Annotated in this window: 48 protein-coding genes and 1 pseudogene (1 of these 49 cut by a window edge); 29 read left to right on the plus strand and 20 right to left on the minus strand. The window is 55.5% G+C overall.

Translation table 11 applies throughout. The features are described 5' to 3' along the window. The 10 genes and pseudogenes from C5687_RS05290 to C5687_RS05335 form a co-directional block, all read right to left on the minus strand. Positions 1-1,019, minus strand: partial view of a PAAR domain-containing protein gene (locus C5687_RS05290; protein ID WP_104556536.1) — the 5' portion only. The gene continues 118 nt to the left of window position 1, outside the view; the window shows 1,019 of its 1,137 coding nt (coding positions 1-1,019); the start codon lies at positions 1,017-1,019; the stop codon falls past the left edge of the window. 10 nt (positions 1,020-1,029) lie between these two features. Next, a complete protein-coding gene (locus C5687_RS05295; protein ID WP_072438991.1) occupies positions 1,030-1,491 on the minus strand; it encodes a PAAR domain-containing protein in 462 nt (153 codons plus the stop codon). A gap of 213 nt (positions 1,492-1,704) precedes the next feature. Further along, positions 1,705-2,045, minus strand: a pseudogene (locus tag C5687_RS05300) (IS3 family transposase); the annotation flags it as partial. Beyond that, a complete protein-coding gene (locus C5687_RS05305) occupies positions 2,006-2,332 on the minus strand; it encodes an NIPSNAP family protein (RefSeq protein ID WP_047959854.1) in 327 nt (108 codons plus the stop codon). The pseudogene C5687_RS05300 and the gene C5687_RS05305, both read right to left, overlap by 40 nt. Before the next feature lie 630 nt (positions 2,333-2,962). Further along, complete coding sequence (locus C5687_RS05310) at positions 2,963-3,775, minus strand: LecA/PA-IL family lectin (protein WP_104556537.1); 813 nt, start codon at positions 3,773-3,775, stop codon at positions 2,963-2,965. A 357-nt stretch (positions 3,776-4,132) separates the two neighbouring features. Beyond that, a complete protein-coding gene (locus tag C5687_RS05315; protein ID WP_104556538.1) occupies positions 4,133-5,203 on the minus strand; it encodes an ABC transporter ATP-binding protein in 1,071 nt (356 codons plus the stop codon). Next, positions 5,196-6,965, minus strand: a complete 1,770-nt coding sequence (locus tag C5687_RS05320) for an ABC transporter permease (RefSeq protein WP_025757776.1) — start codon at positions 6,963-6,965, stop codon at positions 5,196-5,198. The genes C5687_RS05315 and C5687_RS05320 overlap by 8 nt, the downstream gene beginning before the upstream one ends. Positions 6,966-7,046: 81 nt before the next feature. Beyond that, a complete protein-coding gene (locus C5687_RS05325; RefSeq protein WP_045285838.1) occupies positions 7,047-8,135 on the minus strand; it encodes an ABC transporter substrate-binding protein in 1,089 nt (362 codons plus the stop codon). A 168-nt stretch (positions 8,136-8,303) separates the two neighbouring features. After that, positions 8,304-8,999, minus strand: coding sequence for a response regulator (locus tag C5687_RS05330; RefSeq protein ID WP_104556539.1), 696 nt, complete (start codon positions 8,997-8,999; stop codon positions 8,304-8,306). Further along, the gene (locus tag C5687_RS05335; RefSeq protein ID WP_104556540.1) at positions 8,983-10,623 is read right to left on the minus strand and encodes an ATP-binding protein; all 1,641 of its coding nucleotides are present in this window, start codon (positions 10,621-10,623) and stop codon (positions 8,983-8,985) included. The genes C5687_RS05330 and C5687_RS05335 overlap by 17 nt, the downstream gene beginning before the upstream one ends. 176 nt (positions 10,624-10,799) lie before the next feature. Here C5687_RS05335 and yjdI point away from each other — a divergent pair, with 176 nt between their 5' ends. Together yjdI and C5687_RS05345 are read left to right on the plus strand one after the other, a co-directional pair. Next, the gene (gene yjdI / locus C5687_RS05340; RefSeq protein WP_014071635.1) at positions 10,800-11,030 is read left to right on the plus strand and encodes a 4Fe-4S mono-cluster protein YjdI; all 231 of its coding nucleotides are present in this window, start codon (positions 10,800-10,802) and stop codon (positions 11,028-11,030) included. 10 nt (positions 11,031-11,040) lie between these two features. Further along, entirely contained in the window at positions 11,041-11,313 is a 273-nt protein-coding gene (locus C5687_RS05345; protein WP_008499687.1) for a GNAT family N-acetyltransferase, read from the plus strand. A 168-nt stretch (positions 11,314-11,481) separates the two neighbouring features. On the opposite strand, the gene C5687_RS05350 is transcribed toward C5687_RS05345, so the two are convergent. Continuing rightward, positions 11,482-12,093 carry a LysE family translocator gene (locus C5687_RS05350; RefSeq protein ID WP_025757782.1) on the minus strand — a complete coding sequence of 204 codons (612 nt, stop codon included), beginning with the start codon at positions 12,091-12,093 and terminating at the stop codon, positions 11,482-11,484. Between the two features lie 116 nt (positions 12,094-12,209). Between C5687_RS05350 and C5687_RS05355 the strand changes: the two genes are divergently transcribed. Then, positions 12,210-12,662 (plus strand): Lrp/AsnC family transcriptional regulator, encoded by a 453-nt coding sequence (locus tag C5687_RS05355; protein WP_021242030.1) that lies wholly within the window; start codon positions 12,210-12,212, stop codon positions 12,660-12,662. 55 nt (positions 12,663-12,717) lie between these two features. On the opposite strand, the gene C5687_RS05360 is transcribed toward C5687_RS05355, so the two are convergent. Beyond that, a complete protein-coding gene (locus C5687_RS05360; protein WP_047959409.1) occupies positions 12,718-13,947 on the minus strand; it encodes an amino acid permease in 1,230 nt (409 codons plus the stop codon). A gap of 119 nt (positions 13,948-14,066) precedes the next feature. Next, positions 14,067-14,528: a multidrug/biocide efflux PACE transporter gene (locus C5687_RS05365; RefSeq protein ID WP_059384962.1), complete on the minus strand. Its 462-nt coding sequence runs from the start codon at positions 14,526-14,528 to the stop codon at positions 14,067-14,069. A gap of 105 nt (positions 14,529-14,633) precedes the next feature. Here C5687_RS05365 and C5687_RS05370 point away from each other — a divergent pair, with 105 nt between their 5' ends. The 7 genes from C5687_RS05370 to C5687_RS05400 all read left to right on the plus strand — a co-directional run bounded on the left by C5687_RS05370 (position 14,634) and on the right by C5687_RS05400 (position 22,514). Further along, the gene (locus C5687_RS05370) at positions 14,634-15,500 is read left to right on the plus strand and encodes a LysR family transcriptional regulator (RefSeq protein ID WP_047959407.1); all 867 of its coding nucleotides are present in this window, start codon (positions 14,634-14,636) and stop codon (positions 15,498-15,500) included. Positions 15,501-15,593: 93 nt separating this feature from the next. Beyond that, positions 15,594-16,772 carry an acetyl-CoA C-acetyltransferase gene (locus C5687_RS05375; protein WP_025757788.1) on the plus strand — a complete coding sequence of 393 codons (1,179 nt, stop codon included), beginning with the start codon at positions 15,594-15,596 and terminating at the stop codon, positions 16,770-16,772. Positions 16,773-17,009: 237 nt separating this feature from the next. Then, positions 17,010-17,846 carry a 5-dehydro-4-deoxy-D-glucuronate isomerase gene (gene kduI, locus C5687_RS05380; RefSeq protein WP_104556541.1) on the plus strand — a complete coding sequence of 279 codons (837 nt, stop codon included), beginning with the start codon at positions 17,010-17,012 and terminating at the stop codon, positions 17,844-17,846. Between the two features lie 63 nt (positions 17,847-17,909). Beyond that, positions 17,910-18,671, plus strand: a complete 762-nt coding sequence (gene kduD, locus C5687_RS05385) for a 2-dehydro-3-deoxy-D-gluconate 5-dehydrogenase KduD (protein ID WP_104556542.1) — start codon at positions 17,910-17,912, stop codon at positions 18,669-18,671. A gap of 310 nt (positions 18,672-18,981) precedes the next feature. Beyond that, the gene (gene araE, locus C5687_RS05390) at positions 18,982-20,397 is read left to right on the plus strand and encodes an arabinose-proton symporter AraE (protein ID WP_025757791.1); all 1,416 of its coding nucleotides are present in this window, start codon (positions 18,982-18,984) and stop codon (positions 20,395-20,397) included. A 210-nt stretch (positions 20,398-20,607) separates the two neighbouring features. Next, positions 20,608-21,732 carry an LPS O-antigen length regulator Wzz(fepE) gene (gene wzz(fepE) / locus C5687_RS05395; protein ID WP_025757793.1) on the plus strand — a complete coding sequence of 375 codons (1,125 nt, stop codon included), beginning with the start codon at positions 20,608-20,610 and terminating at the stop codon, positions 21,730-21,732. Positions 21,733-21,821: 89 nt separating this feature from the next. Then, the gene (locus C5687_RS05400; RefSeq protein WP_104556543.1) at positions 21,822-22,514 is read left to right on the plus strand and encodes an aspartate/glutamate racemase; all 693 of its coding nucleotides are present in this window, start codon (positions 21,822-21,824) and stop codon (positions 22,512-22,514) included. On the opposite strand, the gene C5687_RS05405 is transcribed toward C5687_RS05400, so the two are convergent. Then, positions 22,509-23,435 (minus strand): LysR family transcriptional regulator, encoded by a 927-nt coding sequence (locus C5687_RS05405; protein WP_104556544.1) that lies wholly within the window; start codon positions 23,433-23,435, stop codon positions 22,509-22,511. The genes C5687_RS05400 and C5687_RS05405 overlap by 6 nt on opposite strands. A 122-nt stretch (positions 23,436-23,557) precedes the next feature. Between C5687_RS05405 and lysA the strand changes: the two genes are divergently transcribed. After that, the gene (gene lysA, locus C5687_RS05410; protein ID WP_045285829.1) at positions 23,558-24,820 is read left to right on the plus strand and encodes a diaminopimelate decarboxylase; all 1,263 of its coding nucleotides are present in this window, start codon (positions 23,558-23,560) and stop codon (positions 24,818-24,820) included. On the opposite strand, the gene C5687_RS05415 is transcribed toward lysA, so the two are convergent. Next, positions 24,790-25,827: a LacI family DNA-binding transcriptional regulator gene (locus C5687_RS05415; RefSeq protein WP_059384966.1), complete on the minus strand. Its 1,038-nt coding sequence runs from the start codon at positions 25,825-25,827 to the stop codon at positions 24,790-24,792. The genes lysA and C5687_RS05415 overlap by 31 nt on opposite strands. Before the next feature lie 300 nt (positions 25,828-26,127). Here C5687_RS05415 and C5687_RS05420 point away from each other — a divergent pair, with 300 nt between their 5' ends. The 4 genes from C5687_RS05420 to C5687_RS05435 all read left to right on the plus strand — a co-directional run bounded on the left by C5687_RS05420 (position 26,128) and on the right by C5687_RS05435 (position 30,225). Beyond that, the gene (locus tag C5687_RS05420; RefSeq protein ID WP_095441235.1) at positions 26,128-27,453 is read left to right on the plus strand and encodes a PTS sugar transporter subunit IIC; all 1,326 of its coding nucleotides are present in this window, start codon (positions 26,128-26,130) and stop codon (positions 27,451-27,453) included. A 7-nt stretch (positions 27,454-27,460) separates the two neighbouring features. After that, positions 27,461-28,888: a glycoside hydrolase family 1 protein gene (locus C5687_RS05425; protein ID WP_104556545.1), complete on the plus strand. Its 1,428-nt coding sequence runs from the start codon at positions 27,461-27,463 to the stop codon at positions 28,886-28,888. A 90-nt stretch (positions 28,889-28,978) separates the two neighbouring features. Continuing rightward, on the plus strand, positions 28,979-29,752 hold the full coding sequence (locus tag C5687_RS05430) for a GntR family transcriptional regulator (protein ID WP_095441237.1): 774 nt from the start codon (positions 28,979-28,981) through the stop codon (positions 29,750-29,752). Continuing rightward, complete coding sequence (locus C5687_RS05435; protein WP_095441238.1) at positions 29,749-30,225, plus strand: GNAT family N-acetyltransferase; 477 nt, start codon at positions 29,749-29,751, stop codon at positions 30,223-30,225. Before C5687_RS05430 ends, C5687_RS05435 begins: the two co-directional genes overlap by 4 nt. On the opposite strand, the gene galR is transcribed toward C5687_RS05435, so the two are convergent. Further along, positions 30,186-31,202 carry an HTH-type transcriptional regulator GalR gene (gene galR / locus C5687_RS05440; RefSeq protein ID WP_025757800.1) on the minus strand — a complete coding sequence of 339 codons (1,017 nt, stop codon included), beginning with the start codon at positions 31,200-31,202 and terminating at the stop codon, positions 30,186-30,188. The two genes, C5687_RS05435 and galR, sit on opposite strands and share 40 nt — an antisense overlap. A 425-nt stretch (positions 31,203-31,627) precedes the next feature. Between galR and aas the strand changes: the two genes are divergently transcribed. Both aas and lplT read left to right on the plus strand, forming a co-directional pair. Continuing rightward, positions 31,628-33,787, plus strand: a complete 2,160-nt coding sequence (aas, locus tag C5687_RS05445) for a bifunctional acyl-ACP--phospholipid O-acyltransferase/long-chain-fatty-acid--ACP ligase (protein ID WP_104556546.1) — start codon at positions 31,628-31,630, stop codon at positions 33,785-33,787. Further along, the gene (gene lplT, locus C5687_RS05450; protein WP_025757803.1) at positions 33,780-34,973 is read left to right on the plus strand and encodes a lysophospholipid transporter LplT; all 1,194 of its coding nucleotides are present in this window, start codon (positions 33,780-33,782) and stop codon (positions 34,971-34,973) included. Before aas ends, lplT begins: the two co-directional genes overlap by 8 nt. 93 nt (positions 34,974-35,066) lie before the next feature. On the opposite strand, the gene C5687_RS05455 is transcribed toward lplT, so the two are convergent. The 3 genes from C5687_RS05455 to mutH all read right to left on the minus strand — a co-directional run bounded on the left by C5687_RS05455 (position 35,067) and on the right by mutH (position 37,278). Beyond that, positions 35,067-36,107, minus strand: a complete 1,041-nt coding sequence (locus C5687_RS05455) for an NADP(H)-dependent aldo-keto reductase (protein ID WP_094919657.1) — start codon at positions 36,105-36,107, stop codon at positions 35,067-35,069. A 131-nt stretch (positions 36,108-36,238) separates the two neighbouring features. Continuing rightward, positions 36,239-36,457 carry a YgdI/YgdR family lipoprotein gene (locus tag C5687_RS05460; protein ID WP_008499668.1) on the minus strand — a complete coding sequence of 73 codons (219 nt, stop codon included), beginning with the start codon at positions 36,455-36,457 and terminating at the stop codon, positions 36,239-36,241. A 128-nt stretch (positions 36,458-36,585) separates the two neighbouring features. Next, entirely contained in the window at positions 36,586-37,278 is a 693-nt protein-coding gene (gene mutH, locus C5687_RS05465) for a DNA mismatch repair endonuclease MutH (protein ID WP_104556547.1), read from the minus strand. A 683-nt stretch (positions 37,279-37,961) separates the two neighbouring features. Between mutH and rppH the strand changes: the two genes are divergently transcribed. The 12 genes from rppH (at position 37,962) to recD (ending at position 56,292) form a co-directional block, all read left to right on the plus strand. Continuing rightward, positions 37,962-38,492, plus strand: coding sequence for an RNA pyrophosphohydrolase (gene rppH, locus C5687_RS05470; RefSeq protein WP_013098553.1), 531 nt, complete (start codon positions 37,962-37,964; stop codon positions 38,490-38,492). Between the two features lie 12 nt (positions 38,493-38,504). Next, the gene (gene ptsP / locus C5687_RS05475) at positions 38,505-40,751 is read left to right on the plus strand and encodes a phosphoenolpyruvate--protein phosphotransferase (RefSeq protein ID WP_045285824.1); all 2,247 of its coding nucleotides are present in this window, start codon (positions 38,505-38,507) and stop codon (positions 40,749-40,751) included. Between the two features lie 193 nt (positions 40,752-40,944). Beyond that, complete coding sequence (lgt, locus tag C5687_RS05480) at positions 40,945-41,820, plus strand: prolipoprotein diacylglyceryl transferase (RefSeq protein ID WP_025760096.1); 876 nt, start codon at positions 40,945-40,947, stop codon at positions 41,818-41,820. Between the two features lie 6 nt (positions 41,821-41,826). Continuing rightward, positions 41,827-42,621: a thymidylate synthase gene (thyA, locus tag C5687_RS05485; protein WP_047959396.1), complete on the plus strand. Its 795-nt coding sequence runs from the start codon at positions 41,827-41,829 to the stop codon at positions 42,619-42,621. Between the two features lie 184 nt (positions 42,622-42,805). Next, positions 42,806-43,270, plus strand: coding sequence for a prepilin peptidase-dependent protein (locus C5687_RS05490; protein WP_104556548.1), 465 nt, complete (start codon positions 42,806-42,808; stop codon positions 43,268-43,270). Then, the gene (locus C5687_RS05495) at positions 43,261-43,821 is read left to right on the plus strand and encodes a prepilin peptidase-dependent protein (RefSeq protein WP_104556549.1); all 561 of its coding nucleotides are present in this window, start codon (positions 43,261-43,263) and stop codon (positions 43,819-43,821) included. The genes C5687_RS05490 and C5687_RS05495 overlap by 10 nt, the downstream gene beginning before the upstream one ends. Next, complete coding sequence (locus tag C5687_RS05500; protein WP_047959393.1) at positions 43,818-44,219, plus strand: DUF2509 family protein; 402 nt, start codon at positions 43,818-43,820, stop codon at positions 44,217-44,219. The genes C5687_RS05495 and C5687_RS05500 overlap by 4 nt, the downstream gene beginning before the upstream one ends. Then, positions 44,204-44,527, plus strand: coding sequence for a prepilin-type N-terminal cleavage/methylation domain-containing protein (locus tag C5687_RS05505; protein WP_047959392.1), 324 nt, complete (start codon positions 44,204-44,206; stop codon positions 44,525-44,527). Before C5687_RS05500 ends, C5687_RS05505 begins: the two co-directional genes overlap by 16 nt. A 12-nt stretch (positions 44,528-44,539) precedes the next feature. Then, positions 44,540-47,914, plus strand: a complete 3,375-nt coding sequence (recC, locus tag C5687_RS05510) for an exodeoxyribonuclease V subunit gamma (RefSeq protein WP_104556550.1) — start codon at positions 44,540-44,542, stop codon at positions 47,912-47,914. A gap of 139 nt (positions 47,915-48,053) precedes the next feature. Next, complete coding sequence (gene ptrA, locus C5687_RS05515) at positions 48,054-50,936, plus strand: pitrilysin (protein ID WP_104556551.1); 2,883 nt, start codon at positions 48,054-48,056, stop codon at positions 50,934-50,936. Next, positions 50,933-54,475 carry an exodeoxyribonuclease V subunit beta gene (recB, locus tag C5687_RS05520; protein ID WP_104556552.1) on the plus strand — a complete coding sequence of 1,181 codons (3,543 nt, stop codon included), beginning with the start codon at positions 50,933-50,935 and terminating at the stop codon, positions 54,473-54,475. The genes ptrA and recB overlap by 4 nt, the downstream gene beginning before the upstream one ends. Then, the gene (gene recD / locus C5687_RS05525) at positions 54,472-56,292 is read left to right on the plus strand and encodes an exodeoxyribonuclease V subunit alpha (RefSeq protein ID WP_059384977.1); all 1,821 of its coding nucleotides are present in this window, start codon (positions 54,472-54,474) and stop codon (positions 56,290-56,292) included. The genes recB and recD overlap by 4 nt, the downstream gene beginning before the upstream one ends. A 34-nt stretch (positions 56,293-56,326) precedes the next feature. On the opposite strand, the gene argA is transcribed toward recD, so the two are convergent. Further along, the gene (gene argA, locus C5687_RS05530; RefSeq protein ID WP_014885072.1) at positions 56,327-57,658 is read right to left on the minus strand and encodes an amino-acid N-acetyltransferase; all 1,332 of its coding nucleotides are present in this window, start codon (positions 57,656-57,658) and stop codon (positions 56,327-56,329) included. Positions 57,659-57,671 lie beyond the last annotated feature (13 nt).

Here is a 57,671-nt window from a genome sequence, read left to right on the forward strand (position 1 = left end):
CGAGTTTCCTGGAATGGTTGTAAGTTGCCTGAATTAGGGTATTGCTCTTTGAATACTCCGGTCATCTCAACGACAAGCATTGAGGACATGTCTCCACCCTTTGCGATGAGAAATCTTTGCAGCGATACCGGAACGGTGAAATCTTCCTCAGCTTCAAAAGGTAGTTGGGTCGTCGTAGATGTGTAACCGTGCTCAAATACCGTAGAGCCAGCAAACTTAATCCCCGCAACTGAATGTGTGGTGCAGTTGCTGCCAGTAACGTCATACTCATCAATGGTATGGCCTCTCCTCCTTGTTGTCTCTGGCATTTTTGATGTTTGTATAGCTGGCTTACTGTTGTTCCATAGGTCTTCGAAGAACGCTCTTGTCTTCATCGGGTCAGCATCGTCTATGCGGAAAACACGAGCACCCATCTCATAGAGTTCAGAACGATAGTAAACCCTTGCATCTTCATCTTGCAGGAAGTTAAGAACACCATCTCCCGTAAAGCCTCCACGATTGGTTCTGCCATAGCGACCATACGTGTAGAGATAGACATTGTTATTCTCGTGCACCGAAACGAAAGCGTGACCTGTGTTTTTGGTTTCAGTCCAGAGGTAAACGCCGTTCAATGGCTGGTTATCTTCTGGTTTGCAGGTATCAGCAAAGGTGTTTTGCTTCTTCGCTGCCTGTGCATGTTGCACTGGCTCTACAGGCGCTGTCGCCCAAGAAGGGGTATTCACCTCAACGGTGCCAGGCGCGATAAGAAAATTAGTACCCTGTGGACAACCGCAGTGGATTTCTGCACCGTCCACGGCGACTGCAGCGCTATTTGAGCAGCGAGGATCACCGCTCACTATCACCCCCACTTTCCCGCATTTCGGGCAAGGGGTTGTCTTATCGCCGATATAGAGTTTCCACTTGCCCATGACAGACATACCGGGGCGGGCGGCAATACATTGTGCGCCTGTAGATGTTTTATCTCCATGTAGACCAACGTTCTTACCGTGAACTGTGCAGCCTCTGTTAACCGATGCCATAGTGACCGCCTTATTTCAGAAAGTTTTCTGGCAACGATTCCCCTGCTCGGACTACTCTTCTTCCGGCATTCTGTGGGCTACTGATAATTTCGTCGCCGTTGTCGAGCAAGCTACCGACAAGAGCGGCGGAGTCACCAGAGGTATTGCCTACTCCAGTGCTGATTTTCGCGGTGGTTCCATCTGGATAACGAACTTCATCACCCACAAGAGATACATTTAGGCGTGTTCCGTCTTCAATTTCGATCTGTTGCCCGTTGTATTCACTGATAACCGTTCCCCCGTTGCGGGTTAAGCTACCCTCTGTAGCAATCAGATAAGCGGCTGTAACTGGGTGAGCGAGGTTGTAGGCGTTTCTTTCAGCGATCAGATTACGGGCTTCTTCGTTCATTTCCGCGAGCTGTTCAGCTGTGAATGGTGACTGGTCAAATGCTGCCAGCATTTCGGCGGTGAGTTCATTGGTGTATTGCTTCATAAGTCCCTCTACTTGCTATGGAAATAATTTCAGTGGCTATTTTACAAGCAATGACCACATGAACAACAAGTATTAGACTTAAGCAAAATTATGTTTCGTAACAACCAGTAAAGGGGGTTACTCCTCCTCAAAGGTTATTGTGTAGCGGCATTGCTGCGACGGTCTGATCGTCACTATCTCCGTATAATTGGCGTTGCTGTATTGTAAGGGGCAACTAATACTGGCCACCGCGTTAGAGTTTTTCCAGTATCGGTTTTCCGATTTGTTGGGGGAGGAGCTACCGTTATATTCATGCGGTCTAAGCGAACTGTAATACACGACGATATAGCCTGTGATCACATGAGCTGCTTCGCTAAAGTCACCGGCTCCCATTCATTCTTCAGGCTCCGGAAGAGGCGTTCCATTGGGCTGTTATCCCAGCTGTTTCCACGCCGGCTCATACTTTGCCTGAGCCGGTAACGTCACAGTAACTGCTGGTACTGCAGGCTCGTATAATGACTGTCCTGATCTACGATTACCCCCTCAGCCCTTCCACGCTTTCTGATGGCAGATTCATCACTGTTTTAATGCTGGTTTCGATGCTACGAATAATGTCTTCACGTGGACCGTTACGCCAGTCAGCACTTGCGTAAAAAGTTTCAAGAACCGTAGCCATGCTTTCAGCACTATCAAAGGCGCGGATAAGGTAGTAGCAATCCGGGTCATGCAGCGAGTTACCAAACGCAACAACATCGATCTTGTGGCGTTGGTGAAGGGGTACACTGATTTCCTGCATGATGGCGTGAAAAGCTGCTCCGGTGCCTTTGTGCAGTGTGTATTGCAGTATCTCAACCGTTCTCAAAGTATCATCTCCGTTGGTTGCCACTCGGCAGTTCCTTGTTAATAGAGATTAAAGTAAACGGAATTGATCCGCGAGACCACAAGTAATCAAACGGCTTTCCGTAAGCAAAGCAGCAATATGTGACTCAAACACGTAGTAAAGCGCTATGCCGCGTTTTTATCATGGGCAGGGTCAGTCCAGGACAGGTCTTGTATCGTTTATTGATAGCGCGGCAGTACAATTGCGTTGCCTTTTAATTAAACAGGGAAGTGCTTTGCTCAATTGCAGGTAGTGACTCTTTCATGGTGTGCTTTTTCAGGCACCACGCTCTTTTTATTAAAGGAATACGCTTTTTCAAACGCAGGTTCGCAACCAGGAATCCCCCATTGGTGTTTATTAGGCATGAAGTATGTTACTTCCGCTCAGGTACCCTGACCAGGATTCGGTAAGCGTCTTGCTTACGGATGGCGTTAATCGAGACGTGTCTTGTTTCAACGCGCTGGCGATCCTGAGAAGATAGACAACATAACAAAGAGTAATGCCGTGTGTGTTTATTGCCTGTTGGTGTAGCGCATATCTCATCATATGCGCTACACAATTTTTTACGGCTCACCAGCATCTCGCTGAACAGAAAACTGATATTTCAGGAGATTAACCCTTAATTTTTAGTTCCTTGATGCGGAAATCATTCCCCATACTGGCTGCAACATGGCTGACTACCTCGAGTTCAGCTTTACTGCCTGTGGCTTTGAATTTACCACTCAGGGTTATCCATTCGTTCGCTTGCTTCAGTTCTAACGGTGTGGAAATATCTTTGCCGTCAGCACGGAGAGAAATTTTTGGCGCTTCATATTTTCCAATAATGCGCGCAGCTTTCACCGTCCAGGTATATTCATGCCCGGCAGTAAGACCTGCCAGCGTCTTTTTGAGGATCACGCCGGCGTGGTTTTTGTTGGCATTGGTAATGAACTCGACGGCGCGGGTGCTGGCATCAACCAGGTAAAGATCGTGCCCGGCCGGTCCCGCCTGCCAGCTATTCCAGTTATCACGTTCGAAGTTGGTTAAATCTTCAAACGGTGCTGCCGTCGCGGCCGAAATATCCGCCTCGCGATAAACTTCAACGCTGAATTCACCCGAATTATCTTTGTACTGGTCTTTACCGTCGGCAAAAATCAGCGTCAGAGTGCCTTCAGCTGGAACTGACCAGCGATATTTATGGTTGCCAACTGGCCAGGCATCCTTACCGATCCGTGCCTGAAGCGAAGGATTACGTACCGTCAGCGTTTCACCCTCTCTGGGAATGCGTCCCTGAGGGGCGGTCAGTGCAAACGTTTCAATCCCATTCCGGGCCCAACCACTGGCCAGAATGGTAATTATCTCTCCCGCTTTGAGGAATATCTCTGTGTTTGTTCCTTCGGCATTTTTAGCGTCAACTTTTCCTGACCAGATTAAATTTTCGCTCATGTCTTACTCCTGTGACATCGTGGTGCGTCAATACACCTTTTCAAATATCCATACAAAAAGAGTGAATTTAAAACTCTTCGGTTATTTGCCTGATAAGGTTAGTGAATAGTTCATGATATTATCGTATTCACTTCTTGCTTCTTATCGGCTCGAATGAGAATAGTCAGGGGGGATCTATATTTCAAAAGTCTGAATCATTTATGCCGGGTTGCATTTTTATAATTCATTAAAAAGTAAAAGCTATTTTTCATGACATTAAGAATAATCTGAGCTTAGAGAGTAAAAAAGAACGCTGCCCTTTTGTTTTTCCATTCCTGTTTCTGCACATAAAAAAGGCTGCATTGCGCAGCCTTTTTATTAGTTTTTAGGAAACACCCACACATGCCTCTCCGGCAGCGAAAGATGGCAGTGCTGCGGATCCCGAACCTCATGCCCGTACGCGCGGATCACAAAGTCATCCCCCGCCGTACGGAACAGGTACTCCCAGCGGTCGCCGAGATACATGCTGGTGAGCAGCGGCAGCTCAAGCTGGTTTTCCCCTGGCCCCTCGACCACCGCGACGCGCTCGACGCGGATCACCGCTGTGGCTTCATCACCGCTCTGCACCCCTTCACCGGCCTGGCCCCACAGCACCCAACCTTTCCCCTCGATGCGCGCTTTGCCGTCGCGCACTTCAGTGACCTTACCGTGCAGGCGATTGTTGCTGCCCATAAACTCGGCGGTAAACAGCGTTTTCGGCGAGCCGTACATTTCCTGTGGCGTGCCTTGCTGTTCGATCTTTCCGTTGTTCAGCAGAAGGATGCGATCGGAAATGGACATCGCTTCATTCTGGTCGTGCGTCACCATCAGCGCCGATAGCCCGAGCTTGATAATCAGCTCGCGCAGGAACACGCGGGCCTCTTCGCGCAGCTTGGCGTCGAGGTTGGAAAGCGGCTCGTCCAGCAAAATCACCGGCGGGTTGTAGACCAGCGCACGGCCAATCGCCACACGCTGCTGCTGCCCACCGGAGAGCTGGTGCGGGTGACGTTTGCCAAGATGGCCCAGACCAAGCTGGTCCAGCACGTCCTGCACGCGCTGCTGGATCTCTTTGGCCGGAACTTTGCGCAGCTTGAGCGGATAGGCCACGTTCTCAAACACGGTTTTGTGCGGCCACAGGGCGTAGGACTGGAACACCAGCCCCAGATTACGCTCTTCCGCCGGGACCTCACTGCGCGGCGTGCCGTCGTAAACTTTATTTTTACCAATCACAATCGAGCCCTGGGTCGGCTTTTCCAGACCCGCGACGGCACGCAGCAGGGTGGTTTTGCCGCTGCCGGATGGGCCCAGCAGAGAGACCACTTCGCCGCGCTTCAGGTTCATGGAGACACCTTTTAAAACAGGATTGTCGCCGTAGGTTAAGTGCAGATCGTCAACCGCTAATTCAATCATGTATTTTCACTCCGAAACGAAGGGCAATGCCCAGACCTACCACGACCAGCAGGATGTTAATGAAAGAGAGCGCCGCCACGATATCAATGGCGCCTGCGGCCCAGAGGGAAACCAGCATCGAGCCGATGGTCTCCGTGCCGGGTGACAGCAGGTACACACCCGTTGAGTATTCGCGTTCAAAGATCAGGAACATCAGCAGCCACGAACCGATAAGACCGTAACGGGAGAGCGGGATGGTGACGTGGCGGGTGATCTGCCCGCGCGTCGCCCCGGTGCTGCGCGCTGCCTCTTCAAGCTCCGGCCCCACCTGCAGCAGCGTGGAAGAGATGAGCCTCAGCCCGTAGGCCATCCACACCACGGTATAGGCCAGCCAGACGCTGAAAATGGTGCTGCGAAGGGAACGCAGCCAGACGATGACGTTTTCACGCATCCAGTCAGTCCAGGCAAAACCGGAAAGCCAGCCGGATTTCAGCGAGTTATCGAGCCACATCGGCAGGAACAGGAACACCCACAGGAAGGCCAGGCCCGCCAGCAGGCCGGGCACCGCGCGCGGTACCAGCACGCTGTAATCGAGGAAACGCGTGGTGTTGTCCGGCTTACGGTGCATCGCAATACCGACAAACAGATAGCAGACTACCGCCAGCGCACCGCCAATCACCCCGATCGCCATGGAGTTGATAATGGCGCGCAGCAGGTTGGGCTGCGCCCAGATGGTGCGGAAGGTATTCAGGGAAAGCTCATCCCACAGCGAAACGCCCACGCCCCAGTTGGAGATAAACGCGCGCAATACCACGCCGAGCAGCGGAACACCGATGGTGACGGTAAGCCAGAAGGCAATCACCGCGCCGGCCACCCAGCGCCATTTGCCCAGCGGTAACGCGCGGGCCTGCGAGGCCTTCCCCTTCATGGTGACGAAGCGGTTGGCGGTACGCATCAGGCGTCGCTGGAGCATCACCAGCGGGATGGTGATACAGATCAGCACCACGGCAACCGCTGCCATCAGGTTATAGGAGGGGGTACCCATCTTGTTCGTCAGCTTGTAGAGATAGGTCGCCAGCACCATGTTGCCTTCCGGGTCGCCGAGGACCAGCATCAGGCCGAACACTTCCAGCCCGAGGAAGAACAGCAGCACGGTGGCGTACAGCACTGACGGGCGCACCATCGGCAGGCTGACGGAGGTCATTACCTGCCAGGGAGATGCGCCCGCGGTGCGCGCGGCCTCTTCCACATCGGAGCCCACGCTGCGCAGCGCTGACGAGATATACAGATAGGCGTGCGGGACGTGCGTCAGGCCGGCAATGACCACAATGCTCGACATGTCGTAGATGTTCCACGGCACAAAGCCAATCAGCGCTTCAGCCCACTGGGAGAGAAAGCCCACCGGACCGGCGGCCACCACGTAGCCAAAGCCCAGAACCATCGGTGAAACGAAAATCGGGACCAGGATCAGCGGCTCAATCAACCGGCGACCGGGCAGGTCGGTACGCACCATCAAAAAGGCCAGCACGCCGCCCAGCGGGATAGAGATAAACACCAGCCCGAAAGCCAGAATAAAGCCACTCTTCAGGGCTTTATAAAAATCAGGGTCAGTGAAAATAAAATCAAATGATTCAAAGCTCCACTCTTTTGACGGCGAAAAGAAGGGGGCGGACAGGAAGCTCTGTATCACGATAAACGACAGCGGCGTATAGATAACCAGAGCGGTTATCAGCACGACGATGCCGCGCGGCAGGCTTTGCCACTTTCTGCGTAATGTATTCATGGGGTATCCCTGGTATTGCAGCCCAGAAAAACGAACTCAGGTCGATAAGGGAGCGCGGCGGCTTGCGCCGCGCTCAGACGCTTATTTGCCGGCGGCGGTACGCCACTCTTTGATGTACTCCAGGCGTTTTTTCGGCTGCAGGTATTCCAGCAGCGTTTCATCAACCGGGATCGGCTTCAGCGCGTTGCCGAGGATTTTGGTCAGGCCGTCGATATCATTTTTCCCTTCGATATCGTTACGAATGGACGGAATGTCCGCCTGATTGGCCAGAATGCTTTGCCCTTTTTCAGAGAGCACGTAGTCGAGCCACAGTTTGGCCGCATTGCTGTTTTGCGACTGCTGGCTGATGAACGACACGCGCGACAGCACCAGGGTGTAATCCTTCGGATAGGCGATGCCGAGCGACGGATCGTTCTTCGCACGCGCTTCAGCATAGGATCCAAGGATATTAAAGCCGATCAGGTTTTCACCGGAGGAGACACGCTCCATCATGGTGCCGGTAGACGACTGCACCGATAAGCCCCCTTTGGCGACGTCGGCCAGGGTCTTAAAGTAGTTTGGATCGGCGTTGTGATCCTGCACCGAGAGCATAAAGCCCAGACCCGATTTTTCGATGTCATAGGTGGTGACTTTGTTCTTGAATTTGTCCGTCTGGCTGGCGATAAGCTTCGCCAGCGCGGCGTGCGAATCCGGCACGTCGCCCGCCGGGATCAGGCGCTTGTTGTAGATAAAGACCACCGGCTCATAGGTGGTGCCGTAGGCCTTATCTTTCCAGACCGCCCATTTCGGCAGTTGGCTCTGTTCCGGGGATTTGTACTCCATGGCGTAGTCGGTGGCGAGCTTCAGCCCGGTGTCCATCGAGGAGCTCCAGACCACGTCGCCGCTCACGCCGCCTGAAGCCTGTTCGCTGATGAAACGGTTGTACAACTCGGTGCTGTTCATGTCGTTGTATTCGACTTTGATGCCCGGGTAGGTTTGTTCGAAGCCCTGGATCAGCGGTCCGGCGGCTTTGATGTCGGTGGTGGAATAAATGACAACCTTGCCCTCTTTCGTGGCGGCATCGACCACTTTTTGATACTCAGCAGGATAGCCCTGCGGCAGGGCGGACAGTGCAGAAGCAGAGAACAGTACAGTAGCGGTAAGCAGAGAAATTCGGAACGTGTTCGACATTATAGTTAACCTTTTAGTTACATTTGAGGAACTAATTGTCAACATAGCGTATCGGGCTCTCCCCACAATAGGGGGGAGCGGATAATGATTCCGAAGTGTGATTGTCGCCGTCGTTTCAGCAATTAACACCATAAAATCCGCGAACGTTAGCCAACGAACGGTTGCGGATTACGGTTTGTCGGGAGCTTTGCGGTATAACCTGCGCGGATGACCAATATTGCCATACAGCATTTCGATGTTGATCAACCCGCTCTCCACGCAGTATTCAAGGTAGCGGCGCCCCGTGGTTTTACTGATCCCCACGTTTTCCACCACCTCTTCAACCGACATCGCACTGTCGGGATGGTCGGCGAACAGGCGTTTTATCCGCTCCAGCGTCTGAGGTTCAATGCCCTTCGTGGACGGCGCAGGTGAGGACTCCGCAGCCGGCAGGTTAAACAGGCGATCCAGCGCATGCTGGTCGACCACCTTCACCTGCTGCACGGTGTGGATGAAGCGCATAAACCGCTCCAGCGAAGCGTGCAGACGCTGGAAAAATACGGGCTTTATCAGGTAGTCAAACGCGCCGCTGCGCATGGCGTGGCTGCAGGTTTGCATATCGCTGGCGGCGGTGATGAAGATCACCGAGCATTCATAGCTTTTTAGCAGCGGGTTATCGATTAACTCCACCCCTTTACCGTCCGGAAGATAGTTATCCAGCAGGATAAGCCGCGGCTGATATTGACGGATCAGGCTGTGCGCCTGCTCAATCGACGCGGCGATGCCCACCACGCGCAAATGAAAATTCTGCTCAATATACTCGCGATGCAGCTCCGCCAGGTGCGGCTCATCTTCAACTATCACAACATCAAGTGGTCGGGTCATGCTGTTGTCCATTCGGAATAAACACAGAAAAAATCGTGCCCTGCGGCGTGTTATCGGCAATCTCAATACTGCCGCCCGCCTTATCGATATAGCCTGCCACCAGGAACAGGCCAATACCATGCTCGGTGCCCACAATGTCGTTTTCACGTTCCGGTTTGCTGCTGAACCCCTGGCGGAAAATATGCGGCTTCAGCGTATCGTCCACGCCGCAGCCTCTGTCGGCCACCTCGATCAGCAGCTCCTGGTTACGGTCAGAGATGTAGAGTTCTACCGGGGCGTGGACCTGTGCGTTGAGGGTCGCATCCACGGCGTTATCCAGTAGATTACCAATAATGGACATCAGCTCCGTTTCACTCAGCGCGGCAGGCATGCGGGTGAGCTGGCAGGCGGGATCAAACTGCAGTTCGATGCCTTTTTCGCGCGCGCTGACATATTTACCCAGCAGCAGCCCGCACAGCGCCGGGGAGACAAAACGGGCAGAGACAAAGTCCAGCACGCGCTGCGCGCCTTCTGACTGCACCTGGATGTAACGGATCGCCTCATCATAGTGTTTCATCTGCAGCAAGCCCACCAGCGTGGCGGTCCAGTTCAGCTGTTCGTGACGCATAATGCGCAGGTTATCCGCATAGCGTTTGATCTGACTAAGCTGGCTGCTGAGGGTGTTGATGTCGTTTTTGTCGCGAAAGCTATACACCCATCCACTTTCAACGCCGGGCTCGACCTCAATGGCGACGCGGTTGACGATCACCTCCCGCTGGTTCAGCACGGCAATCTGGTCGTGGCGGCCAGCGCTCACCGAGGCGTAACGCTGGGATAAAAAACCCGGAGATGTCTGCAGAACGTCTTCCAGCGGTTTGCCGATAAGGTCTTTCTCACTTTGACGAATATCCAGCATTTCGCGGGCGGCGCGGTTAATTAAAATCAGCTGCTTCTCTTCATTGACGGCAAATACCCCTTCATACATGGCTTCTAATAGCGCCCGCTGCTGCAAAACCAGCTGAGCGATATCTTTCGGCTCCAGCCGGAACATCTGTTTTTTTAAATTGCGGGTAAACAGCCAGGAGAACATAAACAGCAACAGCAGAAGCGCAACGCCGTATAACCCGGACTGCCACAAAATGCGGGCGTTAATGTTGGCAATATACGACGTCAGATAGCCAACGGAGACAATGCCAATCACCTGATGCCGGGCGTTGAAGATGGGCGCTTTGCTGCGCAGCGACACGCCAATCCCACCCTGACGCACGGAAATGATGGTTTTGCCCTTTAATACCTCCGCGTTATCCCCACCGATCATCGGTAAATTAATGCGCTCCGGAGATTCCGAATGGTAGAGGTGCTGCTCGCGGGTATCGCCAATCACAATATAGCTGGCATCGCTTTCGGCACGCAGCGGCTGAATCAGCCGGGCGATGCCCGGAATATCTCTGGTGGCCACCTTGTCTGCCAGACCCGGCATCAGCGCAATCTGGCTGGCCTGAACCCGGGCGCGCTGGCCGAGATCGTGATGAAGCTGTCGGTCAATAAAATGAAACAGGATGGTTCCCAGCAGAACTAACAGCAGGCAGGAGAAGCACACCAGCGCTAAAAACAGCTTTACCTGAAAAGAGAGTCTGCGTTTCATTCAACCTGCGAAAGTGTTGTAAAAGTGACATTTGCCGAGCCTGACATGTGCAAATAGCGGACGCAATCTGGCGAGAAAAGAGTTGTGACCTGGCTTTTCGTTTTCGGCGTTATAGCCACAAGGATCCCGTCAGGCTATTCTTCATTCAGCACGATAATAATTACAGAGGCAATGTCATGGATAAAGAACTACTGGATGCGGGCTACCGGGCCTATACCGGCGAGAAAATTGACGTCTACTTCAACACCGGGATCTGCAAACACTCCGGTAACTGCGTGCGTGGGAGCGCAAAGCTGTTTAATCTGAAACGTAAGCCGTGGATCATTCCCGATGAAGTGGACGTTGAAACGGTTATACGCGTGATTGATACCTGCCCGAGCGGTGCGCTGAAGTATCGCCAGAAATAAGCGAGGAACCATGGATATTCTTGAAGGCCATAACAAGTTTTACGTGAACGATGCGAACGGCAATCAGGTCGCAGAGATTGTCTTCGTGCCGACCGGCGAGCACCTGAGCATTATCGAGCATACCGATGTGGATGAGAGCCTGAAAGGGCAGGGCGTCGGTAAACAGCTGGTGGCGAAAGTGGTGGAGAAGATGCGCGGTGAGAACCGCAAAATTATTCCGCTGTGTCCGTTCGCGAAACATGAGTTTGATAAAACGCGGGAATATGACGATATTCGGGCGTAAATAACACCGGCGATGGCTGGTGTTATTTCAGACTGCTGACAACGTGCGATTCGTGAGTTTCGCCCGGCGGCGCTACGCTTGCACGGGCCTACAATGAATTGTGCAATTAATTGATATCGTTGTAAATGTAGGCCGGGTAAGCGCAGCGCCACCCGGCAAAAAAGACAGTTATCTCACCTGCTCAAACAGCAATACCAGCGCTATCAGCACCATCAACCCTCCCGATGCCCTGCTCACCAGACGCGCCGCCTGTGGCCGGGTCGCCAGTACCGCTTTCGAACCATACCCCACCAGCAGGTAGACCAGGGTACAGGTGATAAGATGCATCATCCCAAGCGCAGACATCTGCATCGCTATCGACCAGCTTCCTGTTGGGTCTGTAAATTGCGGAAGCAGGGCCAGGAATAGCAAAAAAACCTTCGGGTTTAGGCCGCTAATGCAGAGTCCTTTCACCGCCCACTGCGTCCAGTTACCCGCATGTTGGGTGGCCTTTTCCGGTGCGGCAGGGTGACGCCATAACGTTATGCCAAGCCACAGCAGATACAGGGCTCCCGCCACGGTCAGCCCGGCTAACGCCAGCGGATGTTGAGCAATCAATACCCCCACGCCAGCCACCACAACCAATGTGGCTAGCAGATGCCCGGACATAAGCCCCATCACCGCCGGGACCACGCGGCGGCCGTTGATCCCGGCGCTGATAGCGTAGGCCCAGTCGGCCCCCGGGGTCATGATGAGCAGAAAAGAAACCACCCAAAAGCCGGCCACAATACTCATTTCCATTGTCCTGAAATACTCCCGCAGTGCGTTATACGTTGCGAAAAAGAATATCGCTAACACTGCGAAATAGGCTTTCAATGTTATGCTCATAACACGGTGAAATTGAGAAAATCTTCCATATGGATAGCATTGATCGAAAAATTCTTGCTGAGCTGCAGTCTGACGGCCGCCTGTCGCTTACCGAACTGGCTGAGCGGGTTAATCTGAGCCTCTCGCCGTGCCATCGTCGCGTGCGGGCGCTGGAGCAAAGCGGGGCTATAACGGGATACCGTGCCAGCCTCGACCCCGCCAAAATGGGATTTAATTTCCTGGCGATAGTGTTCGCGACGCTGAAAGAGGGTGACCGCAAGGCGGTCAGTGCGTTTGAAGAGGCGGTGGAGGAGATCCCGCAGATCGTGCTGGCCCAGCGCTTATTTGGCGATCCTGATTATCTGATGCACGTCGTGACCCGCGACCTTTCCGCTTTCCAGAAGCTCTACGACGAGAAGCTCTCCGCCATGCCCGGCGTGCAGCATCTTCGCTCAACGCTTGTCATGAAAACGGTGGTGCAGGACAGGCCTTTTCCGCTGTAAGCAGCAGGCCGGGACTGAATGGCCTGCCCGGCATCGCGCCGGGCAGGAAAGGGGATTAGCCCACAAACATCACCGACACGCACAGCACGCCGACGATAAGCGTCAGCAGGTTGCCAATGGAACGGTACTGTTTCAGGGAGGGGATCAGATACGTCGACAGCGTCGGCATGATAAACAGGATCATGGCGATTAGCGGGCCGCTGATGGCGTAAATCATCGAAATGGCGTTCGGGTTAATGCAGCAGACGGCAAAGGTGATGAACGACACCCCCATAATAGAAACTGCGCGGTTAAAGGCGCGGCTCTTTTTCACACCCACCTGGTTGAGCGACGACCTCACGATCTCCGTCGCCCCTTCAATCACCCCAAAATAGGTGCCGAGGAACGATTTCGACATCGCAATAATCGCCACAATAATCCCGGAAATACCGAGCCATGCCGGTGACGACGGCATCATCGACAGCGCTGACAGGATAGTCACCCCTTGCGCTTTGGCGGTCACAATATACGACGGCGGGATAGAGAGCAGGCAGCTGAAGACAAAGAACAGCACGCTCAGGCAGATAATCAGATATGCCACCTTCATGATCTTCTTGCATTTATCCATCGCGCCATCGGCAAACTTCTCGCGACGGTCAACGGCAAACGTCGAGATAATCGGGGTATGGCTGAACGCAAACACCATCACCGGAATCGAAATCCATACCTGATGCAGCGTATGGCGATCGACGGTCATCTGGCTGGTCAGCAGCGAGGGCTGCCAGCTGCCAATCAGATAGAGCGAGACAAACAGGAAATAGGCAATCAGCGGAAACACGAGGAAGCCCATCACTTTTATCGTGATATGCCGTCCCATCAGGAAGATCAGATTAAGCACCAGTACCACGCCCAGGCTGACCAGCACGCGAACGGTGGTGTCTACCGTCAGGTGTTTCGCCAGCTGTTCCGTCAGCGAGTTGGTGATGGCCACCGCATAAATCTGCACCACCACAAAGAAGGCGATGAAATAGAGCGTGGTGATCAGATTGCCAATCTTCCTGCCGTAGTAGTGCGAGACGGCGCCGGTGATCCCTTCATTGCCCTTTGTTTTTGACGACAGGATAAATTGCGCCAGCGCCCGGTGCGGCCAGTAGGTTAAGGGGTAGGCCACGAGGGCGGTAATAAACAGGACAATAGCGCCTGCGGAGCCCAGCTGAATGGGCAGGAACAGCGTTCCTGCGCCCACGGCCGTGCCGTAGAGAGCGAAACTCCAGAGAGTCTCATCTTTTGACCAAATTTTCGACATTAGAGCAACGTATCAACTATCAAACCATCGGAATGGAGTGCAATTTACCATAGTTATGCATGGAGAGCGCAGTTGCTTCGAAGTGGTCAGGCCGGAACGGACGTCCGGCCAGAGGAGGTTTAGCCTGCCAGGGCGCGTCGCTGCTGGCGGCGCTTAAGAAATTTTTCGCGAAGGCAATCGTACGCCCAGTTATAGAACAGGGTATACGGCAGGAAGAACAGGAAGAAACCTATTTCCAGTGTGAATGCCTGAAGCAGCGTGACCCCCAGCACGGCGGCGACTATCGACACGCCAATCACAATAAACCCGCATTCGAAGCCCAGCGCATGAAGCGTACGCACTTTTGCCGTACGTGTTACACGCTGAACCGGCCAGAAACGGTCGAAGCCGACGTTATAGATAATGTTCCAGAGCATAGCCGTGGTGGCCAGAATAATGGTCAACCCACCCATCTCCACCACGGAACGCTGCATAAGCCAGGCTGCGGTGGGGGCGAGGATCGCCGTCGCGATCCCTTCGAAACAGACAGCATGAAAGATCCGCTCCGGCAGTTTACGTTGGAGTGCATCCTGATGTTGCATAGTTATAGACCTCATTAATTCGCCGGTATGGGCGTTGATGCAGCCTATTTTTATCGCTAAAGCTGATATATTAAAGATAGTATCCATCGTAAAAGTAGATAGGTTATGCGCTATTCACCTGAAGCCCTTACCGCCTTTGTCGAGACCGTTGCGGCGGGCTCTTTTTCGGCGGCCGCTCGCCGGCTGCGTAAAAGCCAGTCGACGATCAGCACGTCCATTGCCAATCTTGAAGCCGATCTGGGATTCGAGCTGTTTGACCGCTCGGCGCGCCAGCCGGTGTTAACGGCCCAGGGTGAACAGGTGCTGGGCTATGTGCAGGCCATTCTCGCCGCCAGCACGCGGCTGGACGAGCTGGCGGTGTCGCTAACGGCGCAAACCGAAGCGCGCCTGACGTTTGTCCTTTCGGATACTCTCAACCCGGACGTGCTGGAAGAGATGATGAAGCAGTTTGACGCCCGCTTTCCCCATACGGAATTCGAATGCCTGATTGGCGAGGAGGAGGACGTAATCGATCTGCTGCAAAAGGAGCGGGCTCAGGTGGGTCTGACGGAAGCCCGGGACAGCTACCCCACCGATATCGGCGCTACCCGCCTGCCGATGCAGACCCGGATGGCGATCTATGTTGCCACCACGCACCCGCTGGCGGGGCAGGATGACGTTCAGCATGACGAGCTGCACGGCTGGCGGGAGCTGCGGCTGAGCACCTATCTTGAACGCGAGGCTGAGATCGCCCGCGGGCCCGTCTGGTCAGCACCAAATTACCTGTTACTCTTGAGTATGGCGGTACAGGGATTTGGCTGGTGCGTGTTGCCCTGCGCACTGGTGGATGAGTTTGCCGCCGCGAAATCCCTGGTACAGCTCAACGTACCAGGCTGGCCGCGGGCGATCGGCATCGATCTGCTGTGGAATAAACGATCCCCTCCCGGCGTGGCCGGACGCTGGCTGCGGCAGTATCTGCAGGATGCGCGCTGATCCTTGTGATTAAACTCACTATTTTTAAACAATTAAGATAATTGCCAGTAACAATCCTCTACTATCGTCATGTCATTTAACACAGAGGTCGTGATGAAAGATGTCGTAATAGTGGGTGCGTTGCGTACAGCTATCGGCTGTTTTCAGGGAGCGCTGGCGCGTCATTCGGCGGTTGACCTGGGGAGCGTGGTGGTGAAAGCGCTGGTGGAACGCAGCGGGATCGCAGCACATGAAGTGGACGAGGTAATCCTCGGTCAGGTGCTCACGGCCGGCGCCGGACAAAACCCTGCACGGCAGGCGGCGCTGAAAGGCGGACTGCCCAATACCGTCTCCGCCATTACCATCAACGACGTCTGTGGATCAGGATTAAAAGCGCTGCATCTCGCGACGCAGGCCATTCAGTGTGGTGAAGCGGATGTGGTTATTGCTGGCGGGCAAGAGAACATGAGCCGTGCGCCGCATGTACTGACCGACAGCCGTACCGGCGCACAGTTGGGCAATAGCCAGCTGCTCGACAGCCTGGTGCATGACGGGCTGTGGGATGCCTTTAATGATTACCATATGGGCGTGACGGCGGAAAACCTGGCGCGCGAGTACGGCATCAGCCGTGAATTGCAGGATGCGTATGCGCTCAGCTCGCAGCAAAAAGCGCGCGCGGCGATCGACTCCGGTCGTTTTCGCGACGAAATTGTGCCAGTCAGCACCCGGCGCCAGAATGGCGACGTTATCGTCGTGGATACCGATGAACAGCCGCGCACCGACGCCAGTGCCGAAGGCCTGGCGAGACTGAATCCTGCTTTTGAAACGCAGGGCTCCGTCACGGCGGGGAATGCCTCTTCCATTAACGACGGCGCAGCCGCCGTCATGATGATGAGCGAAAGCAAAGCCCTTGAGCTCGATCTCCCCGTGCTGGCCCGCATTAAAGCTTTCGCCAGCGTGGGGGTTGATCCTGCGTTAATGGGGATCGCGCCGGTCTATGCGACCCGTCGCTGTCTCGATCGCGCAGGGTGGCAGCTTTCTGACGTTGATCTGATTGAGGTGAACGAAGCTTTTGCCGCGCAGGCCATCTCGGTTGGCAAAATGCTGGAGTGGGATCCGCTGCGGGTTAACGTTAACGGTGGGGCGATCGCGCTGGGGCATCCTATCGGCGCCTCCGGGTGCCGGATCCTGGTTTCGCTGGTCCACGAAATGAAAAAGCGCAACGCCCGTAAAGGGATTGCCACCCTCTGTATCGGCGGTGGGCAAGGGGTGGCGCTGGCCATCGAACGCTAATCCTGTTTCATCGAATAAAACCTCCTGCGGGAGGTTTTTTTTATCCTGCTGCTTGTTGCCTGGCTACGTATCGTGATCCGGGCGTCATTTTCGTTATAAACAAAACAAAAAATGAAACGCTGTTTTAATTGTAATTGAAAAGCCCACTTTATGCCGATAGTATGTGCTCATGATGAAAAACGAAACGTTGTTTCGTTTATTTTCCGCCTTCGGGCATGACCACATCTGGAGGTTACCGTGGACGTCAGAGAAAGCATCCACAGTGCGCACGCCAAAATGCTGGATACAAAGGGGCTACGCAATGCGTTTTTAGTCGGGCAGGTGTTCGAGGCTGATAACTACACCATGGTTTACAGCCATATCGACCGCATTATTGTGGGCGGGATTATGCCCGTCACGCAAACCGTCTCCGTGGGCGGTGAGGTCGGTAAACAGCTGGGCGTAAGCTATTTTCTGGAGCGTCGCGAGCTGGGGGTCATTAACATCGGCGGGCCGGGCACCATCACCGTCGACGGCCAGTGCTATGAGATTGGCCATCGCGAGGCGCTGTACGTGGGGAAAGGGGCAAAAGAGGTGCTCTTTGCCAGCATCGACGGCAGCAAACCGGCGAAGTTTTACTATAACTGCGCGCCGGCACATTACACCTGTCCAACCAAAAAAGTGACTCCGGCGGATGTCGCCCCGGTAACGCTTGGCGACAACCTCACCAGCAACCGCCGCACCATCAATAAATACTTCGTTCCTGATGTGCTGGAGACCTGCCAGCTCAGCATGGGGTTGACCGAGCTGGCGCCGGGCAACCTGTGGAACACCATGCCGTGCCATACCCACGAGCGCCGGATGGAGGTCTACTTTTATTTCAATATGGAGGAGGACGCCTGCGTGTTCCATATGATGGGACAACCCCAGGAAACGCGCCATATCGTGATGCACAACGAGCAGGCGGTCATTTCACCGAGCTGGTCCATTCACTCCGGCGTCGGGACGAAAGCCTATACCTTTATCTGGGGAATGGTGGGTGAAAACCAGGTCTTTGATGATATGGACCATGTTGCGGTCAGCGATCTGCGCTAGTCGCGGGCAGTGAAGTATCAACCTGCCTGTGCGTGACAGGCTCTGAACGAGTAAGGAACAAACATGATTCTGGATGCATTCTCTCTGCAGGGTAAAGTGGCCGTGGTCTCCGGGTGTGACACCGGTCTGGGTCAGGGGATGGCGTTAGGGCTGGCGGAAGCGGGCTGCGATATCGTCGGGATTAATCTCGTTGAGCCGACGGATACCATCGAGCGCGTGACGGCCCTGGGCCGCCGTTTCCTGAGCCTGACCGCTGACCTGCGTAAAATTGACGCCATTCCTGAACTGCTGGCGCGCGCGGTGGCGGAATTCGGTCATATCGACATCCTGGTGAACAATGCCGGGCTGATTCGCCGCGAAGATGCGATTAACTTCAGCGAGCGCGACTGGGACGACGTGATGGATTTGAACATCAAGAGCGTATTTTTCATGTCCCAGGCGGCGGCAAAACATTTTATTGCGCAGGGGAAAGGCGGCAAGATCGTTAATATCGCCTCTATGCTCTCGTTCCAGGGCGGCATTCGCGTACCGTCATACACCGCGTCCAAAAGTGCCGTGATGGGTGTGACCCGCCTGCTGGCAAACGAATGGGCGAAGCATAATATCAATGTGAATGCGATTGCACCGGGTTACATGGCAACCAACAACACGCAGCAGCTGCGCGCCGACGAGCAGCGTAGCGCGGAAATTCTCGACCGCATTCCGGCGGGGCGCTGGGGGCTTCCGGGCGATCTGATGGGGCCGGTCGTGTTTCTGGCCTCGTCGGCGTCGGACTATATCAACGGCTACACCGTGGCGGTGGATGGCGGCTGGCTGGCGCGATAAGCCGCTTCTGGTAAACACCTCTGCCTTCGGGCGGAGGTTTTTTTTGCTCAAAAATTGTCAAAGTCCATATCGTTAAACACGAAAAATCCATACTAAAAAGTCATGAATGACCATCATCACACTTTTATTGCTGCAAAATTAAGGTATTAGTAAATGAATGCGATTATTGAGCATTAATTGAAATTGTAATGTCCATCACAGATCGCTATGTCGTAGCGAAATAATCCATATCTTCACCTTTTCCCACCTGACACTTTTTCTCGCTATCTCGTAATTTCACTTAACGCATTTACTGTTCAGGCAGGAAACTATGACATCAATAAATGACTCTACCCTTATGCCCGCTGCGCTGCGGGATACACGCCGCATGAACCAGTTTGTCTCTGTGGCCGCCGCCGTGGCGGGCTTATTATTCGGGCTGGATATCGGCGTGATTGCCGGCGCCTTACCGTTTATTACCGATCACTTTACCCTGAGCAGCCGTCTGCAGGAGTGGGTGGTGAGCAGCATGATGCTTGGCGCGGCTATCGGCGCGTTGTTCAACGGCTGGCTCTCGTTTCGTCTGGGGCGCAAATACAGCCTGATGGTCGGGGCGGTTCTGTTTGTCGCGGGTTCCATTGGCTCCGCATTTGCCACGCACGTGGAGGTGTTGCTGCTCTCCCGCGTGCTGCTGGGGGTGGCGGTGGGGATTGCCTCCTACACGGCCCCACTGTATCTCTCCGAAATGGCGAGTGAGAATGTCCGCGGGAAGATGATCAGCATGTACCAGCTGATGGTCACCCTGGGTATTGTGCTGGCGTTCCTCTCTGACACTTACTTCAGCTACAGCGGCAACTGGCGCGCAATGCTCGGCGTGCTGGCCTTACCGGCGCTGGTGCTGATCGTGCTGGTGATTTTCCTGCCAAACAGTCCGCGCTGGCTGGCGCAAAAAGGGCGCCACGTGGAGGCGGAAGAGGTGTTGCGTATGCTGCGCGACACCTCAGAAAAAGCGCGCGAAGAGCTCAATGAAATCCGCGAAAGCCTGAAGCTGAAGCAGGGAGGCTGGGCGCTGTTTAAGATCAACCGCAACGTGCGCCGCGCGGTCTTCCTCGGCATGCTGCTGCAGGCGATGCAGCAATTCACCGGCATGAACATCATCATGTACTACGCGCCACGCATTTTCAAAATGGCCGGGTTCACCACCACGGAACAGCAGATGATCGCCACCCTGGTGGTCGGGCTGACCTTTATGTTCGCCACCTTTATTGCCGTATTCACCGTGGATAAAGCCGGACGTAAACCGGCGTTGAAAATTGGCTTCAGCGTGATGGCGCTCGGTACGCTGATCCTCGGCTACTGCCTGATGCAGTTCGATAACGGCACCGCCTCAAGTGGCCTTTCCTGGCTTTCTGTCGGCATGACGATGATGTGTATTGCAGGATACGCGATGAGCGCCGCGCCCGTGGTCTGGATCCTGTGCTCCGAAATCCAGCCGCTCAAATGCCGTGACTTTGGCATCACCTGCTCGACGACCACCAACTGGGTGTCCAACATGATCATCGGCGCGACGTTCCTGACGCTGCTGGACGCCATTGGCGCCGCGGGAACGTTCTGGCTCTATACCGTGCTGAACGTGGTGTTTATCGGCGTCACGTTCTGGCTGATCCCGGAAACGAAAGGCGTAACGCTGGAACATATCGAGCGCAAGCTGATGGCAGGAGAGAAATTGCGCAATATCGGGGTGTGATCGTATTGCCTGTATAAACGCTTCAGACGATGCCGGAGTTGGAATGATTCTGCGTTATGACAATAATAACGTAATGAAACTCACTACCAACTCTGGCAGGGGGGGATAAATTAAGGGATTTGAGCTTAAGATAATTCTTAGGATAATGTATCATCCGACCACCGCTGTTATTTGCGCAAATTAAGCCGAATCCTAAAAAGAAAAATGCCTATGTCTGAGATGGATATCAAAAAAAGCACAGATCTTGATTTTCCCCGTTATGCCACCCCGGTTGTACACGCTAAAGAGATAGATCTTTTGGGCCTGGTTGAAGTGCTGCTGGCGGCGAAAAAACGCATTATCGCCGTGACGCTTGCTTTCACGCTGGTTGGCCTGGCCGTTTCATTTTTACTGCCGCAGAAATGGACCAGTAAAGCCGTGATCACGCAGGCAGAACAGTCGCAGTGGAACCCGTTGCGCCAGATGCTGGTTACGTTACAGGTCCTTGACGTGGATGCGAAAATTTCCCGCCCGGAAGTCTTTGATCTGTTTATTAAAAAGTTTCAGTCGCAGTCATTGCTCGAAGAGTACATGAAAACTTCTCCTTACGTGACGTCGCAGCTGGAAGGTACTGAGGTGGATGCGCTTGAGCTGCATCGTGCAATAGTCAATATCTCAGAACGAATGAAAGCGGTGAATGACACTCAGGTTAAAGATGCGGATAAAATGCCGTATGTCTCCTGGACATTGAGCTTCACGGCACCGACAGCAGGCGATGCGCAAACCGTGCTGGAAGGCTATATCAATTACATTACCGCGATTGTCGAAAAAGAGACGATTCAGAATATCCGTAGCCAGATAACCCTCAAAACGAAAGCCGTTGAGCAGCAGCTGGAACTGGACCGTGTTCGTCTGACCAATATTCATAATACCAACCTGCAGCGACTGAATTATTCGCTGGCCGTGGCGAATGCCGCGGGTATTAAGAAGCCGGTCTACAGTAACGGGCAGGCCGTAAAAGATGACCCGGATTACTCCGTTGCGCTCGGCGCTGACGGCATTGCGCAAAAACTGCAGATTGAAAAAAATCTAAAGGACGTGACCGAGCTGAATGCGGATTTCCAGAACCGGGAATACTACCTGGCACAGCTGAAAAAACTCTCCTTTGCCGACGTCAAACTTGAGCCCTTCAGGTACCAGCTTTCACCGTCCATGCCGGTGAAAAAAGATGGCCCGGGTAAGGCCCTGATTGTCCTTCTGTCGGCGATCCTGGGTGGGCTGTTTGCCTGCGGTAGCGTTTTACTGCGTGAGGCGATGCTCACCCGCAATCCTCTGCCAGAGCCGGTGACGGAATAACCTCTGCAGATTAAAAAGGCGCTGACTTCAGCGCCTTTTTTTATGGCTGCCGGTTGTGTTAAAAAGATCCTGGATAATAAGGAGGGATGATGAAAACGATCGGCCTGATAGGTGGAATGAGCTGGGAATCGACAATCTCTTATTACCGCCTGATTAACGAAGGAATAAAGCAGCGTCTGGGTGGTCTGCATTCCGCGAATCTGCTGCTGCACAGCGTGGATTTTCATGAAATAGAAGCGTGCCAGTCGAGCGGAGAATGGGATAAAGCCGGGGAGATCCTGGCCCAGGCGGCGCTGGGGCTGGAGCGTGCCGGCGCCGAAGGGATTTTGCTCTGTACCAACACTATGCACAAAGTGGCGTCGCACATTGAGGATCGCTGCCCGCTGCCGTTCCTGCATATCGCTGATGCCACCGGGCGTGCGATTGCGGCATCCGGTATACGCCGCGTGGCGCTGCTGGGTACGCGCTACACCATGGAACAGGATTTTTATCGTGGGCGTTTGCACAGTGAGTTCGGCATCGAAAGCCTGATCCCTGATGAGCATGACCGGGCGCGCATCAACCAGATCATCTTTGACGAACTCTGCCTCGGTACCTTCAGCGAGTCATCCCGGGCATATTATGTCAGCGTGATTGAAAAGCTGGCGCAGCAGGGGGCTGAAGGGGTGATCTTCGGCTGCACGGAGATCGGCCTGCTGGTTCCGGTTGAGCGAAGCCCTGTTCCGGTATTTGATACCGCCGCCATTCACGCAGCGGATGCCGTAGCCTTTATGCTCTCATAATGGCGCTTGTCGATCTGGTAAGCGAAGCGCTAGCTGGCGCGCTTGCGCCACTAAGTGTTCGGTGAACGCATCTACCAGTGCGGAAGACGGGCGGTGAAGCGGACGGATCAGGCTCACGGTGAACGGAACGGAAACGCTGAAACGGCGGATGACGATCCCGCTTCCGGCATAGTCCAGCGCCGTCAGCGGGTTAACGACCGCGACGCCGACGCCTGCCCGCACCATTGCACAGATTGAGGCTGCGCTGTGCGTCTCCACGACCATTCGCCGTTTTACCTGATGTTCGGCAAACAGCGTATCCAGGAGCTGTCGGTAACTGTCGGTCTGCGACAGACTAATGTAGTTTTCCCCATGAAAATCCTCGGGTGTGAGCACGCTCTTTCCGGCAAGCGGATGTCCGGCCGGGAGAACGCACACTTCATCTAAAGAGAGTAATTCCATGCGTTCCGTTCCCGCGGGGGTGGAGAGGGTCTCGGTGAGTCCTAAATCATGACGCTGCGCCGATAGCCACTCTTCCAGCAGCGGGGATTCCTGCGGCACGATAGTGAGGCTGACTTCAGGATAGCGGGCCAGAAAAGGCTGTAGCAGCATCGGCAAAAAGGATTGCGAAAAGACCGGCAGGCAAACAATCGACAGCTCGCCCTGACGAAACTCGCGCAGGCTTTCTGCCGCACTCACTATTCTGTCCAGCCCGTACCAGGAACGCTGCACTTCTTCGAACAAACGTAACCCCTGCACCGTTGGGTGCAGCCTTCCCCGGGTGCGTTCAAACAGCTTTAGCCCCAGCACTTTCTCGAAGCGCGCCAGCTCGCGGCTGACTGTCGGCTGTGAGGTATGCAGCATCTGCGCGGCTTCGGTGAGGTTACCGGTGGTCATCACGGCGTGAAAAATCTCAATCTGGCGTAAGTTGACGGCGGGCATAGGGCACCTGAAGGCTGAGAGTAATCCATATCATTTTTGCATAGACTAGGGATAAAACGATATTTTTTATTCTCTTTGCGCTGTGGCGTAATCATAAAAAATTTGATGACCCGGAGAAGACCATGCCACGCCCGCTCAACCAGACTGATACCGATTTGAATGCTGACAACCTGCTACGCCTGCCTGCCGAGTTTGGCTGCCCGGTGTGGGTTTATGACGCACAGATCGTTCGCGAAAAGATCGCCGCCCTGCATCAGTTTGACGTGGTGCGTTTTGCCCAGAAGGCCTGTTCCAATATTCATATCCTGCGTCTGATGCGCGAGCAGGGGGTAAAAGTTGACTCCGTGTCACTGGGGGAAATCGAGCGCGCGCTGGCGGCGGGTTTTGATCCAAAAGCTGACAGCGATGCGATCGTCTTTACTGCCGATGTCATCGACGATGCCACCCTGGCGCGCGTGCACGAACTGCAGATCCCGGTGAATGCCGGGTCTGTGGATATGCTGGAGCAGCTGGGTCAGGTTTCTCCTGGCCATCGCGTCTGGCTGCGCGTGAACCCGGGCTTTGGCCATGGTCACAGCCAAAAAACCAACACCGGCGGTGAAAACAGCAAACACGGGATCTGGTATGCCGATATGCCTGCTGCGCTGGAGGTGCTGCAGCGTTACAACCTGAAGCTGGTGGGCATTCATATGCACATTGGCTCTGGTGTGGATTATGGTCATCTGGAGCAGGTGTGCGGCGCAATGGTGCGCCAGGTGGTGGACTTCGGGCAGGATCTGGAGGCGATCTCCGCCGGTGGTGGTCTCTCCATTCCTTACCGTGAAGGCGAAGAGGCGATCGATACCGATCACTATTACGGCCTGTGGAGCGCCGCGCGTGACCAAATCGCCGCGCATCTGGGCCACGCGGTGAAACTGGAAATTGAGCCGGGTCGTTTCCTGGTGGCGGAAGCCGGCGTGCTGGTGTCGCAGGTGCGCAGCGTGAAAGAGATGGGCTCTCGTCACTTTGTGTTGATTGACGCGGGCTTTAACGATCTGATGCGTCCGTCCATGTACGGCAGCTATCATCACATTACCGCACTGGCTGCCGATGGCCGCGATTTAACGCAGGCGCCGCGCGTTGAGACCGTCGTTGCGGGGCCGCTGTGTGAATCGGGTGACGTGTTTACTCAGCAGGAGGGAGGCAAAGTGGAAACCCGCGCGCTGCCAGAGGTTAAACCGGGTGATTATCTGGTGCTGCATGATACCGGTGCCTACGGGGCGTCGATGTCCTCTAATTACAATAGCCGCCCGCTGCTGCCGGAAGTGCTGTTTGATAACGGCAAGGCGCGGCTGATCCGCCGCCGCCAGACTATTCAGGAACTGCTGGCGCTGGAACTCGTCTGAGTAAAGTAGGGCCCGGTGGTGACCGAATCGCGTAAGACCAGCGTGCCGGTAAACGGCGGGATCGCATCGACCGGCTGGTTTTTTGCCAGCCGGATCGCCTGATCGATGGCGGTGATTATCATACTGTCGATGGGCAGATAGACCGATGACAGCGCAGGCTCCAGCCATTTCGCGCTGGGGGCATCGTCAAAGCCGAACAGGGAAATATCCTGCGGGATCTTCAGTCCCGCCTGATGCAGCGCTTTGGACGCACCCAGCGCCATATCATCGTTACAGGCAAACAGGGCGCTGAACGACACACCTTCGGCAATCAGCTCTTTGCACAGCTCATATCCCCGCGTCATGCCCGCATCGCCGTATTTAATCCGACGCTCGTCCAGACGAATACCGTGCTTTTCCAGCGCCTTGCGGTAGCCCATCAGCCTCGCTTTCCCGGTGGGGGTGTGGATTGGGACGGTGATACAGGCGATTTCCCGGTGGCCCTGATTGATCAGGTAATCCACGGCCTTAAACGCGGCATCCTGCTGTTCGAAGAAAACGCAGCGATCCGGCGCCTGGCTTACTTCACGGTTAATGACCACCAGCGGCGTTTGTACGGTATTCATCAGCTTGATGATCGCTTTTTCACTCATATAGCGCGTGTAAAGCACGATGGCATCACACTGGCGATCGGCCAGCATCTGCACCGCCTGTTCTTCCTGTTCCGGCGCGTCGTGGCCATCGGTGACGATCAGCTGTTTCCCGTGGGTTTCGGTCTGCCGCGACGCCTGTTGCAGAAGGCGGCCAAAGTAAAAGCCATCGAAGGTCGAGACCACCAGACCAATGCTGTTGCTGGTCTGGTTTGCCAGGGAACGCGCGAGAAAGTTCGGGCGATAGCCCAGCTCTTCCATCGCCGCAAACACCTGCTGGCGCGTACTCTCTTTAACCTGACCTGTGCCGTTCAGCACGCGCGATACCGTGGCCTTCGACACGCCCGCACGCAGTGAGACATCCAGCATTGTTGCCATTCTACATTCCTGATTCCACGTATTGGTCTGCAGTTTAACACAGACCTCACGGCGTATAAGCGATGCGGAAAGGGCAAAAACTCCGCCACGATCACGCTTTTCGGTAAGGATCGATCAGCGCGGAATAAATGCCTGAAAGTGGTATGCCAAAATGGTCAAAAATATTCATCTGGAATACCTATTGCCTCGTTGAGAGCTAAATCACAGAACGTAGAGCCCCTTAAAGCTATTTTTGGTATGCCAATAGTATCCGGCTGATCTTCTTATTCCATAAAAGCCCTTTTACTGAGGTATTACCCTATGGCATTACAGGAAAAACTGATTGACGCTCTGGGCAGTTTCGCCACTACGTTCAACAGCTATCGCTACATTATGGCGATCAAATCTGCCTTCATTACTTTAATGCCGGTCATCATCGTTGGCGCATTTTCGGTGCTGATCTCCAACATGGTACTGGATCCGAAAAATGGGCTGGCGAGCTTCCAGTCCCTGTCATTCCTCGCAGTGCTGAAACCGATCACCAGCGCGCTTAATTACGCGACCCTGAATTTCCTCAATATTGGCGCGGTGTTTTTAATCGGCATCGAACTGGGGCGTATTAACGGCATAAAATCATTGTTCCCCGGCCTGCTGGCGGTGATCTGTTTTATCTGCGTGACGCCGACCACCGTGGAAATGCTGGTGGATGGCGAAATGCACGTGGTGAAGGATGTCCTGCTGCGTCAGTTCTCCGATACCCGCAGCCTGTTCCTCGGCATGTTTATCGCCATTCTTTCGGTAGAAATCTACTGCTGGCTGGAAAACCGCAAAGGGCTAAAGATCAGAATGCCGGATACCGTGCCGCCTAACGTGGCCGCGTCGTTCTCCGCGCTGATCCCGGCTATCATCACCACCACTGCCATTGCCACCTTCGGCTTCGTATTCCATCAACTTACCGGCATGTATCTTTATGATGCGGTCTATCAGGTGGTGCAACAGCCGCTGGAGCGCGTGGTACAAAGTCTGCCGGGCATTCTGCTGCTGATGTTTGTCGCTCAGCTGTTCTGGGTCATTGGCATTCATGGCAACCAGATGATTAAGCCTATCCGCGAGCCGCTGCTGCTGGGGGCGATCACCGTCAACATGAGCGCCTTCGAGCAGGGTAAAGAGGTCCCGAACATCATCACCATGCCGTTCTGGGACGTGTATATGAGCATCGGCGGATCGGGGCTCACCATCGGTTTGCTGATCGCGGTGATGATCGCCACCAAACGCAAAGAGATGAAGGAGATCGCCAAACTCTCTATCGGCCCCGGCATCTTTAACATTAACGAGCCGGTGATCTTCGGCATGCCAATCATGCTTAACCCGATCCTCGCCATTCCCTTCATCATCACCCCACTGGTGACCGGATCGATTGGCTACTTTGCGACGGTAACCGGTTTTGCCGGTAAAGCCGTGGTGATGGTGCCATGGACCACGCCGCCGCTGATTAACGCCTGGCTTTCCACCGCAGGGTCGATGGGGGCGGTGATCACCCAGCTTATTTGCATCGTCACTGCCGTCATTATTTATCTGCCGTTTGTGAAGATTGCCTCACGCCGCGCAGAGCAGGCCGCGCTGCAGCAAGCCACCGATAACGTGTGAGGATGCGATGAGCACAAAAAAGATCACTCTTGCGCAGGATTTTATTCTCGGCGCGGCGGCATCAGCCTGGCAAACCGAAGGCTGGAGCGGCAAAAAACCGGGCCAGGATTCGTGGATCGACCTCTGGTATAAAAACGATCGTCACGTCTGGCACAACGGCTATGGCCCGGCGGTGGCGACCGATTTTATCAATCGCTTCCGTGAAGATGTGGCCCTGATGAAGCAGGCGGGGCTGACGCATTACCGGACCTCGATCAACTGGTCCCGTTTTTTGACCGATTATGAAAATGCGACGGTGGATGAGGAGTACGCGGCGTATTACGCCGACCTGTTTGATGAAATGCACCGTCAGGGCATTGAGCCGATGATCTGCCTGGAACATTACGAGCTTCCCGGCGTACTGCTTGAAAAATACGGCGGTTGGGCGTCGAAGCACGTAGTTGAGCTGTTTGTCCGCTATGCGGAAAAGGTGTTTGAACGCTTCCACGGCAAAGTGACCCGCTGGTTTACCTTCAACGAGCCGATTGTGGTCCAGACCCGCGTCTACCTCGACGCGCTGCGCTGGCCCTACGAGCAGAACACCAGTACCTGGATGCAGTGGAATCACCATAAGGTGCTGGCGACGGCGAAGGTAGTGAAGCTGTTTCGCGCCAAAGGCTACCGCGGTTCGGTGGGCTGTATTCTTAACCCGGAAGTCACATATCCGCGCTCCCGCGCGCCGCATGACGTGCGGGCGGCAGAAATGTACGATCTGTTCTACAACCGTGTCTTTCTCGATCCGCTGGTGCACGGGCATTATCCACCGGTGCTTTTTACCCTGCTGGAACAGCACCGGGTGAAGTGGGACTACACGGCAGACGAACTGGCACTGATCGCGGAAAACACCGTTGATGAGCTGGGAATTAACCTGTATTACCCGCACCGCGTAAAAGCCCCCTCCCGCGCCTGGCACCCGGAAACCCCGTTCCACCCGGCCTACTACTACGAGCCGTTTGAGCTGCCGGGGCGGCGGATGAACCCCTCCCGCGGCTGGGAGATTTACCCGCGCATTATCTACGACATGGCGATGCGGATTAAACAGGAATACCGGAACATCGACTGGTTCGTGGCGGAGAGCGGGATGGGCGTGGAAAACGAAGCGCGGTTTCGCAACGATGACGGCATCATCGACGACAGCTACCGCATTGCGTTTATCAGCGAGCATCTTTACTACGCGCTACTGGCGCGAGAGGCGGGGGCGAACTGTCACGGCTACATGCTGTGGGCCTTTACCGACAATGTCTCACCTATGAACGCCTTCAAAAATCGCTATGGTCTGATTGAGATTGATCTGGACGATAACCGCGCCCGGCGAGCGAAAAAATCGGCAACCTGGTTTCGCCAGCTGCGCGATACGCGCGTCCTCACGCTCGGCGTTGACGATGAATGGAAATAGGCGAAAACCAGGCGGGTTCTGGTAAAATAGTGTGCAAACTGGCCGGGAGGACGCCTGGCCTGCGCATTAACTGAAAAAACAGGTGGTAACGTGGATAAGGCTGTCATCCTGCCGGAAAAAAAACAGTACCAGGAAATTGGCGAGGATTTGCGGGCGCAGATTATCCAGGGGCACTATCCCGTTGGTTCCCGTCTGCCGCCGGAACGAAATATCGCTGAGACATATGGCGTGAGCCGCACCATCGTGCGCGAGGCGCTGCTGATGCTGGAATTACAGGGTACGGTAGATATCCGTCAGGGTTCTGGCGTGTACGTCATGCGTATTCCGGAAGAACACGAAAACGAAGAAGAGCGTTTTCTTAATAGCGACGTGGGGCCGTTTGAGATCCTGCAGGCGCGCCAGCTTCTTGAAAGCAATATTGCCGCGTTTGCCGCTAAAATGGCGACGCGTGCCGATATCGACAACCTGCGCCGGATTATCGAGCAGGAGCAGCGCGCGATAGCCGCCGACGACAACAGCCAGGATAACAACAAAATGTTCCACCTGGTGCTGGCGGGCGCAACGCAAAACCAGATGCTGCTGGCGACGGTGGAAAGTATCTGGCACCACATGGACAGTAGCCCGCTATGGCAGCAGTTTAATGTCCACATCGCCAGCCGCGCATACCGTCTGAAATGGCTGGGCGACAGGCAAACTATCCTTGCGGCGCTCCGTCGTCGTGACGTAATGGGGGCCTGGCAGGCGATGTTCCAGCACCTTGAAAATGTCAAAAAGAGCTTACTTGAACTCTCGGATGAAGATGCGCCAGATTTTGACGGCTATCTGTTTGAGTCCGTACCAATTTTCCAGGGGAAACTGGTATGACGATTTTGCCTCTTTACGCCGCGCCGCAGTATGCGCAGCAGGTGACCGACTGGATCTGGCAGGCCTTTGGCGAGGGGCTTCCACGGGAATTTTTCCACAGCATCGTTGAGCATAGCCAGACGCCGGGGGCATTACCGCTGACCTTTATTGCCCTGGAAGACGAACGGCTTGTGGGCACGGTGGGGCTCTGGCGCTGCGATCTCATCACCCGACAGGATCTCTTTCCGTGGCTGGCGGCGCTGTACGTTGAAGACGCGGCGCGCGGCAAAGGGCTGGCGGGGCAGCTTCAGCAACATGTTATTTCCTGCGCCGCGCAGGCGGGGTATGAGACGCTCCATCTGTGGTCTGCCTGCCGTGACTTCTATGAACGTTACGGCTGGCAGTACATTGGCGATGCGCTGGAGTACCCGGATAAGACGGTACACCTTTACCGTTATTCGCTCTGCGCTTCCGCAGGCGACGCGACGGAGTGACGGCGCACTAAGGTTGGGCTGAAGAGATGGGTAATATCCGGCGGCTGGCGTTGCTCGGCCAGCGCTAACGCCAGCTCCGCGGCCTGCGTTGCCATCGTGATGATCGGGTAACGTACGGTAGTCAGGCGCGGGCGGACGTAACGGGAGACCAGCACATCATCAAAGCCAATCAGTGAGATTTCTGCCGGCACCTCAATCCCGTTGTCATTCAACACCCCCATCGCCCCTGCGGCCATGGAGTCGTTATAGCTGGCCACTGCCGTAAAGTTTCGGCCGCGACCCAGCAGTTCGGTCATCGCCTGTTCGCCGCCGCTCTCATCCGGTTCACCGTAGGCTACAAGCCGGTCATTACACGGCAGACCGTTTTCGCGCAGGGCATCGTAGTAGCCCTGCAGACGGTCTTCAGCATCAGAAATCGGGTGATTTGAGCAGAGATAGCCAATCCGGGTGTGGCCCTGTTGGATCAGGTGACGGGTAGCAAGCCAGGCACCGTAGCGGTCGTCGAGCGCCACGCAGCGTTTTTCAAAACCGGGAATAATACGGTTGATGATCACCATCCCGGGGATCTGCTTCATCAGATGAATCAGTTCGGCATCCGGGATCATTTTGGCGTGAACCACCAGCGCCGCGCAGCGGTGGCGGATCAGCTGCTCGATGGCCTGGCGTTCTTTTTGCTCATTATGATAGCCATTGCCGATCAGTAAAAAATTGCCTGTCTGATAAGAAACCTGTTCAACCGCTTTTACCATGGCACCGAAAAAGGGGTCAGAAACATCTCCCACTACCAGACCAATGGTTTCTGTGGCCTGCTGGGCGAGCGCGCGGGCATTGGCATTCGGATGATAGTTCAGAGATTCCATGGCGTTTTGTACCGCCTGGCGCGATGCGTCACTGGCTTTGGGGGAGTCGTTAATCACACGCGAGACGGTGGCTACCGAGACACCTGCCAGACGGGCCACATCCTTTATTGTCGCCATTCAATACCTTCTTATTGGGGGTAAGCGTTTACACACCAAATAGTGTTGCGGAAAAGCGCCGCGCATTCAAGGGAAGCGGATCCCCGCTCTCCACAAACGTGACGCAGAACAACCCTGGCGGTGTAATCGTTACACGCGCAGTCATGTCTGAAGAATGTCATTCTGAACCTTTAGTTACACTTTGCCTCAGGCTGTTGCGATTGTCAGATGGCGAGGACGTGAAAGAGATTGCTAAAGTCGAGATCCCAGAGGTATTGATTGGTGAGAATTCTTAGTACGGTTTCGTACTCATCTCTTGCACCAACCTGCGCGGATGCGCAGGTTTTTTTTCGCCTCCATTTTTGCTGTCGCTCCCGTATCACTTCTCGTGTAATCTGCCACCATTTACTATCAACCCTTCACACTGGCTGGCAAAGGGAGTTGAGATGCTATTTGGGTTCTTCCGTACACTTTTCCGTATCCTCTTTCGCATCCGCGTCACGGGCGATGCCCAGGCGCTTCGCGGTGAACGCGTTTTAATCACACCAAATCACGTTTCCTTTATCGATGGCATTCTGCTGGCACTGTTTTTGCCCGTGCGTCCGGTGTTTGCGGTCTATACATCCATTAGCCAGCAGTGGTACATGCGCTGGCTCACGCCGTTGATTGATTTTGTGCCGCTCGACCCGACAAAGCCGATGATGATTAAACATCTGGTCCGTCTGGTAGAGCAGGGGCGCCCGGTGGTCATTTTCCCGGAAGGGCGTATTTCAGTGACCGGATCGCTGATGAAGATCTACGACGGTGCGGGGTTTGTCGCGGCGAAGTCAAAAGCGACCGTGGTGCCGCTGCGCATTGAAGGGGCGGAGCTGACCCATTTCAGTCGTCTGAAAGGGCTGGTGAAGCAGCGTCTGTTCCCCACCATCACGCTGCATATTCTGCCGCCAACGTCGCTCCCGATGCCCGACGCGCCGCGTGCCCGCGATCGCCGTAAGATCGCCGGGGAGATGCTGCATCAGATCATGATGGAAGCGCGTATGGCCGTTCGTCCGCGCGAAACGCTGTACGAATCCCTGCTTTCTGCGCAGTACCGCTATGGCGCGAAGAAAAACTGTATCGAAGACATCAACTTTACCCCGGATACCTATCGCAAACTGCTGACCAAGACCCTGTTCGTGGGCCGCATACTGGATAAATACAGCAAAAAGGGCGAAAAGATTGGCCTGATGCTGCCTAACGCGGGCATCAGCGCGGCGGTGATTTTTGGCGCGGTTTCACGGGGCCGTATTCCGGCGATGATGAACTACACGGCGGGTGTGAAGGGGCTGACCAGCGCCATCACCGCCGCTCAGATTAACACCGTCTTTACCTCCCGTCAGTTCCTGGACAAAGGCAAGCTCTGGCATCTTCCCGAGCAACTCACGCAGGTGCGCTGGGTCTTCCTGGAAGATCTGAAAGCGGACGTGACCACCGGCGACAAGCTGTGGATTTTTGCGCATCTGCTGATGCCGCGTCTGGCCCAGGTCAAACAGCAGCCGGAAGATGACGCGATTATCCTCTTCACATCGGGTTCTGAAGGCAACCCAAAAGGCGTTGTCCACAGCCACAAGAGCATTCTGGCAAACGTTGAGCAGATCAAAAGCATTGCCGACTTTACCGCGAACGACCGGTTTATGTCGGCGCTGCCGCTGTTCCACTCCTTTGGCCTGACGGTCGGGCTGTTTACGCCGCTGCTGACCGGCGCTGAAGTGTTCCTCTATCCCAGCCCGCTGCATTACCGCATTGTGCCGGAGCTGGTGTATGACCGTAACTGCACCGTGTTGTTCGGGACTTCAACCTTCCTGGGTAACTATGCGCGTTTTGCCAATCCGTATGACTTCTATCGCGTGCGGTATGTGGTGGCTGGCGCAGAAAAACTGCAGGAGAGCACGCGTCAGATCTGGCAGGACAAGTTTGGTCTGCGCATTCTCGAAGGCTATGGCGTGACCGAGTGTGCGCCCGTGGTCTCGATTAACGTGCCGATGGCGGCGAAACCGGGAACGGTTGGCCGCATTCTGCCGGGGATGGACGCGCGTCTGCTGGCGGTGCCGGGCATAGAGGACGGCGGCCGTCTGCAGCTCAAAGGGCCAAACGTGATGAACGGGTATCTGCGCGTGGAAAACCCAGGCGTGCTGGAAGCGCCGACGGCGGAGAACGTCAACGGCGAGGTAGAAACCGGCTGGTACGACACTGGTGATATTGTCCGCTTTGATGAACAAGGCTTTGTACAGATCCAGGGACGTGCAAAACGCTTCGCCAAAATTGCCGGTGAAATGGTCTCTCTGGAAATGGTTGAGCAACTGGCGACCGCCGTGTCCGCCGAGAAGATGCACGTTACAGTCGTGAAGAGCGATGCCAGCAAAGGTGAGGCGCTGGTGCTGTTTACAACCGACAGTGAGCTTAAGCGCGACAGGTTACTCAGCTATGCGCGTGAACATGGTATTCCTGAGCTGGCGGTACCGCGCGATATTCGCTACCTAAAGCAGCTTCCGGTGCTGGGAAGCGGGAAGCCCGATTTCGTGACCCTGAAAGGCATGGTTGAAGAGGCGGAACAGCAAAATGCGTGAGTCAGTACACACTAACACCTCGCTCAGATCGAAAGGCATGCTGGCGGTCATTGCCGCGCAGTTTCTCTCTGCGTTTGGCGATAACGCGCTGTTGTTTGCCACGCTGGCGCTGCTTAAGGCCGAGTTTTACCCCGACTGGAGCCAGCCGATCCTGCAGATGGTGTTTGTGGGCGCTTACATTATATTTGCTCCCTTCGTCGGACAGGTGGCGGACAGCTTCCCCAAAGGCCGGGTGATGATGTTTGCCAACGGACTCAAGCTGCTGGGCGCAGCCAGTATCTGTTTTGGCTTCAATCCGTTTGTTGGCTATACGCTGGTGGGCATCGGTGCTGCCGCCTACTCCCCGGCGAAGTATGGCATCCTCGGAGAGCTGACCACGGGGGATAAGCTGGTCAAAGCCAATGGCCTGATGGAGTCCTCAACGATTGCCGCTATCCTGCTCGGCTCCGTCGCGGGCGGCGTCCTGGCCGACTGGCATGTTCTGGCGGCCCTGGGCGTGTGTGCAGTGGTGTATGGCGGGGCGGTCGTCGCTAACCTGTTTATTCCGAAGCTGCCGGTGGCTCGCCCGGGCCAGTCCTGGCGCTTTAAGCCAATGACCGGCAGCTTCTTTACTGCCTGTCGTGTGCTGTGGCGTAACGGTGAAACCCGTTTCTCCCTGATGGGCACCAGTATGTTCTGGGGCGCAGGCGTTACGCTGCGCTTCCTGCTGGTACTGTGGGTGCCAGTGGCGCTGGGGATCACCGACAACGCGACGCCAACCTATCTGAATGCGATGGTGGCTATCGGGATTGTGGTTGGGGCAGGCGCGGCGGCGAAGCTGGTCACGCTTGAGACGGTAGCGCGCTGCATGCCGGCAGGGATCCTTATTGGCGTGGTGGTGCTTATTTTCTCGCTGCAGCATGCGTTATTGCCCGCTTATGCCCTCCTGATCCTGATTGGTATTCTCGGGGGCTTCTTCGTGGTGCCGCTCAATGCGTTACTGCAGGAACGGGGCAAGCAGACCGTCGGGGCGGGAAATGCCATCGCGGTACAAAACCTGGGTGAAAACCTGGCGATGCTGTTGATGCTGGGGCTTTATTCACTCGCAGTTAAAGTGGGCGTGCCGGTGGTAGGAATTGGCGTCGGGTTTGGCGGGCTGTTTGCGATTGCGATTGCCGCATTATGGCTTTGGCAGCGTCGTCGTTGATCAGTGCGGCCTGATGCCCTCACCCCGGCCCTCTCCCAAAGGGAGAGGGAGCAAACCCTAAAAACGGCAACATGCGTTGCCGTTTTGCTTTTATTACGGTGCCGGGTATGTGTATACCTGATGCACCGCTTCAATCTCCGCTAACACCTCTTCACTCAGGTTCAGATGAAAACTCTCAATGTTGGTTTTCAACTGCTCCAGGGTGGTCGCGCCAAGCAGGGTGCTGGCAACAAACGGCTGACGACGCACGAAGGCAAGCGCCATCTGCGCAGGGTCAAGACCGTGACGCTTTGCGATATCCACATAGGCGGCAACGGCTTTCTGCGTCTGCTCGCCGCTGTAGCGGGTAAAGCGGCTAAAGAGGGTGTTACGCGCCCCGGCCGGTTTCGCCCCGTTCAGGTATTTCCCCGTCAGCGTGCCGAAACCGAGGCAGGAATAGGCGAGCAGTTCCACCTCTTCATACTGCGTCACTTCGGCCAGACCCACTTCATAGCTGCGGTTAAGCAGGCTGTACGGGTTCTGGATGGTGACGATGCGCGGCAGATCGTGTTTATCCGCCAGATGCAGATAGCGCATCACCCCAAAGGCCGTTTCGTTAGAGACGCCAATGTAGCGGATTTTCCCCGCGCGCTGGCACTCGGCTAGCGCTTCCAGCGTTTCCAGCAGCGTCACGGCAGGGGCGCTTTCATTCCAGCTGTAGCCAAGCTTACCAAAGCAGTTAGTGGGGCGCTGTGGCCAGTGTACCTGGTACAGATCGAGGTAGTCGGTCTGCAGACGCTTCAGGCTGGCATCCAGCGCGGCGCGGATATTTTTGCGATCGAGGATCTGATTCGGGCGGATCCCGGTATCGTTGTTGCGCGCGGGGCCACTGACTTTTGAGGCGATCACCAGCTTTTCACGGTTACCGTGTTTTGCCAGCCAGTTACCCACATACGTTTCGGTAAGTCCCTGCGTTTCCGGACGGGGTGGAACAGGGTACATCTCTGCGACATCAATCAGGTTAATGCCCTGGCTGACGGCATAATCGAGTTGTGCATGGGCATCGGCTTCGCTGTTTTGTTCACCAAATGTCATCGTGCCCAACCCCAGTTGGCTTATTTCGAGAGCGCTGTGGGGGATACGGTGATAATGCATAGCCGGCTTCCTCATGAGACATATAGACCGCGTCAGGGTGTTCCCGACAAAGGAATATAAACATGGCAGAGGGGAAGCAAAAGGGGAAGAAAAAAATCAAAAAGGCCAGCAAGCTACTGACCTCTCTCTGTTTATCGCTCGATAATTTGCGAGACTTCGTCGCGATTGATCTGCATTTTATTGCCTTCCTGGTCGCGGTAGCTGACCAGACCGGTATCATCATCGACTTCGGGTTTGCCGTCAGTCAGGATCATTCGACCGTCTTTTGTCGCCATGACGTAATCGCTGCTACAACCCGATACGGCAAAGGCTAAACCGACTGCTGAAACTAACACTGCCCATTTTTTCATCGTTATTGTCCTCATCTGGCTCGTATCAAATCATAGTCTAGTATTAACCCGATATGGCGAATGGAGAAAGCGGTAAAATCTTAAAAACCAGGTGATTATGTTTGAGAGCTCTCAAAATAAGTAAAAAACTATGTGTTAAGCAGGAAATGGCGTGCCAGCAGCGCGCCGGTAAAATTCTTTTTGAGATAAAAACCGCGCGGCAGGGTCAGTATGGGTTCACCGTGTGCGCCGATGGCCTCAGTGAGCGCTTTGCTGTTCGCCGCTTTCGGACGCAGCTGTAACACTTCTCCGTGTCGGGCAGTAATGCGCTCGACCTGCCCAAGCACAATCATGTCCATCAGCTCCTCCCAGTCCAGACGCAGCTGGTGCTCCTCATCATCAGTTGGGCTCCAGAGCAGCGGGGCGCCAATGCGACGATCGGCCAGCGGGATCGCCCGCTCGCCTTCAACCGGTACCCACAGGACGCGCTTCAGCTTATGGCGAACATGGCTGGTTTCCCACGTTACGCCGGTATTGCCGGTTAATGGCGCAACGCAGACAAACGTGGTTTCAAGCGGCTTCCCCTGACGGTCTATGGGAATGGTTTTTAACTCCACGCCAAGGGCGGCAAAATCTTGCTCAGGTTTACTCCCTGCGCTGGCACCCAGCCAGAGCTCGAGCAGCATGCCGATCCAGCCTTTATCCCGTTTCAGATCCTTCGGGATCGGGAGCCCTGCCATTGCGGCCAGCTCGCCAAGCGAAAAGCCTGCCAGGCGCTGGGCCTGTTGTAGCAACAGGCTCTCGCTGGAGGGCGGTGAATGCAAGGGTGTAAGCGGATGCATGATGGTAACCTTTTGATTAAAAAATAAACGAAGAAATTGTCCCCTGTGGATAGAGTTTAACTTTTTCTGTACCAATATGACATGTCTATGATTTATTGGATATTTTGTCGCGTTGAAATCGTTTCACCGTGGGCGGAAAAGCGGTTGTTCAAATCTGGTCACTGACAATGAACAGGATCTTACACCATGTTATCCACAGAAAAATGGGATAACTGGGCATAACCCTGACTACTGTTTCAATTTACAGCCTTGACGTGCGATGAAAATCGAATTTTCACACAAATTGTGACTAACTTATTGGCACAATCTGTGGATAAAACCGACGCTGTTCGATCTTTCATCAGCACCACGATCTCTGATGTGATGATCGTCACGCTATTCAGCTTTTTGTTTACCGTTCTGCATTTAACTGACTGTAAATAAAGAAATTATATTCAGTTGGCATAAGAGGGAGAACGGCGGTGATAAAGGTTGTTCATCGGTAATCAGACACTTCTTCACAACTATATCCACAGAAAAGGTGAATAAAATTCCCCTTGCTGCCTCACATCTGTTTATAACTCAGCACTTATTTGTGAGTTATTCAAATGTTATTAGGTTGCAGGCCTGTAAGAGAGTGGTTTACCGCCTCCCTGTAGTGTGAAACAATCATTCATATATAAGGTTTAGTTTGGGGTAGTCCGGTGATTGATGACGATGGCTACCGCCCGAACGTAGGAATAGTAATTTGTAATCGTCAGGGCCAGGTAATGTGGGCCCGGCGGTATGGTCAGCACTCCTGGCAGTTCCCGCAAGGCGGGATCAATCCGGGAGAGTCCCCAGAACAAGCGATGTACCGGGAGCTTTTTGAAGAGGTCGGTTTAAGCCGGAAAGATGTTCGTATCCTGGCTTCGACCCGCAACTGGTTGCGTTACAAGTTACCGAAACGTTTGGTGCGTTGGGACACAAAGCCGGTTTGTATCGGCCAGAAACAGAAATGGTTTCTGTTGCAGTTGGTGGGTAACGATTCAGACATCAATATGCAGACCAGCAGTACGCCTGAGTTTGATGGCTGGCGCTGGGTGAGCTATTGGTATCCTGTTCGTCAGGTCGTGTCATTTAAACGCGATGTTTACCGTAGGGTGATGAAAGAGTTTGCAAGTGTGGTGATGCAGCTTCAGGAGATCCCGCCTAAGCCGCAGAGCGCACCTGCCTGGCGACGTAAAAGAGGTTAAGCTACGCAAATCATGCTCACCCGCTTGCGAGAAATAGTCGAGAAGGTGGCCAGTGCGCCGCGTCTGAACGAGGCGCTGAATATTCTGGTCACTGACATCTGTCTTGCGATGGAGACCGAGGTCTGTTCGGTGTATCTGGCCGACCACGATCGACGCTGCTATTACCTGATGGCAACCCGTGGTTTGAAAAAACCACGTGGGCGCACTGTAACCCTCGCATTTGATGAAGGTATTGTGGGTCTGGTTGGACGGCTGGCTGAACCCATCAACCTTGCTGATGCGCAAAAACACCCCAGCTTCAAATACATTCCTTCCGTAAAAGAAGAGCGCTTCCGCGCTTTCCTCGGTGTGCCGATTATCCAGCGTCGTCAGCTGCTCGGCGTGCTGGTTGTCCAGCAGCGCGAGCTACGTCAGTACGATGAAAGCGAAGAGTCTTTCCTCGTGACGCTGGCTACGCAGATGGCGGCCATCCTCTCTCAGTCTCAGCTTGCCGCGCTCTTTGGTCAGTACCGCCATACGCGCATTCGTGCCCTTCCGGCCTCGCCAGGGGTGGCGATTGCTGAAGGCTGGATGGACGCCACGCTGCCGTTGATGGAGCAGGTTTACGAAGCCTCAACGCTTGATGAAGCGCTTGAGCGCGAGCGCCTTACCGCCGCGCTGGAAGAGGCGGCGAATGAATTTCGCCGCTACAGCAAACGTTTTGCCGCAGGCGCGCAGAAAGAGACGGCGGCCATTTTTGACCTCTATTCGCACCTTCTCTCCGATGCGCGTCTGCGCCGTGAGCTTTTTGCGGAGGTGGATAAAGGCTCGGTCGCGGAGTGGGCAGTTAAGAAGGTTATCGAAAAATTTGCCGAGCAATTTGCGGCGCTGACTGACGGTTACCTGAAAGAGCGGGCCGGGGATCTACGGGCCCTCGGACAACGGCTGCTGTTCCACCTTGATGACACCATTCAGGGGCCGAATGCCTGGCCAAAACGGTTTATTCTGGTCGCCGATGAACTCTCGGCAACGACGCTGGCTGAACTGCCCCAGGACAGGCTGGCCGGTGTCGTGGTGCGCGATGGGGCCGCTAACTCCCATGCCGCCATTATGGTGCGTGCGCTGGGTATTCCGACCGTTATGGGGGCGGATATCCAGCCGTCGGTTCTGCATCGACGGACGCTGGTGGTGGACGGCTATCGCGGAGAGCTGCTGGTCGATCCTGAGCCGGTTCTGCTCCAGGAATACCAGCGTCTTATCAGCGAAGAGAATGAATTAAGCAAGCTGGCAGAAGATGACGTTAACCTGCCCGCACAGCTTAAAAGCGGTGAGCGGATCAAAGTGATGCTCAATGCCGGTTTAAGCCCTGAGCACGAAGAAAAGCTTGGCAGCCGCATCGACGGTATTGGCCTGTACCGCACTGAGATCCCGTTCATGCTGCAGAGCGGTTTCCCCTCCGAAGAGGAGCAGGTGGCGCAGTATCAGGGCATGCTGCAGATGTTTAACGACAAACCGGTCACCCTGCGTACGCTGGATGTCGGGGCGGATAAACAGCTGCCTTATATGCCGATCAGTGAGGAAAACCCGTGCCTGGGCTGGCGTGGGATCCGCATTACGCTCGATCAGCCTGAGATCTTCCTGATCCAGGTGCGCGCGATGCTGCGCGCCAATGCGGCGACGGGTAACCTCAGCATTCTGTTGCCGATGGTCACCAGCATTGATGAGATCGACGAAGCGCGACGGCTGATTGAACGCGCAGGCCGTGAAGTGGAAGAGATGATAGGCTATGCGATCCCGAAACCGCGGATCGGGGTGATGCTCGAAGTGCCTTCCATGGTCTTTATGCTGCCGCAGCTGGCAAACCGGGTTGATTTTATCTCCGTCGGCACGAACGACCTGACGCAATATATTCTGGCCGTCGACCGTAACAATACCCGCGTCGCCAGTATCTACGATAGCCTGCATCCGGCGATCATTCGTGCGCTGGCGATGATCGCCCGGGAAGCGGAGCAGTACGGTATTGATTTACGCTTGTGTGGTGAAATGGCAGGGGATTCGATGTGCGTCGCGATCCTGATTGGTCTGGGATACCGCCATCTGTCGATGAACGGCCGGGCCGTCGCACGCGTGAAGTATCTGTTGCGCCATATCGATATCAACGATGCCCGCGAGCTGGCTGAACGCAGTCTTGAAGCGCAACTGGCAACCGAGGTTCGCCACCAGGTCGCCGCGTTTATGGAACGACGCGGCATGGGCGGTCTGATCCGCGGCGGTCGCTAATCGCCTTTCGCCCTCTCTCTGTGGGAGAGGGCACCAGCGCGCATAAAATCCTATACACATCTTTTACATCTCTGGCGCATCCTCCGCGCCCGCCTTATGCTATGATTCGCAACTTTGGAGCCTCTGCTTACGGCAGAATCGCATTTCTACCGCTGTCCACTTTCAGCGGAATAACAACATCTTGTGGTGACAGATGAACAGTGGTTATCTGCATTTTCCGGAATTTGATCCGGTCATTTTCTCAATAGGACCTGTTTCGCTTCACTGGTACGGTCTGATGTATCTGGTGGGCTTCATTTTTGCCATGTGGCTCGCTGGCCGTCGCGCCAGTCGTCCTGGCAGCGGCTGGACCAAAAACGAAGTTGAAAACCTGCTGTATGCGGGCTTCCTCGGCGTGTTCCTCGGCGGCCGTATTGGGTATGTGCTGTTCTATAACTTCCCGGTATTCCTGAACGATCCGCTCTATCTGTTCCGCGTCTGGGACGGCGGCATGTCCTTCCATGGCGGTCTGATTGGGGTGATCCTGGTGATGGTGATTTTTGCCAAACGCACCAAACGCAACTTCTTCCAGGTTTCCGATTTTATCGCACCGCTGATCCCGTTTGGGCTGGGCGCTGGCCGTCTGGGTAACTTCATCAACGGTGAGCTGTGGGGACGTGTCGATCCGAGCGTGTCCTTTACCATGCTGTTCCCGGGCTCGCGTGCGGAAGATATCGCCCTGCTGCCATCACACCCGGAGTGGCAGTCCATTTTCGATACCTACGGCGTTCTGCCGCGCCATATGTCTCAGCTGTACGAGCTGGCGCTGGAAGGCGTGGTGCTGTTTATCATCCTGAACCTGTTTATCCGCAAGCCACGTCCAATGGGGGCCGTGTCCGGTCTGTTCCTGATTGGCTATGGCGCATTCCGTATCATCGTCGAGTTCTTCCGTCAGCCGGATGCGCAGTTTACCGGCGAGTGGGTACAGTACATCAGCATGGGGCAAATCCTCTCCATTCCGATGATTGTCGCGGGTGCCATTATGATGATTTGGGCGTATCGTCGTCGTCCACAGCAACAACTTTCCTGAGGAACCATGAAACAGTATCTTGAATTGATGAAAAAAGTGCTCGACGAGGGCACGCCGAAAAACGACCGCACCGGTACCGGTACGCTCTCCATTTTTGGCCACCAGATGCGCTTCAATCTGCAGGAAGGCTTCCCCCTAGTGACGACGAAGCGCTGCCACCTGCGCTCGATCATTCATGAACTGCTCTGGTTCCTGCAAGGCGATACCAACGTTGCGTATCTGCACGAAAATAACGTCACCATCTGGGACGAATGGGCAGATGAAAACGGCAACCTGGGCCCGGTTTACGGCAAGCAGTGGCGCGCATGGCCAACGCCTGATGGCCGCCACATCGACCAGATCACCACCGTGATGAACCAGCTGAAGAACGACCCGGACTCGCGTCGCATCATCGTTTCCGCCTGGAACGTGGGCGAGCTGGATAAAATGGCGCTGGCACCGTGCCACGCGTTCTTCCAGTTCTATGTCGCAGACGGCAAGCTTTCCTGCCAGCTCTACCAGCGCTCCTGTGATGTGTTCCTCGGCCTGCCGTTTAACATCGCCAGCTATGCGCTACTCGTTCACATGATGGCCCAGCAGTGCGACCTGGAAGTGGGTGATTTTGTCTGGACCGGTGGGGACACCCATCTCTACAGCAACCATATGGAACAAACGCATCTTCAGCTGACGCGCGAACCGCGTGCGCTGCCGAAGCTGATTATCAAACGCAAACCGGCGTCAATCTTCGATTACCGCTTTGAAGATTTTGAGATTGAAGGTTACGACCCGCACCCAGGCATCAAAGCGCCCGTCGCTATCTGATGGGATAAAGCGTGACACAACCGGTGCTTTAGAGCGCCGGTTTTTTTTCGCCATTATCCCCTTTCCCGACGTGCTATCCAGAAAGCGTGCAACACGCTGCAACTCTCCTGATTCTGCGGATAACGCCTCGTAAAACGATCATTCGTTGCTCGTCATGTCAACGGCGCTTCGCCACACTCCCGGTATGAAAAAAGAGAACGGTTTTACGCTTATCGAAACGCTGGTCGCCATTTCGCTTGTGGTTGTTCTCAGCGCTTCAGGTCTGTACGGCTGGGACAGCTGGCAACGGCAGCAGCGTCTGTGGCAGACCGCCAGTCAGGTGCGAGATTACCTGCTGTTTCTGCGCAACCATGCCAACCGTCATAACCGCGACCACCAGATTACTCTTCAGCGGGTGGGCGAAAAAAGCTGTCTGATGAGTTCTGTCGTGCAGGCCTGCGAGAAAGGTAGCCCCTTTGTACTGATTCCGCTCTGGCCTGACGTGAAGGTGAGTGAGGTAACGCCCTCGCTAGGGTTCTATGGATTACGGAATACAGCGTGGGCAGGGCGGATACGCGTTCAAAGCCAGGCTGGAGAATGGCTGATCATTGTCTCAAATGGAGGGCGCATCAGGATGTGTAAGGTCTCAGAGGGAAGTCCATGTCGATGAGGCAGCGCGGTTTTTCACTGACTGAAGTGCTGATTGCCACGGCGGTAAGCAGCCTTTTGCTGATAAGCGCATCGCGTTTCTTACCCGGCCTGCAGCGGGCGGTACTACTGCAATCCGGGCAGCGAGAGCGGGAGGAAGAGGTCTGGCAGCACCTGTTTGCGCTCGGCAAACAGCTTCAGCGTGCGGGATACTGCGCGGGAAACTGTCAGGGACAAGGGCTGTTAATCGGCAGGCAAGGGAGCTGTGTCATTGTGCGGTGGGATGCCAACAGTAACGGCAAATGGGATAGCACAGCATCAGAAAACGACAGCACCGGTTTTCGCCTGGAATCGGGGGCGCTGGAAATCCTGCGTGGGGCAACGACGTGCGAAGGAAAGGGATGGGAAAAGCTCACGGACCCGGAAAGTCTGGCGATCACGCACTTTAAGGTGAGTAAAGCCGATCGCGCCGGTTTTGCCCCAGAGCTGAATATTGAACTGGCTGCTCTTCGTCAGGGGGAACAGGGTGAGCCCTGGCAGGCGCTGTACACGGTCACGGGGTACAACCTGTGAGGCGTCAACGCGGAATCTCTTCGCTGGCTCTGGTACTGCTGTTGCTGGTGCTCGGTACTCTGATCCTTACCGGCCTTAACCAGCAGCTCGTGACCTTTAGTACGCTCGTCGCGGGAGAGAGCCGGTCGCTCCAGCAACAGGCGTCTGTGCAGTCCGCGCTTGAGTGGGGACGCGTTCAGCGTTGGTCATCAGCGCCACAGGTTCAGTGCAAAAAGGTATTCTCCTCGCAGGTGTGTTTGCGTCCGCTGGGTGAAGCGCATGTGCTACTGATTGCCGGCGGCAATGACCTGCTGCTCTGGCGCGCAGGAGAGGTCATCGACGGGAAAATCCACTTTTCGCCGCATGGCTGGAGTGATTTTTGTCCACTACAGGAGAGTGCGTTATGCCAGCTGCCGTGAACAGAGAAAAGGGGTTTAGCATGGTGGAGGTTCTGCTGGCGATGATGTTGCTGGTGATGATCGTGACGGCACTGGCGGGTTATCATCGGGCGCTGGCGGCGCGGTTTGTCGTGTTTAACCAGTATCGCCAGCTTTGGCACCATGCTTGGAATCAGACACAGCTCTCAACAAAGAGTCTCCCCGCAGGCTGGCAGGCCAGTCGGGGGCAGACAACGCTCGCCGGATGTGTCAGCATCACGGTTACACTAATTTCTCCTCTGGGGCGGCGCGGTGAGTTAACGCGTCTGCATTGCCCGGTTAGCCAGTAGTCGGGAGCGTCTATGTTAAGGGTCTACCACTCAAATCGTCTGGATGTGCTGGAAGCACTGATGGAATTTATCGTTGAGCGCGAGCGGCTTGACGATCCTTTTGAGCCTGAAATGGTGCTGGTGCAGAGTACCGGTATGGCACAGTGGCTGCAAATGTCGCTTTCGCGTAAGTTTGGCATTGCCGCCAATATTGATTTCCCGCTGCCCGCGAGTTTTATCTGGGAGATGTTTGTCCGCGTATTGCCGGACATTCCGGAGCAAAGCGCCTTCAACAAGCAAGGCATGAGCTGGAAACTGATGGCGCTGCTGCCAGAAATGCTGCAGCACGATGAATTTGCCATGCTGCGCCACTACCTCAATGACGATACCGATAAACGCAAGCTGTTCCAGCTGGCGTCGCGCACCGCTGACCTTTATGACCAGTATCTGGTCTACCGTCCGGAGTGGCTGGCCCGCTGGGAAGCGGGTGAGCAGGTAGAGGGGTTGCCGGAGGCGCAGGTCTGGCAGGCTCCCTTGTGGAAAGCTCTGGTGGAACATACGGAGAAACTTGGCCAGCCTAAGTGGCACCGTGCCAACCTCTATCAGCGGTTTATCTCTGTTCTGCAAAACAGCAATGAACGACCGCCGCGACTGCCTTCCCGTGTGTTTATCTGCGGTATTTCGGCGTTGCCACCGGTTTACCTGCAGGCGCTGAATGCGCTGGGTAAACATATCGACATTCATATTCTCTTTACTAACCCCTGTCGCCAGTACTGGGGCGATATTCAGGATGGTCGCTGGCTTTCACGACTGGTGAGCCGCCAGAGGCGACGCCTTTTTGAAGAGCGTACCGTCCCCCTGTTTAAAGACAGTGCCTCCGCCGCGCAGCTTTTCGATGAACACGGTATTCAGAACCTGCCTAATCCGCTTCTTGCCTCCTGGGGGAAGCTGGGGCGTGATTACATCCATATGCTCTCCGACATCACTTCATCAGGCGAAGGCGATGTGGATGCCTTCGTTGAAATCTCTCCGGACAGCCTGCTACATCATATTCAGTCAGATATTCTGGATCTGGAAAACCGCGCCGTTATGGGCGTGACGGCGGAGGAGTTTGAACGCAGCGACAGGAAACGAAAGCTGGAGCCTGACGATCGCAGCATTACGATCCACGTTTGTCATAGCCCACAGCGTGAAGTCGAAGTGCTTCACGACCAACTGCTGGCGATGCTGCAGGAGGATCCTGAGCTGACGCCGCGCGATATCGTGGTGATGGTGGCGGATATCGACAGCTACAGTCCCTTCATTCAGGCCGTGTTTGGCAGTGCGACAGGCGAGCGGCACCTGCCTTACGCCATCTCGGACCGTCGCGCCCGTCAATCTCATCCGGCGTTACAGGCATTTATCACGTTGCTGTCGCTGCCAGATAGTCGGTTTATCTCCGAAGATGTCCTGGCCTTACTGGATGTGCCCGTGCTGGCTGCACGCTTCAACATCAATGAAGAGGGGTTACGTTACCTTCGCCAGTGGGTTAACGAGTCTGGCGTGCGCTGGGGGATTGACGATGATAACGTCCAGGAGTTTGAACTTCCCCCAACCGGTCAGCACACGTGGCGATTTGGCCTGACGCGTATGCTGTTGGGCTACGCCATGGAAAGCAGCCAGGGAGAGTGGAACGAGGTTCTGCCTTACGATGAGTCCAGCGGCTTGATTGCGGAACTGGTGGGACATTTGGCGTCACTACTGATGCAGCTTAACCGCTGGCGACACGCACTGATGCAGCCGCGCCCGCTTGAAGAGTGGCTCCCGGTTTGCCGGGCACTGCTCAATGATTTCTTCCTGCCAGACAGCGATACCGAAGCGGCGATGGCCCTCATTGAAACGCAGTGGCAGGCTATCGTCGACGAGGGGGTAAATTCCCACTATCACGAGGCAATTCCGTTGTCGCTGCTGCGGGATGAGTTGACGCAGCGGCTTGATCAGGAGCGAATTAGTCAGCGTTTCCTGGCGGGTCCGATCAATATCTGTACCCTGATGCCAATGCGTTCTATCCCGTTTAAAGTGGTTTGCCTGCTTGGCATGAATGACGGCGTCTATCCGCGCGCGCTGGCGCCGCTGGGGTTCGATTTGATGAGCGCAGACCCAAAACGGGGCGACCGTAGCCGCCGAGATGATGACCGCTATCTCTTCCTGGAAGCACTCATTTCCGCCCAGAGTAAGCTCTATATCAGCTATATCGGCCGTTCCATTCAGGACAACAGCGAGCGTTTCCCTTCGGTTCTGGTGCAGGAGCTGGTGGATTATATCGGCCAGAGCCACTACCTGCCGGGGGATGAAGAGCGCAACTGTGATGAGAGCGAGCAGCGGGTGAAAGCGCATATCACCTGTCACCACAGCCGCATGCCGTTTGATCCGGTGAATTACGTTGCCAGCGAGCGCCAGAGTTATGCCCAGGAGTGGCTGCCGGCGGCGAAAAAAGAGGGGAGCGCGCATACCGATTTCATTCAGGAACTTGACCCGCTACCGATTGATACCCTGACCGTCGAACAGCTTCAGCGGTTTTGGGCGCATCCGGTGCGCGCTTTCTTCCAGCAACGATTACAGGTCAACTTCCGCTCTGAAGAGAGCGAAATTCCTGATGCAGAACCCTTTACCCTGGAAGGGCTGGAGCGCTATCAGTTAAACCTGCAACTGCTGAATGCGTTGGTTGAAGAGGAAGATGCGGACAAACTTTACCGCCGCTACCGTGCGGCAGGGCAACTGCCTTATGGTGCGTTCGGGGAGATCGTCTGGGAGGCGCAGTGTCAGGAGATGACCGCTCTGGCAGAGCGCGTCAGAGCGTGCCGACAGCCCGGGAAGAGTATTGAAATCGACCTCAACTGTAATGGTGTGCAGCTTACGGGCTGGTTAACCCAGGTTCAGCCAGATGGTCTGCTGCGCTGGCGCCCCTCAATGCTGAGCGTTTCGCAAGGATTGCAACTCTGGCTGGAACATCTTGTCTACAGTGCGGATGGCCATAAAGGCGAAAGCCGCATTTTTGTGCGCAAAGAGGGCGAATGGCGTTTCCCGCCGATGGAGGCTGAGCAGGCCTTACAATACCTGTCTTTGTACATTGAAGGCTACCGTCAGGGAATGAACAAACCGCTCCTGCTCCTGCCGGAAAGTGGTGGTGCCTGGATAAAAGCCTGTTATGACGCGCAGAATGATGCGATGTTAACGGATGAGGCGTCACTGCAGAAGGCGCGCAGTAAGTTTATGCAGGCCTACGAAGGGAACATGATGGTGCGGGGCGAAGGGGAAGATGTCTGGTATCAGCGCTTATGGCGCGCGCTTGAACCCGAGTACTTTGAGGCGATCAAGGAAGAGGCGCAACGCTATTTGTTACCGTTGTTCAGATTTAATCAGTCCTGAGTGCTGTATAAAAATTGCGCAGTCAGGGGTGTTCATTTATGATGCACTTCTTATCACGGACTGATGTACCCAAAGAAAGAGATGTTGGCGTGTCCAGCACGCAGTTTGTTAATGATGTAGCCGTGATAAAGAGGTCGTAATGCCTGGCAGCACCTTGTTTAAAGCGTTGGTTTTGTTTGTCGCCCTTTGGGCACCTGTCACTCAGGCAGACTCCGGTTGGCAACCCGTTCAGGAAACTATCCGTAAGAGTGAAAAAGATACCCGGCAGTATCAGGCTATCCGCCTTGATAACGGCATGACCGTGCTGCTGGTTTCCGACCCGCAGGCGGTAAAATCCCTCTCGGCACTGGTGGTGCCGGTTGGGTCGCTGGAAGATCCTGAATCCCATCCCGGGCTTGCACACTATCTGGAACATATGACGCTGATGGGGTCAAAAAAATACCCGCAGCCAGATAGCCTGTCCGAATTTCTGAAAATGCATGGCGGCAGCCATAATGCCAGTACCGCCCCGTACCGCACGGCCTTCTATCTCGAAGTCGAGAATGATGCGCTGGAAGGCGCGGTCGATCGCCTTGCTGATGCCATCGCCGCCCCGTTGCTGGATAAAAAATACGCCGATCGTGAACGCAATGCGGTGAATGCCGAACTGACCCTGGCCCGCACGCGAGACGGTATGCGCATGGCCCAGGTGAGCGCCGAAACCATCAACCCTGTGCATCCGGGGTCTCGTTTCTCCGGCGGTAACCTGGAGACCTTGAGCGACAAACCGAACAGCCCGGTTCTGGATGCGCTGCACGCGTTTCGCGATAAATACTACTCCGCCAATCTGATGAAAGCGGTTATCTACAGCAATAAACCGTTGCCAGAGCTGGCGGGCATGGCGGCCAAAACGTTTGGTCGGGTGCCGAATAAAAATATCGACCGGCCGCAAATAGATGTACCGGTGGTCACGGACGCGCAAAAAGGCATCGTGATCCACTACGTGCCTGCGCTGCCGCGCAAAGTGTTACGCGTTGAATTTCGCATTGATAACAACACGGCACAGTTTCGCAGTAAAACCGACGAGCTGGTGACCTATCTCATCGGTAACCGTAGCCCGGATACGCTGTCTGACTGGCTGCAGAAACAGGGGCTGGCGGAAGGTATCCGCGCCGACTCCGATCCGGTGGTAAACGGGAACAGCGGCGTGCTGGCGATATCCGCAACCCTGACCGACAAAGGTCAGGCACACCGCGATGAAGTGGTGGCTGCAATCTTCAGCTACCTCTCTCTGCTGCGTGAAAAAGGCGTCGACAAGCGCTACTTTGATGAACTGGCGCACGTGCTGGATCTTGATTTCCGTTACCCATCGATAACCCGCGACATGGATTATGTGGAGTGGCTGGCCGATACCATGATCCGCGTGCCGGTGGAACACACCCTCGATGCGGTGAACATTGCCGACCAGTACAACCCTGAGGCGGTCAAAGCCCGTCTGGCGATGATGACCCCGGAGAATGCCCGCATCTGGTACATCAGCCCGGATGAGCCGCATAACAAAACGGCTTACTTTGTCGATGCCCTTTATCAGGTGGATAAAATCAGCGCCCAGACCTTTGCCGACTGGCAAAAGAAGGCGGGAGAGATCGCGTTAAAACTGCCGGAACTGAACCCCTATATCCCGGATGATTTCTCGTTGATCAAAACCGAGAAGGACTATCCGCATCCGGCACTTATCATTGATGAGCCGACGCTTCGCGTGGTGTATAGCCCCAGCCGCTATTTCGCAAGCGAGCCAAAGGCCGACGTCAGCGTGGTGCTGCGTAACCCGAAAGCGATGAACAGCGCCAAAAATCAGGTGATGTTCGCGCTCAATGACTATCTTGCGGGGATTGCGCTCGATCAGCTTAGCAACCAGGCGGCCGTGGGCGGCATCAGCTTCTCCACCAACGCCAACAACGGTTTGATGCTCAATGCAAATGGCTATACCCAGCGTCTACCTCAGCTGTTCCAGGCGCTGCTGGAGGGCTATTTCAGCTATACGCCGACGGAAGAACAGTTTGAGCAGGCCAAATCGTGGTATGCGCAGATGATGGATTCTGCGGAGAAGGGCAAAGCTTACGATCTGGCGCTTATGCCAGCGCAAATGTTATCGCAGGTTCCTTATTTCCAGCGCGAGGATCGCCGCGCGCTGTTGCCTTCGATCACCTTAAAAGACGTGCTGGCTTACCGTGACGCGCTGAAAACCAACACGCGCCCGGAGTTCCTGATTGTGGGCAATATGAGCGAGGATCAGGCCAAAACCCTGGCGCAAAATGTTCGCACTCAGCTCGGCTCTAAAGGCGATGAGTGGTGCCGCAACCAGGACGTGCTGGTTGAGAAAAAGCAGAATGTAATCTTTGAAAAGGCGGGTAACAGCACGGATTCCGCCCTGGCCGCGGTATTTGTGCCAACGGGCTACGATGAATTCGCCAGTTCGGCGCAGAGTGCCGTGCTGGGCCAAATTATTCAACCGTGGTTCTATAACCAGTTACGCACGGAAGAACAGCTCGGCTACGCGGTGTTTGCCTTCTCCATGAACGTAGGCCGCCAGTGGGGGCTGGGTTTCCTGCTGCAGAGCAGCGATAAGCAACCGGCATATCTCTGGCAGCGTTACCAGGCTTTCTTCCCGCAGGTGGAAGCAAAACTGCGCGCCATGAAGCCGGAAGAGTTCGCCCAGATCCAGCAGGCCGTCATTGCGCAGGTGATGCAGCCGCCGCAGACGTTGGGTGAAGAAGCCTCGCAACTGAGCAAAGATTTTGATCGCGGTAATCTGAAATTTGATTCGCGTGATAAAGTAGTGGCCGAGATAAAACAGCTGACGCCGCAAAAGGTTGCCGACTTCTTCCATCAGGCGGTGATTAAACCGCAGGGAATGACCATCCTGTCTCAGGTTTCCGGTAGCCAGAACGGGAAAACGGAGTACGTGAACCCGCAAGGCTGGAAAGTCTGGAAGAGCGTCAGCGCGCTGCAGCAATCTATGCCCTGGAGTAAGAAAGAATGACCGACACCGCTGAGCCCCTTAATCCCTTACGTTTACCTCTTCAGGGTGAACAATTGATTGAAGCCTCAGCGGGAACGGGAAAAACCTTCACCATCGCCGCGCTCTATTTGCGTCTGCTGTTAGGGCTCGGCGGCAACGCCGCTTTTCCCCGTCCGCTGAGCGTGGAAGAGCTGCTGGTGGTGACCTTCACCGAAGCCGCCACCGCCGAACTGCGTGGCCGTATTCGCGCCAATATCCATGAGCTGCGCATTGCCTGCCTGCGTCAGAGCACGGATAACCCCCTTTATGCCAGTCTTCTGGAAGAGATTGCCGACAGGCAACAGGCCGCAGAGTGGCTGCTACTTGCCGAACGGCAGATGGATGAAGCCTCCGTCTTCACCATTCACGGTTTTTGCCAGCGCATGCTGAGCCTGAATGCGTTTGAATCCGGCATGCTGTTTGAACAACAGCTCATTGAAGATGAAACCGTACTTCGCTATCAGGCCTGCGCGGACTTCTGGCGTCGCCACTGCTACCCGCTACAGCGCGATATCGCCGAAGCGGTACATGCATTGTGGAAAGGCCCTGAGGCGCTGCTGCGCGCGATCGATCGCTATCTTCAGGGAGAAGCGCCGGTTATCAAATCTCCGCCGCCAGCGGATGAAACCCTGGCGTCACGCCATGAAAAAATCATCGCGCGAATTGTCGACATCAAACAAAAATGGATTGAGTCAGTCGGCGAAATTGACGCCATTATTGAAAACTCCGGGATCGACCGCCGCAAATTCAACCGCGGCAATCAGGGGAAATGGATCGACAAGATCAACGCCTGGGCACAGGAAGAGACGCGGGGCTACCTGCTCCCGGACGCGCTGGAGAAATTTTCCCGGCGTTTCCTCGTCGAGCGCACCAAACCCGACGGTATTGTGCCTGAACATCCCCTGTTTGTGGCGATTGAAACCCTGCTGGCTGAGCCCTTAACGCTCAACGATCTGATGATAACCCGTGCCATGACGGAAATTCGCGAAGCCGTCGCCCGTGAGAAACGCCGCCGGGGGGAACTGGGATTTGACGATATGCTGAGCCGCCTTGATGCGGCCCTGTCCAGTGAAAATGGCGAAGCGCTTGCCGCCGCGATCCGCACCCGTTTCCCGGTGGCGATGATTGACGAATTTCAGGATACCGACCCTCAGCAATACCGCATTTTCCGCCGTATCTGGCGCCAGCAGCACGGCACCGCGCTGTTGTTAATCGGCGATCCTAAACAGGCTATCTACGCCTTCCGCGGTGCGGACATTTTCACCTACATGAAGGCCCGTAGCGAAGTTGAGGCGCATTACACCCTGGATACCAACTGGCGTTCGTCTCCCGGGATGGTGGAAAGCGTGAATGCGCTGTTCAGCCGCATGGATACGGCGTTTATGTTCCGGGAGATCCCGTTCCAGCCGGTAAAATTTGCCGCGAAAAATGCCTCGTTGCGCTTTGAGTTCAACGGCGAGACGCAGCCTGCCATGCGCTTCTGGCTGCTGGACGGTGAAGGGTGTGGCGTCGCCGACTATCAAAACGCCATGGCCCAGCATTGTGCCGCGCAGATCCGTGACTGGCTCAGTGCGGGGGCTCGCGGCGAGGCGGTGCTCTGGAAAGGCCAGGATGCACTCCCCGTAAAAGCATCGGATATCACGGTGCTGGTGCGTAGCCGTCAGGAGGCCGCGCTTATTCGGGATGCCCTGACCCTGCTGAGTATTCCGTCCGTCTACCTCTCAAACCGTGACAGCGTCTTTGAAACGCTGGAAGCGCAGGAGATGCTATGGCTGCTGCAGGCCGTGCTGGCCCCGGAGCGGGAAAGCACGCTGCGCAGCGCATTAGCCAGCGCGATGCTCGGGCTGAATGCCCGTGATATCGATGCGCTCAACAATGACGAGTCCGCATGGGATGCGGTGGTGGAAGAGTTTGTTCGCTACCGGGAGAAATGGCAGAAGCGCGGCGTGATGGCCATGGTGCGTGAGCTGATGGCACAGCGTCACATTGCGGAGAATATGCTGGCAACCGCGGGCGGCGAGCGCCGGTTGACCGATATTTTACATATCAGCGAACTCCTGCAGGAGGCGGGCACGCAGCTGGAGAGCGAACACGCTCTGGTGCGCTGGCTGGCACAGCAGATTGCCGACCCGAACAGCAATTCGTCCAGCCAGCAGATGCGTCTTGAGAGTGATAAACACCTGGTGCAGATCGTCACCATTCACAAATCGAAAGGGCTTGAGTATCCGCTGGTCTGGTTGCCGTTTATCGCCAATTACCGAGTGCAGGATCAGGCTTTTTATCACGATCGCGAGTCGTTCGAGGCGGTGCTCGATCTCAGCAACGCGGAGTCCAGCGTTGAGCTGGCAGAAGCCGAACGTCTGGCGGAAGATTTACGCCTGCTGTACGTGGCACTGACCCGTTCGGTCTGGCACTGCAGTCTGGGCGTTGCCCCTCTGTTCCGTCGTCGCGGTGAAAAGACCGGGGAGAGCGATTTTCACCTGAGCGCGCTGGGGCGCTTAATTCAGCACGGCGAACCCAAAGACGCTGCGGGGTTACGGCAGTGTCTCGAATCACTTTGCGGGGAGCATGTTGCCCTGCATATTCCGGCACAACCGGATAATGACCGCTGGCAAATGCCGGAGCCGCGTGAGTCAGATCTGCATGCCCGCCAGGTGGTACGCCCGATTGCTGACGACTGGCGCGTCACCAGCTACTCCGGTTTACAGCAGCACGGACAGAGTGTTGCGCTGGATCTGATGCCAAAACTGGACGTGGACGCGGCAGGAACCGGTAGTGTACTCGTTGAGCCGGTGCTTACGCCGCACCAGTTCCCGCGCGGCGCCTCTCCGGGCACGTTTTTGCACAGCCTGTTCGAAGAGCTCGATTTCACGCAGCCGGTTTCCGAAGAGTGGGTGCTGAAGATGTTACAGAGCGGCGGCTACGACGCACAATGGCAGCCGGTTCTGCGTGACTGGATCCACGCGGTTTTACACGCGCCGCTCACCACGCAGGGGGTCTCCCTCAGCCAGCTGACTGCCAGAGATAAGCAGGTCGAGATGGAGTTTTATCTCCCCATCGCCAGCCCGCTCAGGGCCGAGGCGCTCGATGGGCTGATCCGCGAGTACGATCCGCTATCCGCCGGGTGTCCGCCGCTGAACTTCCGCCAGGTGCAGGGGATGTTAAAAGGCTTTATCGACCTGGTTTTCCGCCATCAGGGGCGCTATTACCTGCTGGATTACAAATCGAACTGGCTGGGCGAAAACAGCGAAGCCTATACCCAACAGGCGATGGCGTCGGCCATGCAAATGCATCGCTACGATCTGCAGTACCAGCTTTATACCCTGGCGCTGCACCGTTATCTGCGCCATCGCATTGCTGATTATCGCTACGAAGACCATTTTGGCGGCGTGATTTACCTGTTCCTGCGCGGCGTGGATGCTAACGACCCGCGTTCCGGCGTCTTCAGCACGCGTCCGGCTGAGGAACTGATTGAAAAAATGGATAACCTGTTTGCTGCAGGCACGGAGGAGGTGGCATGACAATGCAGGCGCTACTGCTGGACGCGGTTGAACAACGATTACTGCGCCACCTTGATGTGCAGTTTGCCATGATGGTGGCGGGCGAAGAGCCAGCCGTGATGCTCGCCGCCGCCATTCTGAGCAAAGACGCGGGGGAAGGGCACGTCTGTCTGCCGCTGTCGCGTCTGGTGGTAGACGAGAAAATGCCCCCGGCTTTACAGGCCTGTTTCGCTCTGCTGGGTGACACCGTGGACTGGGAAGCGATATTACTCAGTTCGCCTGCCGTGAGCGGAACCGATACCGGTACGCCGATGATCCTCACCGGCGAGCGTTTGTATCTTAACCGACTCTGGCGCAACGAGCTGACGGTGGCGCGCTTCTTTAGTGAGACGAACGCCCCGCTTCCCTGCGATGAAGCGCAGCTTCGGCAGGTGCTGGATACGCTGTTTACCTCTGACAGTGAAACAGACTGGCAGAAAGTGGCCGCAGCCGTGGCGTTAACGCGACGGATCTCGGTTATTTCTGGTGGCCCGGGCACCGGGAAAACGACTACCGTGGCAAAGCTGCTTGCTGCGCTGATTCAGCTATCGGGTGAGCAAAAGTGCCGTATTCGCCTGGCGGCCCCTACCGGTAAAGCGGCGGCGCGTCTGACGGAGTCGTTAGGCGGGGCGCTGCAAAAATTACCCCTTACCGGTGAGCAGCTTGCGCTTTTCCCCAACGAAGCCAGCACGCTGCACCGGCTGCTTGGCGCGCAGCCGGGTAGCCAGCGGCTGCGTTATCATGCTGGTAACCCCCTGCATCTGGATGTGCTGGTGGTGGATGAAGCGTCGATGATTGACCTGACGATGATGTCGCGTTTGATCGATGCGCTACCGCCTCATGCACGCGTCATTTTTCTCGGCGATCGTGACCAGCTTGCCTCCGTGGAGGCCGGGGCTGTACTCGGCGATATCTGCACCTATGCCAGCCTGGGGTATACCGCGGAACGCGCGCAGGAGTTGGCGCGTCTGACGGGATGTTCGCTCGCCTCTGAAAACCATTCCCTTGCGGGGGCTCTGCGCGACAGCCTGTGTCTGCTACAAAAGAGCTATCGTTTCGGCAGCGACTCCGGCATTGGCCAGCTTGCGGCGGCCGTGAACCGCGGGGACCGTCACACCACCTGTGCGGTCTTTGACGGCACCTTTACGGATATTGAGAAAAAATCGCTGCAAAACGGGGAGGAGTATCAGGCGATGCTTGATGATGCTCTGCTGGGGTACCAGCACTTCCTGACGGGCGTACAGCAGCAACGCACACCGGAGCAGGTGATTGCCGCGTTTGGTGAATATCAGTTGCTCTGTGCGCTGAGGGAAGGGCCCTTTGGCGTCAGCGGCCTGAACGACAGGCTGGAACAGCTGCTGGCGCAAAAGCGTAAAATACACCGTACCCCGCATTCGCGCTGGTATGAAGGAAGACCGGTGATGATCTCCCGCAACGACAGTGCGCTGGGGTTGTTTAACGGGGATATTGGAATTGCGCTCGATCGCGGCCAGGGGCTGCGCGTCTGGTTCCAGATGCCGGACGGTAGCGTGAAGTCTTTCCAGCCGAGCCGTTTGCCTGAGCATGAAACCGCATGGGCGATGACGGTGCATAAATCCCAGGGCTCTGAGTTTAACCATGCGGCGCTGATCCTGCCCACGCAGCTATCACCCGTCATTACCCGCGAGCTGATCTATACCGCCATTACACGCGCGCGTCAGCGCCTGTCGCTGTATACCGATGAACGCGTGCTGGTGCAGGCGATTGCCACCCGCACGGAACGCCGAAGCGGGCTGAGCGCGATATTTGAGTCTCTGTAAACAAAAGCCCTCGCCGGACGGTGAGGGCGTAGTCTCACCCCAGATCCGCCATCAGCACTTTTGAGCGCCGCTGATAGTTGTACATCTCTTTCTTCGTTTCCGGCAGCGAATCAATATCCACCGGCGTAAACCCACGCTCCTGGAACCAGTGAATGCTGCGCGTTGTCAGCACAAACAGCTTGCTCAGGCCCATCTGGCGCGCCTGTGCTGCCACGCGCTCAAGCAGCATTTCACCGCGTGACGAGCTGCGGTAGTCAGGATGCACCGCCACGCAGGCCATTTCGCCGATCTTCTCTTCCGGGAACGGATAGAGCGCGGCGCAGGCAATGGTCAGGTTATCACGCTGAATAATGGTGAATTTGTCGATCTCCATCTCCAGCTGCTCGCGCGAACGACGCACCAGAATCCCCTGCTGTTCGAGGGGGCGGATCAGCTCCAGAATGCCGCCGATATCGTTAATGGTGGCGCGGCGGATCTGCTCCGCACTCTCCATCACAATCTGGGTGCCGATACCGTCGCGGGAGAACAGCTCCTGCAACAGGGCACCGTCTTCCTGATAGCTGATCAGGTGGCTACGGCGCACGCCGCTGCGGCAGGCTTTCACGGCGCCACGCAGAAAACGCACGGTCCCGGAGTGGTAATCGCCTTCAGCTTCCAGCGCTTCCACGCGGGCCTGGGCCTCATTCGGGAAGAGCTCTGGCACGATAACCCCTTCATCGTTTACGACCCCCTGGGAGGAGCAAAACCCAATCATTTTCTCCGCCTTCAGCTTGATCGCCAGCTGCGTGGCAATCTCTTCTGAAGTGAGGTTAAAGCTTTCACCGGTCACGGAAACCGCCACCGGGCCCATCAGTACGATGGCACCGCTGTCCAGCTGGCGGTGAATGGCTTCTTCATCAATACGACGAATACGTCCGCTGTGGCAGTAATCGACGCCATCGTCCACGCCGAGCGGCTGGGCAATGATAAAGTTGCCGCTCACAACGTTGATATGCGCGCCCTGCAGCGGTGTGTTGTTCAGACTCATCGACAGGCGAGCCGTAATATCCAGCTGCAGCAGGCCAGCGGCCTGTTTCACCAGTTCAAGGGTTTTCGCATCCGTTACGCGGGTGTGTTTGTGATAAATCGGCTCGTGGTGATGAGCGGCCAGGTTGGCATCGATCTGCGGACGTGCGCCATAGACCACCACCAGGCGGATCCCGAGGCTGTGCAGCAGGCCAATGTCATTGACGATGCTGGAAAAATTTTCATGCTCAATGGCTTCGCCGCCAAGCATGATGACAAACGTTTTTCCCCGATGGGCGTTGATATAGGGAACAGAATGGCGGAATCCCTGGACCAGTTCGGTTCTACGCTCCTTCACCATGGCACAACCCTTA

This window comes from Enterobacter sichuanensis, from assembly GCF_002939185.1.
GTDB lineage: Bacteria > Pseudomonadota > Gammaproteobacteria > Enterobacterales > Enterobacteriaceae > Enterobacter > Enterobacter sichuanensis.

Coding starts and splice junctions, on each gene's coding strand:
- C5687_RS05435 (WP_095441238.1), top strand. CDS start 29,749: ATGACGATTTTGCCTCTTTACGCCGCGCCGCAGTATGCGCAGCAGGTG.
- thyA (WP_047959396.1), top strand. CDS start 41,827: ATGAAACAGTATCTTGAATTGATGAAAAAAGTGCTCGACGAGGGCACG.
- recC (WP_104556550.1), top strand. CDS start 44,540: ATGTTAAGGGTCTACCACTCAAATCGTCTGGATGTGCTGGAAGCACTG.
- argA (WP_014885072.1), bottom strand. CDS start 57,658: ATGGTGAAGGAGCGTAGAACCGAACTGGTCCAGGGATTCCGCCATTCT.
- C5687_RS05460 (WP_008499668.1), bottom strand. CDS start 36,457: ATGAAAAAATGGGCAGTGTTAGTTTCAGCAGTCGGTTTAGCCTTTGCC.
- yjdI (WP_014071635.1), top strand. CDS start 10,800: ATGGATAAAGAACTACTGGATGCGGGCTACCGGGCCTATACCGGCGAG.
- C5687_RS05490 (WP_104556548.1), top strand. CDS start 42,806: ATGAAAAAAGAGAACGGTTTTACGCTTATCGAAACGCTGGTCGCCATT.
- galR (WP_025757800.1), bottom strand. CDS start 31,202: ATGGCGACAATAAAGGATGTGGCCCGTCTGGCAGGTGTCTCGGTAGCC.
- C5687_RS05350 (WP_025757782.1), bottom strand. CDS start 12,093: ATGGAAATGAGTATTGTGGCCGGCTTTTGGGTGGTTTCTTTTCTGCTC.
- C5687_RS05400 (WP_104556543.1), top strand. CDS start 21,822: ATGAAAACGATCGGCCTGATAGGTGGAATGAGCTGGGAATCGACAATC.
- C5687_RS05345 (WP_008499687.1), top strand. CDS start 11,041: ATGGATATTCTTGAAGGCCATAACAAGTTTTACGTGAACGATGCGAAC.
- C5687_RS05295 (WP_072438991.1), bottom strand. CDS start 1,491: ATGAAGCAATACACCAATGAACTCACCGCCGAAATGCTGGCAGCATTT.
- C5687_RS05455 (WP_094919657.1), bottom strand. CDS start 36,107: ATGCATTATCACCGTATCCCCCACAGCGCTCTCGAAATAAGCCAACTG.
- C5687_RS05315 (WP_104556538.1), bottom strand. CDS start 5,203: ATGATTGAATTAGCGGTTGACGATCTGCACTTAACCTACGGCGACAAT.
- aas (WP_104556546.1), top strand. CDS start 31,628: ATGCTATTTGGGTTCTTCCGTACACTTTTCCGTATCCTCTTTCGCATC.
- C5687_RS05370 (WP_047959407.1), top strand. CDS start 14,634: ATGCGCTATTCACCTGAAGCCCTTACCGCCTTTGTCGAGACCGTTGCG.
- C5687_RS05330 (WP_104556539.1), bottom strand. CDS start 8,999: ATGACCCGACCACTTGATGTTGTGATAGTTGAAGATGAGCCGCACCTG.
- C5687_RS05420 (WP_095441235.1), top strand. CDS start 26,128: ATGGCATTACAGGAAAAACTGATTGACGCTCTGGGCAGTTTCGCCACT.
- araE (WP_025757791.1), top strand. CDS start 18,982: ATGACATCAATAAATGACTCTACCCTTATGCCCGCTGCGCTGCGGGAT.
- mutH (WP_104556547.1), bottom strand. CDS start 37,278: ATGCATCCGCTTACACCCTTGCATTCACCGCCCTCCAGCGAGAGCCTG.
- C5687_RS05335 (WP_104556540.1), bottom strand. CDS start 10,623: ATGAAACGCAGACTCTCTTTTCAGGTAAAGCTGTTTTTAGCGCTGGTG.
- C5687_RS05355 (WP_021242030.1), top strand. CDS start 12,210: ATGGATAGCATTGATCGAAAAATTCTTGCTGAGCTGCAGTCTGACGGC.
- C5687_RS05325 (WP_045285838.1), bottom strand. CDS start 8,135: ATGTCGAACACGTTCCGAATTTCTCTGCTTACCGCTACTGTACTGTTC.
- recD (WP_059384977.1), top strand. CDS start 54,472: ATGACAATGCAGGCGCTACTGCTGGACGCGGTTGAACAACGATTACTG.
- lplT (WP_025757803.1), top strand. CDS start 33,780: ATGCGTGAGTCAGTACACACTAACACCTCGCTCAGATCGAAAGGCATG.
- ptrA (WP_104556551.1), top strand. CDS start 48,054: ATGCCTGGCAGCACCTTGTTTAAAGCGTTGGTTTTGTTTGTCGCCCTT.
- C5687_RS05365 (WP_059384962.1), bottom strand. CDS start 14,528: ATGCAACATCAGGATGCACTCCAACGTAAACTGCCGGAGCGGATCTTT.
- C5687_RS05320 (WP_025757776.1), bottom strand. CDS start 6,965: ATGAATACATTACGCAGAAAGTGGCAAAGCCTGCCGCGCGGCATCGTC.
- C5687_RS05425 (WP_104556545.1), top strand. CDS start 27,461: ATGAGCACAAAAAAGATCACTCTTGCGCAGGATTTTATTCTCGGCGCG.
- lgt (WP_025760096.1), top strand. CDS start 40,945: ATGAACAGTGGTTATCTGCATTTTCCGGAATTTGATCCGGTCATTTTC.
- recB (WP_104556552.1), top strand. CDS start 50,933: ATGACCGACACCGCTGAGCCCCTTAATCCCTTACGTTTACCTCTTCAG.
- C5687_RS05495 (WP_104556549.1), top strand. CDS start 43,261: ATGTCGATGAGGCAGCGCGGTTTTTCACTGACTGAAGTGCTGATTGCC.
- C5687_RS05360 (WP_047959409.1), bottom strand. CDS start 13,947: ATGTCGAAAATTTGGTCAAAAGATGAGACTCTCTGGAGTTTCGCTCTC.
- lysA (WP_045285829.1), top strand. CDS start 23,558: ATGCCACGCCCGCTCAACCAGACTGATACCGATTTGAATGCTGACAAC.
- ptsP (WP_045285824.1), top strand. CDS start 38,505: ATGCTCACCCGCTTGCGAGAAATAGTCGAGAAGGTGGCCAGTGCGCCG.
- kduD (WP_104556542.1), top strand. CDS start 17,910: ATGATTCTGGATGCATTCTCTCTGCAGGGTAAAGTGGCCGTGGTCTCC.
- C5687_RS05415 (WP_059384966.1), bottom strand. CDS start 25,827: ATGGCAACAATGCTGGATGTCTCACTGCGTGCGGGCGTGTCGAAGGCC.
- C5687_RS05310 (WP_104556537.1), bottom strand. CDS start 3,775: ATGAGCGAAAATTTAATCTGGTCAGGAAAAGTTGACGCTAAAAATGCC.
- C5687_RS05505 (WP_047959392.1), top strand. CDS start 44,204: ATGCCAGCTGCCGTGAACAGAGAAAAGGGGTTTAGCATGGTGGAGGTT.
- C5687_RS05375 (WP_025757788.1), top strand. CDS start 15,594: ATGAAAGATGTCGTAATAGTGGGTGCGTTGCGTACAGCTATCGGCTGT.
- C5687_RS05405 (WP_104556544.1), bottom strand. CDS start 23,435: ATGCCCGCCGTCAACTTACGCCAGATTGAGATTTTTCACGCCGTGATG.